The sequence below is a fragment of the Tenuibacillus multivorans genome, assembly GCF_900103915.1.
GTDB classification, from domain to species: Bacteria; Bacillota; Bacilli; order Bacillales; family Alkalibacillaceae; genus Tenuibacillus; species Tenuibacillus multivorans.
On the sequence record NZ_FNIG01000010.1, the window covers coordinates 1 to 57,671 of the forward strand.

General features: G+C 36.8%; 50 protein-coding genes, 12 tRNA genes and 1 riboswitch. Of the genes, 53 read left to right on the forward strand and 9 right to left on the reverse strand.

Going from position 1 to position 57,671, the window contains the following annotated elements; translation table 11 throughout:
* Positions 1-81: 81 nt before the first annotated feature.
* The 17 genes from BLP77_RS13065 (at position 82) to BLP77_RS13145 (ending at position 8,693) form a co-directional block, all read left to right on the forward strand.
* Positions 82-158, forward strand: a tRNA-Met gene (locus BLP77_RS13065).
* 83 nt (positions 159-241) lie between these two features.
* A tRNA-Asp gene (locus BLP77_RS13070) sits at positions 242-318 on the forward strand.
* A gap of 31 nt (positions 319-349) precedes the next feature.
* Positions 350-425, forward strand: a tRNA-Phe gene (locus BLP77_RS13075).
* Positions 426-432: 7 nt separating this feature from the next.
* Positions 433-517 (forward strand) — tRNA-Tyr (locus tag BLP77_RS13080).
* 22 nt (positions 518-539) lie between these two features.
* A tRNA-Trp gene (locus BLP77_RS13085) sits at positions 540-613 on the forward strand.
* Between the two features lie 11 nt (positions 614-624).
* Positions 625-697, forward strand: a tRNA-His gene (locus BLP77_RS13090).
* Between the two features lie 6 nt (positions 698-703).
* Positions 704-778: transfer RNA gene (locus BLP77_RS13095), tRNA-Gln, on the forward strand.
* Between the two features lie 3 nt (positions 779-781).
* Positions 782-856, forward strand: a tRNA-Gly gene (locus tag BLP77_RS13100).
* Positions 857-865: 9 nt separating this feature from the next.
* Positions 866-950: transfer RNA gene (locus tag BLP77_RS13105), tRNA-Leu, on the forward strand.
* Between the two features lie 13 nt (positions 951-963).
* Positions 964-1,038 (forward strand) — tRNA-Gly (locus BLP77_RS13110).
* Positions 1,039-1,049: 11 nt separating this feature from the next.
* Positions 1,050-1,120, forward strand: a tRNA-Cys gene (locus BLP77_RS13115).
* Positions 1,121-1,475: 355 nt separating this feature from the next.
* On the forward strand, positions 1,476-2,873 hold the full coding sequence (locus BLP77_RS13120) for an ABC transporter substrate-binding protein (protein ID WP_371859596.1): 1,398 nt from the start codon (positions 1,476-1,478) through the stop codon (positions 2,871-2,873).
* Between the two features lie 74 nt (positions 2,874-2,947).
* Positions 2,948-3,841, forward strand: coding sequence for a carbohydrate ABC transporter permease (locus BLP77_RS13125; RefSeq protein ID WP_093857582.1), 894 nt, complete (start codon positions 2,948-2,950; stop codon positions 3,839-3,841).
* A gap of 18 nt (positions 3,842-3,859) precedes the next feature.
* Positions 3,860-4,702, forward strand: a complete 843-nt coding sequence (locus tag BLP77_RS13130; RefSeq protein ID WP_093857583.1) for a carbohydrate ABC transporter permease — start codon at positions 3,860-3,862, stop codon at positions 4,700-4,702.
* A 105-nt stretch (positions 4,703-4,807) separates the two neighbouring features.
* A riboswitch (cobalamin riboswitch) is annotated at positions 4,808-4,997 on the forward strand.
* 142 nt (positions 4,998-5,139) lie between these two features.
* Positions 5,140-7,416 (forward strand): ribonucleoside-diphosphate reductase subunit alpha, encoded by a 2,277-nt coding sequence (locus tag BLP77_RS13135; RefSeq protein WP_093857584.1) that lies wholly within the window; start codon positions 5,140-5,142, stop codon positions 7,414-7,416.
* A gap of 15 nt (positions 7,417-7,431) precedes the next feature.
* Complete coding sequence (locus tag BLP77_RS13140) at positions 7,432-8,472, forward strand: ribonucleotide-diphosphate reductase subunit beta (RefSeq protein WP_093857585.1); 1,041 nt, start codon at positions 7,432-7,434, stop codon at positions 8,470-8,472.
* A 139-nt stretch (positions 8,473-8,611) separates the two neighbouring features.
* Positions 8,612-8,693 (forward strand) — tRNA-Leu (locus tag BLP77_RS13145).
* 182 nt (positions 8,694-8,875) lie between these two features.
* On the opposite strand, the gene BLP77_RS13150 is transcribed toward BLP77_RS13145, so the two are convergent.
* Positions 8,876-9,823, reverse strand: a complete 948-nt coding sequence (locus BLP77_RS13150; protein WP_245686889.1) for a transporter substrate-binding domain-containing protein — start codon at positions 9,821-9,823, stop codon at positions 8,876-8,878.
* A gap of 437 nt (positions 9,824-10,260) precedes the next feature.
* Between BLP77_RS13150 and BLP77_RS13155 the strand changes: the two genes are divergently transcribed.
* Positions 10,261-14,439, forward strand: coding sequence for a S8 family serine peptidase (locus BLP77_RS13155; RefSeq protein ID WP_093857586.1), 4,179 nt, complete (start codon positions 10,261-10,263; stop codon positions 14,437-14,439).
* A 244-nt stretch (positions 14,440-14,683) separates the two neighbouring features.
* Here BLP77_RS13155 and BLP77_RS13160 read toward each other — a convergent pair whose 3' ends face one another.
* Positions 14,684-15,010 (reverse strand): winged helix-turn-helix transcriptional regulator, encoded by a 327-nt coding sequence (locus BLP77_RS13160; RefSeq protein WP_093857587.1) that lies wholly within the window; start codon positions 15,008-15,010, stop codon positions 14,684-14,686.
* Positions 15,011-15,163: 153 nt separating this feature from the next.
* On the opposite strand from BLP77_RS13160, the gene BLP77_RS13165 reads away from it, so the two are divergent.
* The 6 genes from BLP77_RS13165 (at position 15,164) to BLP77_RS13190 (ending at position 20,383) form a co-directional block, all read left to right on the forward strand.
* Complete coding sequence (locus BLP77_RS13165) at positions 15,164-16,015, forward strand: VOC family protein (protein WP_093857588.1); 852 nt, start codon at positions 15,164-15,166, stop codon at positions 16,013-16,015.
* A gap of 109 nt (positions 16,016-16,124) precedes the next feature.
* On the forward strand, positions 16,125-16,757 hold the full coding sequence (locus BLP77_RS13170) for an NAD(P)-dependent oxidoreductase (protein ID WP_093857589.1): 633 nt from the start codon (positions 16,125-16,127) through the stop codon (positions 16,755-16,757).
* Between the two features lie 215 nt (positions 16,758-16,972).
* Entirely contained in the window at positions 16,973-17,335 is a 363-nt protein-coding gene (locus BLP77_RS13175) for a glycosyltransferase family protein (RefSeq protein ID WP_093857590.1), read from the forward strand.
* 171 nt (positions 17,336-17,506) lie between these two features.
* Positions 17,507-18,013, forward strand: a complete 507-nt coding sequence (locus BLP77_RS13180) for a hypothetical protein (protein ID WP_093857591.1) — start codon at positions 17,507-17,509, stop codon at positions 18,011-18,013.
* A gap of 411 nt (positions 18,014-18,424) precedes the next feature.
* Positions 18,425-19,615, forward strand: a complete 1,191-nt coding sequence (locus tag BLP77_RS13185) for a DUF4317 domain-containing protein (RefSeq protein WP_093857592.1) — start codon at positions 18,425-18,427, stop codon at positions 19,613-19,615.
* 333 nt (positions 19,616-19,948) lie between these two features.
* Entirely contained in the window at positions 19,949-20,383 is a 435-nt protein-coding gene (locus BLP77_RS13190) for a DUF2935 domain-containing protein (protein WP_093857593.1), read from the forward strand.
* 127 nt (positions 20,384-20,510) lie between these two features.
* Here the strand turns inward: BLP77_RS13190 and BLP77_RS13195 are convergent, their stop codons facing one another.
* Positions 20,511-21,026 carry a hypothetical protein gene (locus BLP77_RS13195; protein ID WP_093857594.1) on the reverse strand — a complete coding sequence of 172 codons (516 nt, stop codon included), beginning with the start codon at positions 21,024-21,026 and terminating at the stop codon, positions 20,511-20,513.
* 68 nt (positions 21,027-21,094) lie between these two features.
* A complete protein-coding gene (locus tag BLP77_RS13200; protein ID WP_093857595.1) occupies positions 21,095-21,970 on the reverse strand; it encodes a LysR family transcriptional regulator in 876 nt (291 codons plus the stop codon).
* A gap of 133 nt (positions 21,971-22,103) precedes the next feature.
* On the opposite strand from BLP77_RS13200, the gene hpaB reads away from it, so the two are divergent.
* The 21 genes from hpaB to BLP77_RS13305 all read left to right on the forward strand — a co-directional run bounded on the left by hpaB (position 22,104) and on the right by BLP77_RS13305 (position 44,314).
* A complete protein-coding gene (gene hpaB, locus BLP77_RS13205) occupies positions 22,104-23,591 on the forward strand; it encodes a 4-hydroxyphenylacetate 3-monooxygenase, oxygenase component (protein ID WP_093857596.1) in 1,488 nt (495 codons plus the stop codon).
* Between the two features lie 31 nt (positions 23,592-23,622).
* The gene (locus BLP77_RS13210) at positions 23,623-24,087 is read left to right on the forward strand and encodes a flavin reductase family protein (protein WP_093857597.1); all 465 of its coding nucleotides are present in this window, start codon (positions 23,623-23,625) and stop codon (positions 24,085-24,087) included.
* A 155-nt stretch (positions 24,088-24,242) separates the two neighbouring features.
* The gene (gene hpaE, locus BLP77_RS13215; protein WP_093857598.1) at positions 24,243-25,739 is read left to right on the forward strand and encodes a 5-carboxymethyl-2-hydroxymuconate semialdehyde dehydrogenase; all 1,497 of its coding nucleotides are present in this window, start codon (positions 24,243-24,245) and stop codon (positions 25,737-25,739) included.
* Positions 25,740-25,757: 18 nt separating this feature from the next.
* Positions 25,758-26,738: a 3,4-dihydroxyphenylacetate 2,3-dioxygenase gene (gene hpaD, locus BLP77_RS13220; protein ID WP_093857599.1), complete on the forward strand. Its 981-nt coding sequence runs from the start codon at positions 25,758-25,760 to the stop codon at positions 26,736-26,738.
* 82 nt (positions 26,739-26,820) lie between these two features.
* The gene (gene hpaI / locus BLP77_RS13225) at positions 26,821-27,753 is read left to right on the forward strand and encodes a 2,4-dihydroxyhept-2-ene-1,7-dioic acid aldolase (protein WP_093857600.1); all 933 of its coding nucleotides are present in this window, start codon (positions 26,821-26,823) and stop codon (positions 27,751-27,753) included.
* 49 nt (positions 27,754-27,802) lie between these two features.
* Positions 27,803-28,588, forward strand: a complete 786-nt coding sequence (locus tag BLP77_RS13230) for a fumarylacetoacetate hydrolase family protein (RefSeq protein ID WP_093857601.1) — start codon at positions 27,803-27,805, stop codon at positions 28,586-28,588.
* On the forward strand, positions 28,589-29,332 hold the full coding sequence (locus tag BLP77_RS13235; protein ID WP_093857602.1) for a fumarylacetoacetate hydrolase family protein: 744 nt from the start codon (positions 28,589-28,591) through the stop codon (positions 29,330-29,332). It begins immediately after the preceding gene.
* Between the two features lie 34 nt (positions 29,333-29,366).
* Entirely contained in the window at positions 29,367-29,753 is a 387-nt protein-coding gene (locus tag BLP77_RS13240) for a 5-carboxymethyl-2-hydroxymuconate Delta-isomerase (RefSeq protein ID WP_093857603.1), read from the forward strand.
* Between the two features lie 28 nt (positions 29,754-29,781).
* Positions 29,782-31,212: an NAD-dependent succinate-semialdehyde dehydrogenase gene (locus BLP77_RS13245; protein WP_281180321.1), complete on the forward strand. Its 1,431-nt coding sequence runs from the start codon at positions 29,782-29,784 to the stop codon at positions 31,210-31,212.
* Positions 31,213-31,285: 73 nt separating this feature from the next.
* Positions 31,286-32,497, forward strand: coding sequence for an MFS transporter (locus BLP77_RS13250; protein WP_093857605.1), 1,212 nt, complete (start codon positions 31,286-31,288; stop codon positions 32,495-32,497).
* A gap of 19 nt (positions 32,498-32,516) precedes the next feature.
* A complete protein-coding gene (locus tag BLP77_RS13255) occupies positions 32,517-34,355 on the forward strand; it encodes a XylR N-terminal domain-containing protein (RefSeq protein WP_176753082.1) in 1,839 nt (612 codons plus the stop codon).
* A gap of 152 nt (positions 34,356-34,507) precedes the next feature.
* Complete coding sequence (locus BLP77_RS13260; RefSeq protein ID WP_093857607.1) at positions 34,508-36,016, forward strand: 4-hydroxyphenylacetate 3-hydroxylase family protein; 1,509 nt, start codon at positions 34,508-34,510, stop codon at positions 36,014-36,016.
* An 18-nt stretch (positions 36,017-36,034) separates the two neighbouring features.
* Entirely contained in the window at positions 36,035-36,499 is a 465-nt protein-coding gene (locus BLP77_RS13265; RefSeq protein WP_093857608.1) for a flavin reductase family protein, read from the forward strand.
* A 223-nt stretch (positions 36,500-36,722) separates the two neighbouring features.
* The gene (locus BLP77_RS13270) at positions 36,723-37,787 is read left to right on the forward strand and encodes a TRAP transporter substrate-binding protein (RefSeq protein ID WP_093857609.1); all 1,065 of its coding nucleotides are present in this window, start codon (positions 36,723-36,725) and stop codon (positions 37,785-37,787) included.
* 24 nt (positions 37,788-37,811) lie between these two features.
* Complete coding sequence (locus BLP77_RS13275; protein ID WP_093857610.1) at positions 37,812-38,300, forward strand: TRAP transporter small permease; 489 nt, start codon at positions 37,812-37,814, stop codon at positions 38,298-38,300.
* Positions 38,290-39,597 (forward strand): TRAP transporter large permease, encoded by a 1,308-nt coding sequence (locus BLP77_RS13280; protein ID WP_093857611.1) that lies wholly within the window; start codon positions 38,290-38,292, stop codon positions 39,595-39,597. The genes BLP77_RS13275 and BLP77_RS13280 overlap by 11 nt, the downstream gene beginning before the upstream one ends.
* Before the next feature lie 57 nt (positions 39,598-39,654).
* Positions 39,655-40,320, forward strand: a complete 666-nt coding sequence (locus BLP77_RS13285; RefSeq protein ID WP_093857612.1) for a GntR family transcriptional regulator — start codon at positions 39,655-39,657, stop codon at positions 40,318-40,320.
* 265 nt (positions 40,321-40,585) lie between these two features.
* Positions 40,586-41,278 (forward strand): ABC transporter ATP-binding protein, encoded by a 693-nt coding sequence (locus BLP77_RS13290; RefSeq protein WP_093857613.1) that lies wholly within the window; start codon positions 40,586-40,588, stop codon positions 41,276-41,278.
* Between the two features lie 193 nt (positions 41,279-41,471).
* Positions 41,472-42,401: an ABC transporter permease gene (locus BLP77_RS13295; RefSeq protein ID WP_093857614.1), complete on the forward strand. Its 930-nt coding sequence runs from the start codon at positions 41,472-41,474 to the stop codon at positions 42,399-42,401.
* Positions 42,402-42,620: 219 nt separating this feature from the next.
* Positions 42,621-43,232 carry a DUF421 domain-containing protein gene (locus tag BLP77_RS13300; RefSeq protein WP_093857615.1) on the forward strand — a complete coding sequence of 204 codons (612 nt, stop codon included), beginning with the start codon at positions 42,621-42,623 and terminating at the stop codon, positions 43,230-43,232.
* A 59-nt stretch (positions 43,233-43,291) separates the two neighbouring features.
* Positions 43,292-44,314, forward strand: coding sequence for a DUF3231 family protein (locus BLP77_RS13305; RefSeq protein WP_093857616.1), 1,023 nt, complete (start codon positions 43,292-43,294; stop codon positions 44,312-44,314).
* 205 nt (positions 44,315-44,519) lie between these two features.
* Here the strand turns inward: BLP77_RS13305 and BLP77_RS13310 are convergent, their stop codons facing one another.
* Positions 44,520-44,732: a DUF3231 family protein gene (locus BLP77_RS13310; RefSeq protein WP_261753352.1), complete on the reverse strand. Its 213-nt coding sequence runs from the start codon at positions 44,730-44,732 to the stop codon at positions 44,520-44,522.
* A gap of 265 nt (positions 44,733-44,997) precedes the next feature.
* Here BLP77_RS13310 and BLP77_RS16290 point away from each other — a divergent pair, with 265 nt between their 5' ends.
* Positions 44,998-45,243: a zinc ribbon domain-containing protein gene (locus tag BLP77_RS16290; RefSeq protein ID WP_425427843.1), complete on the forward strand. Its 246-nt coding sequence runs from the start codon at positions 44,998-45,000 to the stop codon at positions 45,241-45,243.
* Between the two features lie 12 nt (positions 45,244-45,255).
* The gene (locus tag BLP77_RS13320; RefSeq protein ID WP_093857619.1) at positions 45,256-45,975 is read left to right on the forward strand and encodes a serine/threonine protein kinase; all 720 of its coding nucleotides are present in this window, start codon (positions 45,256-45,258) and stop codon (positions 45,973-45,975) included.
* Positions 45,976-46,026: 51 nt separating this feature from the next.
* Here the strand turns inward: BLP77_RS13320 and BLP77_RS13325 are convergent, their stop codons facing one another.
* A complete protein-coding gene (locus BLP77_RS13325) occupies positions 46,027-46,689 on the reverse strand; it encodes a spermine/spermidine synthase domain-containing protein (protein ID WP_093857620.1) in 663 nt (220 codons plus the stop codon).
* A gap of 80 nt (positions 46,690-46,769) precedes the next feature.
* On the reverse strand, positions 46,770-47,351 hold the full coding sequence (locus BLP77_RS13330; protein WP_093857621.1) for a Maf family protein: 582 nt from the start codon (positions 47,349-47,351) through the stop codon (positions 46,770-46,772).
* A 219-nt stretch (positions 47,352-47,570) separates the two neighbouring features.
* On the opposite strand from BLP77_RS13330, the gene BLP77_RS13335 reads away from it, so the two are divergent.
* From BLP77_RS13335 to BLP77_RS13345, 3 genes are all read left to right on the forward strand, one after another.
* A complete protein-coding gene (locus BLP77_RS13335) occupies positions 47,571-48,701 on the forward strand; it encodes an MGDG synthase family glycosyltransferase (protein WP_093857622.1) in 1,131 nt (376 codons plus the stop codon).
* Between the two features lie 154 nt (positions 48,702-48,855).
* Complete coding sequence (locus BLP77_RS13340; RefSeq protein WP_093857623.1) at positions 48,856-50,415, forward strand: FMN-binding glutamate synthase family protein; 1,560 nt, start codon at positions 48,856-48,858, stop codon at positions 50,413-50,415.
* A gap of 111 nt (positions 50,416-50,526) precedes the next feature.
* Positions 50,527-51,543, forward strand: coding sequence for a DUF3231 family protein (locus BLP77_RS13345; protein WP_093857624.1), 1,017 nt, complete (start codon positions 50,527-50,529; stop codon positions 51,541-51,543).
* A 78-nt stretch (positions 51,544-51,621) separates the two neighbouring features.
* Here the strand turns inward: BLP77_RS13345 and BLP77_RS13350 are convergent, their stop codons facing one another.
* Positions 51,622-52,464, reverse strand: coding sequence for a protein-glutamine gamma-glutamyltransferase (locus tag BLP77_RS13350; RefSeq protein ID WP_093857625.1), 843 nt, complete (start codon positions 52,462-52,464; stop codon positions 51,622-51,624).
* Positions 52,465-52,752: 288 nt separating this feature from the next.
* Here BLP77_RS13350 and asnB point away from each other — a divergent pair, with 288 nt between their 5' ends.
* The 3 genes from asnB to BLP77_RS13365 all read left to right on the forward strand — a co-directional run bounded on the left by asnB (position 52,753) and on the right by BLP77_RS13365 (position 56,480).
* Entirely contained in the window at positions 52,753-54,264 is a 1,512-nt protein-coding gene (gene asnB / locus BLP77_RS13355) for an asparagine synthase B (protein WP_093857626.1), read from the forward strand.
* 271 nt (positions 54,265-54,535) lie between these two features.
* Positions 54,536-55,501, forward strand: a complete 966-nt coding sequence (locus BLP77_RS13360) for an alpha/beta hydrolase (RefSeq protein ID WP_093857627.1) — start codon at positions 54,536-54,538, stop codon at positions 55,499-55,501.
* A 67-nt stretch (positions 55,502-55,568) separates the two neighbouring features.
* A complete protein-coding gene (locus BLP77_RS13365; RefSeq protein WP_093857628.1) occupies positions 55,569-56,480 on the forward strand; it encodes a cation diffusion facilitator family transporter in 912 nt (303 codons plus the stop codon).
* A 139-nt stretch (positions 56,481-56,619) separates the two neighbouring features.
* Here the strand turns inward: BLP77_RS13365 and BLP77_RS13370 are convergent, their stop codons facing one another.
* Positions 56,620-57,525 (reverse strand): DUF4349 domain-containing protein, encoded by a 906-nt coding sequence (locus tag BLP77_RS13370; RefSeq protein WP_176753084.1) that lies wholly within the window; start codon positions 57,523-57,525, stop codon positions 56,620-56,622.
* Positions 57,526-57,671 lie beyond the last annotated feature (146 nt).

The following is a 57,671-nucleotide window of genomic DNA, read 5'->3' on the forward strand; positions in this document are numbered from 1 at the left end:
AATAACATGCAACACGACGAGCAGTCGGAATTTAATATCATTATAGTCTGGGTTCCAAATAAATGGAATTCATGTCAATATCGCGGGGTGGAGCAGTCTGGTAGCTCGTCGGGCTCATAACCCGGAGGTCGTAGGTTCAAATCCTACCCCCGCAACCAATTTAATCATCGATACTACGTCGAGTAATCTTCTATGCGAGATGAAATCGTAGTACTCGTAAGAGTTCAACCAAAATTAAAATGGTCCGGTAGTTCAGTTGGTTAGAATGCCTGCCTGTCACGCAGGAGGTCGCGGGTTCGAGTCCCGTCCGGACCGCCATTAAAATATATTTATATTTTTAAACAACCATGGCTCGGTAGCTCAGTCGGTAGAGCAACGGACTGAAAATCCGTGTGTCGGCGGTTCGATTCCGTCCCGAGCCACCATTTATATGGAGGGGTAGCGAAGTGGCTAAACGCGGCGGACTGTAAATCCGCTCCCTCAGGGTTCGGGAGTTCGAATCTCTCCCCCTCCACCATTCATATTTTTATTACAAAAGTAGGGGCATAGTTCAACGGTAGAACAGCGGTCTCCAAAACCGCCAATGTGGGTTCGATTCCTACTGCCCCTGCCATTTTTAATATGGCGGTCGTGGCGAAGTGGTTAACGCACCGGATTGTGGCTCCGGCATTCGTGGGTTCGATTCCCACCGATCGCCCTCCGTTGGGCCATAGCCAAGCGGTAAGGCAACGGTTTTTGGTACCGTCATGCGCTGGTTCGAATCCAGCTGGCCCAGCCATAAGCGGAAGTAGTTCAGTGGTAGAACACCACCTTGCCAAGGTGGGGGTCGCGGGTTCGAATCCCGTCTTCCGCTCCATTAAGTCCTGCCGGGGTGGCGGAATTGGCAGACGCGCTAGACTTAGGATCTAGTGTCTTACGACGTGGGGGTTCGACTCCCTCCACCCGCACCATTATAAATAACATGCGGAAGTAGTTCAGTGGTAGAACACCACCTTGCCAAGGTGGGGGTCGCGGGTTCGAATCCCGTCTTCCGCTCCATTTTTTTATGTGGCGGCATAGCCAAGTGGTAAGGCAGAGGTCTGCAAAACCTTTATCACCGGTTCGAATCCGGTTGCCGCCTTCATCAGAAAGAATACATAAATAAAGCTGGAAAACAGTAAAATCTGTTTTCCAGCTTTTTTATTGTTGATTGAAATTTTATTACGATATTTTTCAAATAAGTTTGACATAAAATATCAAAAGAATTATAATTAAACTAAATTTTCAGAACAAATATGTGATACATAAGTCGCTAATCGAAATCAGCTGTATCTATTATTATAAGCGTATATTGTAAGCGCTTCATTTAAAATAAATTCGTGATTATACAACCTATATTAAAGAATATAAATATTACAAAGGTCTGATTACACATAAGTAGGATAAAAGCTATTTATGTGTTTCAAATAATTATTCATGATTTAGGGGGAAAAGAAGTGAGTAAATATTTTAGTTGGAAATGGGTAACGGTATTCGCTGCAATCCTCTTTCTAATCTTTACTGTTGGTTGCGCACCGGAAGAAGCGCCAATAGAAGATAATGAGTCAGAAGGTGGCAGTGAGGAATCAGATGACGAAACTAGTCAAGAATCAGAATCTGATGATGCGAATTCTGAAGAAGGTGAAATCAGCGGTGAGCTAGAAATTCAATATTTTGTTGGAGGCTACGGTGATTCTTGGTGGAAAGAAGTCATCAGTGATTTTGAAGAGGAATATCCAAATGTTGAGATTGTCGAACATGCTGGTCCGAACATTAATGAAGAGATGAGATCACGTTGGGTACAAGGCGACCCACCAGATGTTGTATACATTGATGGTGCGGGATCCAGTGAAACTCAAATGGTAGAAGATGGTCAATTAATGAATCTAACAGAATGGGCACAGGAAATTGAGCTCGAAGATGGTTCGCCTCTCTTAGATAGCTTTATTGCGGAACCAGCGTCCTACGATGGTGAGTTATATAGTTTACCATTAGTTTTTGATACGTGGGGAACTTGGTATGATATGGCTTGGTTTGAAGAAGGCGGATATGAAGTACCAAAAGACTTTGATTCATTTATGAGCACAATGGGTGATATAAAAGAATCAGAGGATATAGAGCCATTTGTAACAACCGGTCAATATCCTTACTATTTCTTAAGAGGTATGCTATACCCAGCGTTTGGTGCTGCTGGAGGCAATGAGTTGCTTGAGGATGTTATTACTGGAGCAGAAGGTGCATGGACAAGTGATGAGGTATTAGCCGTTATGCAAAATGTCCAAAAAATGCAAGAAGAAGGCTATATAGATTCTGGTTTTGGTGCATTGAATCATACGCAATCACAAATGAATTTCTTATTACATGACAATGCTTTCATACCAGTTGGATTCTGGTTACCGAATGAGATGTCAGGTGACACACCAGAAGATTTCCAATATGGTTTTATCCCTTCACCAATGAATGAGGCTGGAGAACCAATGGCCATTGTTCCGGATTTACGTCCACTTGCGATTGCAGAAGAGGCAGAAAATCCAGAAGCAGCGAAGGCTTTTGTTGATTTTGTATTTACAAAAGAGTACGCAAGCTTATTCTCAGAACATACAGGGGCGATTATGAATGTTGAGGGTGTAGACTTATCTGCAAATGAAAATGTTCCTCAGTATCTCATCGAAGCCAATGAGATGATCAATGACCCTGAGCAAGTACAAATTTATCACAAACCACATCCAATGAGTGCGGATTTAGAGACACCAATTAGTGATGCATTAGTGTCACTTATGTTAGGTAATATGACGGCAGAAGAATTTGTAGAAGAAGCCGAAAATGCCGCGGCTGAATATAGAAGTGAACAATAATTAAAACATATATGGAATGTGGAGATATTGATTCTCTGCATTCCATATGCTATTTGGGCGAAAAGAGTGATTAGATGGTACAGACAAAAAAACAGAAATATCTTTTCCTGGCATTTTGTTTAATCCCAACGTTCATCATGTTTAGTATCTTTACGCTTTATCCACTATTCAGTGGCCTGTATTACTCTTTCTTTGAATGGTCAGGTGCTTCCAATACTAGAGAGTTTGTAGGCTTTGAAAACTATGTAAAGCTATTTACAGATGACATTATTCCAGCTACGATTTGGCATGATTATTTTCTAGTCGTAACAAAAGTTATCGGAATTATGATTATGGCGTTATTTATAGCAGTCGCATTAACGCAATTAAAAATAAAAGAGGCGCCATTTTATCGCATTATCTTCTTTTTCCCAAATATTATGTCAGTCGTCGTAATAGGGATTTTATGGATGTTTATTTATAATCCTAGTCTCGGTCTAGTCAATTCTGGATTAGAAGCAATCGGACTTGAGGAATGGACGAGACCGTGGCTTGGTGATGAAAAATGGGCTTTACCAAGTCTTGTTTTACCTTCCATTTGGGCTGGTATAGGTTTATTTATGCTGCTTTTAATGGGTGGTATATCAAATATTTCAAAGAGTAATTATGAAGCGGCACGAATTGACGGTGCCAGTGAATGGCAACAATTTTGGCATATTACACTGCCATTGATTTGGCCTCAAATTAAAATTTCTATTCTTTATATAGTCATCACCACATTAAATGGTTCTTTTATCATTGTTCAAGTCATGACTGGCGGTGGTCCTAATAATGCCACACATGTGATGGGTTCATACCTTTATCAGCAAGCATTCACCCAATATAACTTTGGTTATGGTGCAACGATAGGTGTTATGATTTTAGTCTTGTCACTCATAACGGTATTGTTACTTCAATTCTTATTAAGAAGAGAAAAAGTTGAGTACTAAACAAGGGAGGTATTGTCAATGAAACGCACAGTGGGTGAAATGCTGGTTAGATCAGGTATTAGACTGCCGTTAATTTTATGGTCATTAGCCGTCCTATACCCAATCTTTTGGATGTTCTTAGGATCATTTAAAACGAACGCTGAAATTTATGCTAATCCATGGGGTATCCCGGAATCTTTTAGCTTTCAAAACTTTGTATCTGCATGGACGGATTATAGTTTAGATTCAAGTATTTTTAATAGTTTAATCGTAACGGTAGTTGGTGCAATTCTATGTTTGGTTTTAGCCATTCCGACCGCCTATGCACTTGAGAGAGTGCGGTTTAAAGGCAGTCATTTGTTATTTACGTTGTACATATCAGCCATGATGATTCCGATGGTACTCGGGTGGATTCCACTATTCTTTTTACTAGCCCAGTTTAATTTATTAGACAATATTTTCGGGCTAAGCATCGTATATGCGATTTCTCAACTGCCATTTACGATATTTGTCTTAACGAGTTTTATGGGTACGATTCCTAAATCATTAGAAGAATCAGCCGCAATGGATGGTATGTCACCTTATGGTATCCTTTGGAAAATCGTCGCGCCACTTACGACATCGGGAATTATGACCGTAACGATTATGAACGCTATTCAATTTTGGAACGAGTACTTTATGGCTCTCATTTTCCTTCAATCAGAAGGGAATTATACGCTAGCATTGGCTATTGATTTTATTAGTAATGAAGCTCAATATACGAATGCATGGGGAGTTCTGTTTGCAAGCTTAGTCATTGCAATTGTTCCTGTGATTATCTTGTATTCGATTTTCCAACGTCGTATTGCTCAAGGTATGACTGAAGGAGCTCTTAAAGGTTAACTGAATAATAATAAAATTAACCTTGATTGTTAAACCCATACTCATATATAATGTATATAACAAACACTAAATATAGTGTTTGTTTCTTTTTGGAAAAACTATATATAGTAATCAGTTTGTGTGGATGCCACAAGGCTTAATAGGGAATTTGGTGAAAATCCAAAACTGCCCCCGCAACTGTAAGCGTGGACGAAATGGGTTGCCACTTTATAAGTTTGTTAAAGCTACTTATAAGGGAAGGTCCAAAGTAGGCTGAAGCGTGAGTCAGGAGACCTGTCTACATAAGCAAAGTTTACATTTTCTTCGGGGAGATAAGAGAATGAAACGACTGTCATGAAACATGGTACGAGCATAGTACCGTTTTATAAATTCTGATACAGTTCGTTTTATTCGCTTCTTCTCGAGAAGCGAATTTTTTATTTTAGGAGGTTTCTTGTATGACTATTGAGACAAAGTCTAAAACGGTTGTGTTAAAGGGAGGTGGTGAAGAAAAATTTGAACCAGAACTACTAAGTACATACATCGATAGAATGACATCGGAATATCCGCATTTAGACACCGAAGAATTCAAGGATAAAATTATTCAATCGTTAGAGATGAAGGAATCGGTAACGACTGAGCAAATCATCAATGAGATGCTGTTAAGAGGCTTAGAGAATATCAGTCCTGAAGAACCCGATTGGACCTATGTGTGTTCAAGAATCTTTCTAGATCAGTTGTATAAAGAAGCGGCACTAAATCGCGGGTATAACAATGATCAGAAGTATGGGAGCTATTATGACTTACATCTTCAACTGAGTGAACTGAATATTTATAGCAATCATTTACTAAACAACTATTCAAAAGCTGAGTTTGATGAGCTTGATGGTATCATTTCACCAGATCGTGATTTGTTATTTAATTACATTGGCATTCGAACACTAGCTGATCGTTATTTAGCCCGCGATCATAAAGGGCGGGTTTATGAACTACCACAGGAGCGCTTTTTAACGATTGCTATGACATTAATGGTGAACGAGCCTAAAGAGAAGCGGTTAACTTACGTGAAAGAAGCTTACTGGGCTTTAAGTCATTTGTATATGACGGTCGCAACCCCAACACTAGCTAACGCCGGAAAATCATATGGCCAATTATCAAGCTGTTTTATTGATACAGTTGATGACAGCTTACAAGGTATTTATGACTCTAATACCGATATCGCTAATTTGTCGAAAAATGGTGGCGGAATTGGGGTTTATTTAGGGAAAATTCGTTCCCATGGCAGTTCGATTAAAGGATTTAAAGGTGTTTCAAGTGGTGTCATGCCCTGGATGAAACAGCTTAATAATACGGCAGTCAGTGTTGACCAGTTAGGACAGCGCCAGGGAGCAATTGCCGTTTATTTGGATGTTTGGCATCAAGATATCTTTAAGTTTTTAGATGCAAAGTTAAACAATGGAGATGAACGCCAACGGACACATGATTTATTTACGGGTGTGTGCATTCCGGATTTATTTATGGAAAAAGTTCAAGCCAGAGAAGATTGGTACTTATTTGACCCCCATGAAGTTCGTCAGGTCATGGGCTATAGCCTTGAGGATTATTATGACGAAGGGCAGGGCTCCGGATCATTTCGAGAAAGATACGAGGAATGTGTCAACCACCCAGATTTGACGAAGGAGAAAGTACCTGCGATTGACATTATGAAACGAATGATGATCAGCCAATTAGAAACGGGAACACCTTATATGTTCTATCGCGACGAGGCAAATCGTCAAAATCCTAATAGTCATAAAGGTATGATCTATTGTTCGAACCTCTGTACCGAAATTATGCAAAATCAAAGCCCAACAACTGTTGAGGAACAAACGACTAAAGATGGAAAAATCGTCATCACGAAAAACCCAGGCGACTTTGTCGTTTGTAACTTATCGAGTATTAACTTAGGGCGAGCGGTTCCGAATGAGGTTTTAGAACGCCTGATTCCTATCCAAGTACGTATGCTCGATAATGTGATTGATTTAAATAATATACCGGTATTACAGGCACAATTAACCAACCAAAACTATCGAGCTGTGGGTTTAGGTACGTTCGGCTATCATCATTTACTCGCCTTAAAGGGAATTAAATGGGAGTCTGAAGAAGCCGTTGCGTTTGCTGATCAGCTCTATGAAGAAATTGCTTATTTAACCATTCAAGCGAGTATGAATTTAGCCAAAGAAAAAGGATCCTATCCGTACTTTGAGGGTTCATCATGGGATAACGGGCAATATTTTGAAGATCGAGGCTATGTAACGCAAGATTGGCAACAATTAAAGGAAGATGTTCAAACCTATGGAATTCGTAATGGTTACCTAATGGCTATTGCGCCGAATTCCAGCACGAGTTTAATTGCTGGAAGTACCGCCAGTATTGATCCGATTTTTAAAAAGTTTTACTCAGAAGAGAAGAAAAATTACAAGATCCCTGTAACAGCCCCAGATTTAAATTCACAAACATTTTGGCTATATAAATCGGCTTACGATATAGACCATACATGGAGCATTCAACAAAATGCAGCACGTCAAAGACATATTGATCAATCGATTTCGTTTAATTTTTATGTCAAAAACGATATTAAAGCTAAGGAATTGTTAGATTTACATCTGTATGCTTGGGAATCCGGGCTCAAGACAACGTATTATACAAGGTCAACGTCATCTGATATTGAGGATTGTGAAAGCTGTGCATCGTAAAGGGAGGAAATACAAATGAGTCAAATCATAAAAGAAAGAAAGCTATATGATATTAATGCACCAAACGCATCAACAGGTATTATTAATGGAGAAAGCTCAAATGTTTTAAATTGGGATGATGTCCGATTTAATTGGGCCTATCCAATGTATAAAAACATGTTAGCTAACTTTTGGACACCATTTGAGATTAATATGTCAAACGACCGCAAGCAGTGGCCAGAACTGACAGACGCTGAACAAGAGACTTTTAAAAAAGTTATTGGCCTACTAGCATTTTTGGATTCGGTCCAAACAGATTATTCAGCAAAAGTCTCGGATTATTTAACGGACTCTAGTTTAGCAGCACTCATGCAGGTCTTATCTTTTCAAGAAGTCGTTCATAATCAGTCGTACTCCTATGTTTTATCATCTCTAGTAGATAAACAAGAGCAGGATCAAATTTTTGAATATTGGAAGCACGATGAAGTCCTGTTAGAACGTAATCAATTTATCGCTGAGGGCTATGAACGATTTGTAGATGAAAAAACACCACAAGCTTTTATTGAATCTGTTGTCTATGACGTCGTTTTAGAAGGCCTATTCTTTTATGCAGGCTTTGCCTTTTTCTATAACTTAGCCCGCAATCAAAAGATGGTTTCAACGAGTACGATGATTAATTATATTAATCGTGATGAATTAATTCATGTGAACTTATTTGCCCATATCTTTAAAGAAACGATTAATGAAAATCCCGAGCTCAACACGGATGATAATAGGCAGTTTGTTACTGATACGTTTAAGAAGGCTGTAGACCTCGAAGTAAAATGGGGAGAGCATATTATCGGAAATAAAATTGATGGCATTAACATGAATGAACTTGAAGCGTACATTAAATATACAGCGAACAAGCGATGTAAGTTATTAGGTGTGGAAGCTCCCTATCCTGAAATAACAGAGAACCCTATGAAGTGGATCAGAGCCTATAAAGATGTTGACGAAGGAAAGTCTGACTTCTTTGAACAAAAATCCCGTCAGTATACAAAGGTTTCAGACACAAATGGATTTGATGAGCTATAGTGTAGTTAGGCAGGTTTCAATGAAGCCTGCCTATTTCATAAGGTGTATTTCGGTCTAGTTATGCGTCTCGAACCATTGACAGTACGGGAAAAAGCGTGTTATATTAATATCTGTCGTTAGAAAAAAATATTTATTATATGCCGGTGTGGCGGAATTGGCAGACGCGTGCGACTCAAAATCGCATTCCTTCGGGAGTGTCGGTTCGAACCCGACCACCGGTATCTAATCTAAGCACACAAATAATTAAATATTATTATTGTAAAAGATAAAACATTAAGACAAGGAAAAATCCTTTTCCTTTTCAATTAAAGTGGAACAGGAATTGCGAGGGAAAGGTACCTTGTCATTTATCTCACCATGACTCCTTACAAAATAGAACGGGCACTTTCTCCCACACCTTATTTTAATAAATCCACTTCTCTCTTAATTCTTCAAACTTCCCTTTTAGTTCCATTTCCTCCATCCAGAAGTTCACTGTATTCGTAAACTTTGGATCTCCGTGATGCATCATGTACCCGAACTGACTTGGATTCCATGGATTATCTGCTAATGCTGCATATAATTGTTCATCATCATTTGCGTAGTAAATGGCCTCAATACTATCGGTAATCATCACATCAACTTCACCAGAAGCGACCATTCCTGGAATATCTAGATTATTCTCAACAACCACTACTTCTGCGTTCTTTATATTTTCATTTACAAAACTCTCATTAGTCCCACCTGGGTTTACGCCAATTTTTACATCTTCCTGATCAATTGATTCTAGGCTTGTAAAGCGTTCCTTATCCTCTTCACGAATTAGTGGGGATTTACCAAAAGGAATATATCCTGTTGAAAACTGAGCATCAATTTGTCTACTCATTTTCCTCGTAATACCACCCATCGCAATATCGAATTTATCAGCTAATAAGTCTTCCATGAGAGTTGGCCATGATGTACGAACAAATTTCACCTCTACACCTAGCTCTTCAGCTAATAATAAAGCAGCATCAATATCATATCCTTCATATTGTTTTGATTCTTCATTAAAAAATGTAAATGGCTTATAATCACCTGTTGTGCCAACCCGTATATATCCACGTTCTAGAATTTGATCTAGTCGAGAATGAACATATACTTCTCTTGATTCCTCATTCCATGATACCTTTCGATGTAACGCTTCACCTAGCCCCCTAGCCGAAACATAAGTAGTGCTGTTAACAGTATGTCCTGAGATAGCTTGTCCGTCAGCTAGTACTTTAACATCTGGCTTATCTTTTTCTGCAAAAGTTTGTAGAGTCATTGACGCAGCCACAAAACCAAAAGCAATTAATACAATTGCTAGCAGGACTTTTGTTATTAATTTCATCATACTTCCTCCTTCGCAACATAGATTTATAGATTAACAATTCTAATTTCTTATTTTAGACCTATCTTTTTGAGAAGTGTGTACTCTTTTGTCGAGATCCTCCAAATACATGAAAACATTAAGGACCTTGCAATAAAAGGAAAAGGAATACCTCTAAAACATTATAAATGTCGTCTGATTTGTGTGTGATTTACACTGTTTGGTACTAAAGTATGACCAATGCAAGAACATCAAAACATCCACAAATGTTGCAAAAACAACGTCTATGGGTGATTAAATATTAATTTATTTCAAAAGTCGAAAGATTAGAACATATTGCTCATAAATATAGGCAAATAACGACAAGATTTTTATGTCGTATCCTGTAATCTATTACTAATTTGATAGCTTACTAGAATAAGCTATCTTAAATTAATTTCGATACAGGAGGGGTCTTAGTGAAACAAAGATTACGACGCATTTTATTTCTTATTTCGACAGTGATGTTAGTTTTGAGTACTTTTTTATCAACGACGGCTATAGCAGAAACTCAAAACAATACGATTCAAGACAGTTTACAGCAAACATCAAGTCAAAAAATTGACAGCAAAGTTAAACAACAGATGGATAGCAGTGAGGAATTATCGCTAATCATTATATTAAATGAACAAATCGACGCTGCTAACATTATGAAACAGGCAAATAATAATGCAATTGAGAAAAACGAACTAGGGTTAAACAAGAAGCATATGGTGCGTTCTAAAATTTTGACGGAATTAAAGGCAAACGCACACCAAACGCAAGCGCCTTTACTAGAACTACTAAGCCAAGAAAAACAAAAGGGTAAAGTTAAGAAATTCAAATCCTATCATGTTATTAATGCCATTTCTTTCACCGGCTCAAAGGAAGTCATTGAAAAGATTGCTTCCTTTAAGGAAGTGAAAAAAATTTATTTAGATGAAGAGCGTAATTTGGTAACTGACACTGACTTGACGACAGCTTCTAGCGATGAAAATGTACAATGGAATGTCAATCAGGTATTAGCACCGCAAGCATGGGAGTTAGGAATTGATGGTACAGGAGCTGTTGTTGCAAGCATTGATTCCGGTGTTCAATGGGACCATCCAGCCCTAAAAGAAAAGTATCGGGGCTATAACGCAGCAGACGGAACAGTTGATCATCAATATAGTTTTTTTGATGCGGTAAGTGGACAAGCAGAAAGCTATGATGACAATGGGCATGGAACCCATGTAACAGGAACAATGGTCGGAAGCGAGCCTGATGGAACGAACAAAATTGGTGTTGCTCCTGGGGCAAAGTGGATTGCGGCGAAAGCATTTGATGCAAATGGGAGTGGTTCAGATTCTGATATTTTAGAGGCTGCAGAGTGGATTATGGCACCTGGGGGTAGAGTTGATATGGCTCCGGATGTCGTCAACAATTCATGGAGTGGTGGACCAGGTATCAATGAGTGGTTTTTAGAGGTCGTTCAAACTTGGAGAGCATATGGCATATTCCCGGTATTTGCAGCAGGAAATGCTTCGATTCTAGATCCAAATGGACCTGGTACTATTGCAAGTCCGGCTAATTATCCAGAATCCTTTGCTGTTGGTGCAGTGGATGAAGACGATGTTTTAGCCGATTTCTCGTTCCAAGGGCCATCTCCATATGGTGAAATTAAGCCTGAGTTAACAGCACCCGGGGTTAATATTCGCTCGACCTTACCAGATGGTGGATATGAAGACATGAGTGGTACCTCAATGGCGGCACCACACATTGCTGGAGCGCTTGCATTACTACGCCAGGCTAATGCCAATGTAACAGTAGATGAAATGGAGCAAATTTTAATCGAAACGGCTACTCCCCTAACTGATCAAGATTTTCCCGAGTCTCCTAATCACGGTTATGGATATGGGCTTTTGAACGCCTATGATGCCGTATTGTCAGAAACACAAGGTATGGGAATGATGACAGGGAATGTAACGATTGAAGGTGAAGACACAGAAGATCCTGTTTATACGCACACGCCTATTTCTGAGGTATCTGAAGGATTACAAATCGATCTTACAGTTCAAGCAAGTGATAATATCAGTGTTGAATCTGTCGAGTTAGCGTATAAATTAAATGATGGGGAGTGGAACCATGTTTCAGCAGAACGCATTTCTGGAGATTATTTAAATGGAGAATACCTCGCTACTATTCCAGCAGGTGTTGCCGATGCTGGAACGCTAACCTATCAATGGACTATTACTGACTATGCTGGAAATACAGTAATGAGTGAAGAATATTTAGTAACGGTATTAGAAAGCATAACAATTGGTTACTCTGAAGATTTTGAAACAGAACCTGCGGGCTGGACCATTGTTGGTGAAAATCCTAATTGGGAATGGGGAACCCCAACTTCAGGTCCTAATGGCGCAGCATCCGGTGAAAAAGTATATGCGACCAATCTTTCAGGAGATTATTCAAGCGGAATGAGAGAGATGCTCGTCATGCCACCAATCGTCTTACCTGATGGGCAGGCTTTCTTACAATTTAATCAGTGGTATAGCTTTGAACAGTCAGCATATACAGGTACGGCTTATGATTATGGATATGTCATGGTGTCAACGAATGGGCAGGATTGGACGGAGCTTTCAATGGTTAAAGGAGATTCCGGGTCTTGGGTTGATGCATCAGTAGATCTTTCAGAGTATGCCGGACAAGGAATTTTTATCGCGTTTTATACCTATTCGGATTTTAGTACAGAACAACCAGGTTGGTATATTGACGATGTTGCTTTAAGTGCTACAAATAATGGGAAAAGTGTTAATACAAGTTCAGATCCAGCAACAATCCATACATCAGACTTTGCCGATATAAATTCTGAAGTGGAAACGGACAACAGCTTATCACTATTACCGGTTGAAGCGCAAGTGAGTGTAATGGAAACGGGTAGGTCAGTCGTAACGAACCCTCAAAATGGGAGTTATGCTTTACGCCATCCTGCCGGGGAATTTAATGTAGTTGCGGAGTCCTATGGCTATCATTCCCAAACGAAAACGATTGAAATTGCAGATGACGAAGAGGTCACGACGAATTTCACCCTTCAGGAGAAAGCGAGAGGAACAATTACGGGTGTTATCACAGATGAATTAACAGGAGAACCAGTTGAAGGAGCAAAAGTCTATCTAGTAGAAGATGCCAATATTGAACCAGTTGAAACAAATGCTAATGGATCCTTCAGTTTAACTGCTTTTGAAGGAACATACACGTTAAAAGTGTCGGATCCAATGCATTATCCGAATACTGCGGAAGTGACTGTGGTCGGTAATGAAGAATCGGTTCAAAATATAGCTTTACCGCCAATTGTTGGTACATCGGAGACAATTGCTTATGATGATGGAACCGCGGAATCCCTTAACTATATGCATACAGCAGGAAATGGCTGGGCAGTGGAAATGTCACTTGAAGATGGGAAAAATCGAGCAGTCTTAACAGGAGGCTACTACAAATTCGATGGTGGAAATCGTCCGGATCCAGGTGGAACGGAATTTTTAGTCGAAGTGTATGACTCAACCGGCCCAAATGGTTTACCTGGTGAGAAAATTGCAGGTCCTTTTGAAGCCGAAGCACTCCGCTCTGATACAGATTGGACATTTATAGATTTAAGTGGTGAGGAAATTATTGTTGAAGGTGATTTTTACCTTGCTTATATTCAAAAAGATGACTATCCATATACACCAGCTATCAATAGGGACACAAGCTCTGAGTCTTCGGAAAGAAACTATTCTTATATTGATGGAGTTTGGAAGCAGACTTCACCTTCCGATGGAAACTACATGATTCGTGCTGTGGTAGCATATGATGAAGCCGTGCCGGAGATCACATCACCTTTAAACAATTTATATACGGCTGAAAATACGATTACTGTTGAGGGTCAAGCCAATCCGAATACAGAAATTCATCTATATAATAATGGATCAGAAGTAGCGGTGGTTTCATCGACGGAAGATGGGGCTTTTAGTGCTGAAATTTCCTTAACGGAAGGTACAAATGCTATTACAGCTCGAGCTACACAAGGAGAGAGTCTTACACGACCTTCCAATCAGGTGGAGGTAATATTAGATAGTGCATCTCCAATAGTATCCATTAACTCACCGCAAGATGGAGAGCAGTTTAATACAACATCGGTGACCGTCCAGGCTCAAGTGGAGGAAGAAAATCTGGAGGGTGTTACCATCAATGGTTCAGAAGCAGCCCTTGTTAACGGTAACTATGAAGCTGGTATAACCCTTGAACAAGGTGAAAATAGTATTTCAGTTACGGCTAAGGATAAAGCTGGAAATGAAACTGTCCAAACGATCACAGTCAATATTGACTCGGTTGCTCCTATAATCACGATAGAATCACCAGAAGATGGTGACACGACTCACAAGAAATCGGTGAAAGTAGAAGGACAAATCTCAGAAGCTAACCTAGAATTTATACGAGTGAATGGAAAAGATACGAAAGTAAAAAATGGTTCATTCCGTACAAATGTTAAACTAGAAGATGGTGAAAATATCATCATGATCTGGTCGAAGGATACATTTGGGAATGAAACATGGGAAGAAGTCAGGGTTATTTATGCAATTAAAAACGGAAAAGGAAAATAAATTTAAGGTAGGATTTCGTGGTAAGAATGAACCTTAAAACTCTACTTAAGAGCTCGCAAGCCTATTAAGGTTTGTGGGCTTTTTTGTATTGAACGGTTGAGTACTAACTTTAAGGGAAAGACCAAAGTGGTGAACCATTTCTTTTGTGTGTAAGTTGAAGGGCCCACCGGGTAATTTAAGCATACAAAAAGTATTGTTATCGAAAATAAAAGGCAGGATAAACTAAAATCCTGTCTTTTGGTTGTTATTGTACATCAGTATCCTCTTCAAACCAAAGCTGTGACCATTTTTCGATGTCTCGGATGATGGGTTCCATAGTTTTTCCTTTTTCTGTTAATGAGTACTCGATGATTACGGGTGTTTCTGGAATGACTTCTCGTTTTACTATTTCTTGATTTTCTAAATCTTTTAAGCGATCAGCTAATACTTTTCCACTTATGCCGATTGTAGACTGAATTTCACTAAAGCGTTGTGTACCTAATAACAATTGATAAATAACTAATGCGGTCCATTTTTGACTTAGTATTGAGATAGCTTTCTCAAACTTTGGGCAAATAGTTGGTTGTGACATTTAATTCACCTCTCTTCATATATAGTATACCACAATATGTTACTTGTTTATAAATATAAATCTACTTTCTTGACAAAATATAATTACTACAATAAATTAAGTTACATAAAGTAAGTTTATGGGCTAGTATTTATAATAATCAGGAGGACTAATATGGGATTTCACAGTAAACCAACAACATTTGTTGGTCATGTCAACATAAAGGTAGAGAATTTAAAAAGATCTTTACAGTTTTATCAAGAAATAATCGGATTAGATATTTTAGAGCAGACATCGCACGCAGCAAAACTCACAGCAGATGGAAAGACAAGCTTCTTATCACTAGAGCAACCTGAAGATGTGTTACCAAGACAAGGTAGAACAACAGGCTTGTATCACTTTGCACTTCTATTACCGAAACGTTCTGATTTAGCCAATTTCGTTGTTCACTTATCTGAAAAGGGAGTCCGTTTCGGGTCATCTGACCATCTTGTTAGTGAGGCCTTATATTTACATGATCCAGATGGAAATGAAATAGAAGTATATATCGATCGTGATCCGTCTGAATGGACTTGGAATGGAGAAGAGGTCGCAATGACTGTTGATCCACTGGATTTTAAAGGTTTATTAAAAAGCGTTGAACCGGGAATGCTTTGGACAGGAATGCCTGAAGGAACAATCATGGGACATATCCATTTACATGTTTCCGAACTAATAAAAACAGAAGAATTTTATGTCAAAGGACTTGGATTTGATGTGGTCAATCGTTTTGGGGGGCAAGCATTATTCCTTTCAACAGGAAAATATCACCATCATATTGGTGTAAACACTTGGAATGGCGTAGGGGCTCCAAAGCCAGCAGAAAATAGTGTTGGTATGGAATCTTTCACACTCAATTTGCCTAATGAAGAAGCAATCAAAGAAACAATTAATAGCTTGCAAAAAATTGGAGTATCGGTAAAAGAAGAAGAAGGAAGATTGATCACTTACGACCCGTCTGAGAATCGTATTGAGTTAACGGTTTAAGAGGGGAGAAATAGGATTGTCTACTATAAATGAAGGGAATTGAAGTAGGCATATAATTTGCTAGGTGCAAGTCATAAGAATAAAAAATGAAAGTAGGAGGAATATTGTTATGAAAATTGCAGTAATTGGAGCAAGTGGGAAAGCAGGGAATTTAATTTTGAAGGAAGCCGTTAACCGAGGTCATCAGGTGACATCAATCGTAAGGTATGCATCGAAAATAAAAAATCAAGACGTCCCAGTCATTGAGAAAAATATTTTTGATCTTGAAGCAGCAGATCTTAACCCATTTGATGTAGTCGTTAATGCATTTGGAGCACCACTTGGTGAAGAACAAGCACACGTGGATGCAGGTCATGCATTAATCGAAAATCTAAAAGGAACGGATACAAGATTAATCGTAGTCGGAGGAGCAGGCAGCCTTTTTGTTGATGAAAGTAGAGAAGTTCAAGTAATTGATACGCCTGATTTTCCGGATGCATTTAAACCAACTGCGAATGGTCAAGCACGAAACTTACAGGAGTTACAGGAGACAACAGACTTAACATGGACATTTATTAGCCCTTCCGCTATATTTGATCCAGAAGGTGAAAGAACAGGTACTTATAAAGGAGGTAGTGATGTCCTTCTTGTAAATTCAGAAGGTGAGAGCTATATTAGCTACGCTGACTTTGCTATTGCAGTAGTGGATGAAGCGGAGAATGCAAAACATATAAACAAAAGATTTACTGTTGTTGGTGAGTAATAGCTAAATACCCTTTTATAGGACCAATGCTTTGAGACATCTCAGAGCATTGGTCTTTTTCTTTAATAAGATAATCGAAAAAATGTAAAGAAAGAGTAAGGTTTATGTAAATTTTTATTATTTTAAACTTTACGAATACTAAACAATATTATTGCGATTCCTCTGATAAAATTGTAGTAAAACAGGGAGATAAAATGAAGTAAGGAGTTGTTAATATGCGCATAGCTAATTTTTTTGATATCTTCTTACCTAAAGTAAATGGAGTAGCAAAGACTCTGAAAAGGTACACAGATTATCTCTATGAAATTAAAATTGATTACAAATTATTCATTCCAGAAAGTAGAGCACCTGTTTCTCAACTTCCCCATGTCCAACGTTTTATGAGTATTCCATCCTTCCTCTACACAGAATACCGTTTATCATTACCAAATCCACTTAAAATTAAACAGTCATTAGAAGAGTTCAAAACTGATCTTATTCCTATCGTTTATCCTTTTAAACCCCGTTCTTCGTTGCCGTGGAAGATGGCTGAAATTAAATATAATAATGGTTGCTTCTTTGATTTGGTAGGTGTTTGATACTAGGTCGCTCCAATCTATTATAACGCGTGGTCAAAAGAAACAAAAAAAGGTTCTAATTAAAGAAAAAGAAAGAGTTTTTACTGATAATATTATCAATATAAGGGACTGGCACAGAAAATCATTGAGCTAAATTTAATTACTAATTTGGTAGAGGGCGGAGGGATTAATGTGTTTATTACGGCCGAACATATCGGTAAGGGATTAACTGGATTATTAGTAATAATTATTCTATTATTGTTTCCGTTTTATCCTTATTCGATTTTTGATGATCAGAAAAGTTATTCTACTAATCCTGACCATATAAGTTTAGATCAATATTATAATGATTTAAAAGAATATATGAGTTCATACGAACAAGTTTTAGATGAACCAACTACCGATGAAACAATGGAATCAGCGCTTAATCGAACACAATTTGTTATTGAATTGATAGACCAAAAATTGCTAGTCAATAAGGATCCTGAAAATATAAAAATAGAGGTTTTAGATAATATTTTATTTGAGGTAAGGAATACGAGTATGATTTTAATAGATCTTTCGACTTATGGTGATTATTCAAGAAATCAAAAACAATTTTTAGCTGATAGTGGTCAACGATTACTATTATTAGAGGAACTTATCAATAATATAAAACAGGAAAAGCTACAACCCTTATATGTTCATCAAACAGATTGATTGTTACTTTTAATTTGAAACCATATCCTAACGTATCATTAAGTATTCTTGGTTATTATAATATCGGCTATATCAGGAGCTAAAATGAAGAAGTATTTATAAGTATTGTATAATCCCCTTGGGTTGGTTGAAGATAATCATAATTCAAAATCCAGGGAGGCATAAAGATGACTAAAGATTCAGAAGCACATAAGAAAAAGCGAAACGGTGAGGGTAAGCGGCCGGATGAGCAAAGAAGAGGTAAAGCTAAATAAACTGCTCGAAATACTAAAAATTAAAGAAAAATATATTATTGATATGTGTGAAAACGTCTTCCTGGTAGAAGGCGTTTTTCTTTAGTTAAAGACCTCGTTACATGTTTTTTATGATAAAATGAACAGTGTTAAATGGACAACTTAGGAGTGAAAAACATTGAATAAAAAAGACATCGCAAACATTCGAAAACAGTTTAAATTAGATAATGATCTTTTACATATTAGCGAGATTTTTAACGTGTACGTCATGAAGGAATCGAGCGAAATCTATCATCATCAAAGTCTATTATTTGATTTGCTAGAAGAGGAACAGAAAGAGCTATTTATGGATAACTTTAAAAAAGTTCTATCAGGTCAGTTGGATGAAAAATTGTTTGAATTAAAGTTTCAACGTGATGTGGAAAATAGCAGTCAGCTCATACTGCATCAGGGACTACTCAGTCAAGGTACAAATGAATGGACGAGTCATATGCTTCAAATCGTGGAAAAAATGTTGAAGGATAAGCAATATGAAATGGATATTGTCGTTACTTTTATTCGAGGAGAATATCGAAAACCGATGAAGCGCCGCAATGATGAAGCGGAGCAAAGTGAGCGAAATGCGGTCTATTCTCACCCTTTTATTCTATGTAGCATGAATAAAACCCAGGATCCGAAAAAGGAATTACTTTTCGATTATGTAGAAAAAGAGTTTAAGTATAATATTGTTGTTGATCCAATTATTAATCTGAAAGCACCGATATCTGGATTTTTATTCCCAAGTATAACGGACAATGCTTCTGATGTTAACCATGTCCTTTATTCAACAGGGAAGGCTAATGAATTGGATTATCATTTCATAGAAGAAGTATTAAACGCAGAAGAGATCATGACGGCTCAAGAGGATAAAATGGTGTTTGAGGAAATTGTCAAAAACGTAGCTGGTAGTCAAATCAACACTTCCACACTTTGGAATGTTTACGATGAAATCCATCGTGTTGTAGAGGACAATGAGGAAGAGGATATACCGAAATTAGATAACAAAGATGTAGAACAAGTCTTAAAAAGCAGTGGAATAGAAGATATCAATAATGAAAAGGTAGAAACGGCATTTAAGAATGTGGTTGATGATGAGGCTTATGAGTTTAAAGCGAGTAATATTGTACCGAAATATAATTCAAAGTCTATTAAAATAAAAACGAAAGTAGCGGATATTTCGATTAGTCCACAAGACCTAAAGTATGTACGCCAAGTCCAACTGAACGGAAAGCTTAGCTTGATGATTGAAGTAGAAGAAAATACGGTCATTGAAGGTTTTGAAATGATTCCCGAGGCTTTATTCAAAAAAGGTGAAGATCAATCAGACTAACTCTTGAAATAATGTGATGGCCATGAGAAATATAAAAAATATTCTATAGCCCAACTCAATCGATTTGAATCCCCAACGAATCGTGCTGAGTGCCCAGCAAGAAGCGATTGAAAAAATAAAAGTATAATTTAATTGTTATAACTTTGAAAAAACTGTATTCAATAGATTTAAAGAATGATTTATCAACACAACTTTATGGAAATGGAAGATTTTAAAAGTATATAACCTAGTCTAGAGAAAAATTAGTGGAATTACTTAGAATTACAATTAAAGTTCTTATTTTAAAACCTTCGAATATATTAAGTATAAAATACATATATTGGAGGTTTTATCATGCAGTATTATTATGGTCACCAGATGCCTTTACGAGTGCTTGATGAAGCGGAGTTTTGGAAACATCAAGAAGAAGAACATACGGTTGTGATTAGAGAACTTGTAAGCAATCTTGAACAGAAATATGTGGAAGCATTAAAGGAATGGGAAAAAGAATTTGCTAAGGCACATCAACGAGTCATAAGGTATATCGAAACAGTCAATCGCTCAAATGGACAAGTTTCTCAAACACTCTACCAGGATACGATGCAACTTATTTCTTTTTGTTTACAGCAGAGTGAGGAGTTTATAAATTTCTGTCGTACACTAATGGAAGAAAGTGAACCTATTAGTACCAATAATACAGCTAAAGTTGTTTTAAATCATATCATTGTTGAGTCGGAGTATTTTATAGGTGTTGCCCAAACGATTTTATATCACCAGTATACGGTTTGATATAGTGAACAGGTCAAATAGAATTAGCTTTGAGTGGCGTAAAGAAAGGACAGGGATTATAGATTCCTGTCCTTTGATTATTGTTGCTTATTTGAGTAATAACACAAACTAGCCATAAAAGAGAGATCTATTCAAAATACATGATACCAGGGTCTTGAGTATTGTGTTGCTTTGGAAAAGTAAAACCTTCTGTATATGGTGAGGTGACACCCATATTAATATACATATAAGCTGTTTGTGCTAGAAACATCTTGGCGACTTGGACATCACGACGACCATTCACTATGTCGTTTAGAACATTTATGGATAACATATTCATAGCTTCTTGGTCACACATTGAGGTCACTTCACCTTTTGTACGGTCTATGGTCAGACTCCCATCAAATACCGCAAGATTATCATATAAGTGTAGTGGCACTTCATAATCAATCGTTTGTTCTAAAAAATCAGGATGTGGGTGAGGAAAGTTATGTGGAATCGTATCGCGGTGAATGATGGTCCGTTTCCATGGTCCGTTATTGTACCATATAAGTTTACTCATCGTTGCTTCTTGTGGATATCCATACTTGTCAATAAGTTTTCTGGCAGTCTCTTGGGGTTTGTTTTCCCAATTATTTATAATTTGGTTAACAGGTTCATTCATACAAACGCCTCCATACCATATGTCTAGAAATATTGTATGTGAGGTTTATTTTTGTGTTACACACATGCCTACTGAAACATTTCAATGAAACGTTTAGCACTTTTGGTTAAGTAACGATTTTTATCCCAAATAATAGCTGATTGTGACTGGATTTCTTCATCATTGATATTCAAAGTTTTTATATTTCTTAGTTTGTTATTTGATAATGTAGACTGGGGAATGATAGACCCTCCGACACCAGCATTCACTAGATCCAATATCATGTCGACATCAGGACATTCTAAAATAATATTGGGTTCTAATCCATGACGTTTGAACTTTTCTAAAATGACCTCATATTGTCCCACCCCACTAATACGGTGTAATAACATTAATGGATGCTTGGAGAGTTCGTCCATAGAAATCGCATTGCCTTTACTTTCATTTTTCCAATCACTAGGTAATACGGCTACATAATTCTCATCTGGTAAATGAACCGATTCAAAAGGTTCTAAATCTAACGGTAATCGAACGATGGCAAGATCAATATCGCGATTAATAAGGTGTTCAGCCAAAATATATGAATCACCTTCTTTTAATTTAAACGAGATGTCGGGGTAATTTATCCGAAATTGCTTAAGTCGCTCAGGTATGTTAGAAAAGCAAGTTTTAACACAGCCTATTGCAAGCTTTCCTTGATAACCTTCACCCGTATCCTTAACTTCTAAAACGGTATCATCGATATGTGAAAAGAGCGTTTCTACCTTTTTAAATAATACTTCTCCTGCTTCAGTTAAGTGAAGTCTCCTATGGTTCCGATCCAGTAATGTAACGCCAAGTTCAATTTCTAGGTCTTTTAAACTTTTGCTTAGGGGTGGTTGGTTAATGTGTAATTTCTTGGCTGCTTTTGTTATTTGTCCTTCCTTTGCAATCGTGTAAAAGTAATGCAGGCGCTTTAAATCCATGGTCTAGACCTCCATGTATATATTTTTTATATGTATTAACAATAATATTAATATTTTAAGTATACAAAATTTTGTGATAATATTCAAAATATAAGGTAAAGCGCTTTCATTAACTATTAAGGAGGGTATTAAAATGCCAGCTAAGACGGGAAAACAGTATATCGAGCGATTAAAAAAAGCGAATAATAACGTTTATATTGATGGAAAGAGAGTGGACGATGTAACGACACATCCCGCGTTTAAGAATGTCGTTCAGTCAATGTCAAGATTATATGATATCCAGTACGAAAAGCCTGAAAAAATGTTATATCAATCACCAACGACAGGTGACCAAGTTAGTAAAACGTTTATGCTCCCAACTACGATTGATGATTTAATCGAACGTCGTGAGGCGATGATGGAGTGGCTAGATTATTCTAAAGGTTTAATGGGGCGTACACCAGATTATTTGAATGCTGAAGTCATGACGATGGAAGCAGCCTATGATTTCTATGGTCAAGATAATCCGTTGTTTGCTGAAAACGCACGAAAGTATGCAGAATATGCAAGGGAAAATGACTTAAGTTTAACCCACACGTTAATTCACCCACAAGTTAATCGTGCCAAAATTCAAGCCGAGCAAAAAGATGCCAATGTTGCGCTACATGTTGTCGAAAAAAATGATGATGGTGTTATTGTCGACGGGATACGCTTGCTAGCCACACAAGGTGGCATTACGGATGAGATTCTCGTCTTCCCATCTACCGTTAAAAAATCAGGGGAGAAAGATGACCCTTATTCATTAGCCTTTGCATTACCTAATAATACGCCTGGACTGAAGTTTTTAAGTCGTGAATCATTTGATTACAACAAAAACAGCTATGATCATCCATTAGGATCAAAATTTGAAGAGGGCGATACAATTGTAGCTTTTGATAATGTATTAGTGCCATGGGATCGTATCTTCATTTTAGAAGACTCCACTATTTGTAATAAAGCCTTTGCTGAAACGAACGCTGTTGCTCACATGACACATCAAGTGGTCGCGAAGGATGTTGCTAAAACGGAATTCTTATTAGGTGTTGTTTTAACCTTAATGGATTCAATTGGCATCGATGGTTTCCAGCATGTTAAAGATAAAGGCACGGAAATCATGTTGACGTTAGAAAATATGAAATCACACTTATTTCGGGCAGAACATAATGCGAAGATCGATCGCTGGGGTATGATGACGCCAGATTTCAAAGCGTTAAACGCTGCACGAAATTGGTACCCAAGGGTTTATCCGCGTTTAGCTGAAATATTACGAATTCTTGGTGCATCTGGCTTAATGGGTATACCATCGTACGAAGACTTTAATTCAGAAGAAATTGGACCAATCTTACACCGTGCTATGCAAGGTAAAAATGTTGAAGGGTTTGAAAGAGTCCAGATTTTCCGTTTGGCTTGGGATTTAACGATGAGTGCATTTGGTAGTCGTCAAACGCACTATGAGTACTACTTCTTTGGTGATCCAGTCAAAATGGGAATGGCTTATTTCGATCAGTATGATAAAGAAAAGTATAAAGATATGGTGAAAGAATTCATAAACAGAGAAAATATTTCTAAGCCGAATTCATTAAGCCGTGAAATGAATGTATAAGTTTTACTTCTTATGTGAGGAGGGGAGATAAATGGATAGTCGTACGTTTCGCAATGCTATGGGGCGGTTTGCAACTGGTGTAACGATCGTAACCACAGAAGTTGGCCGGGAGACACATGGTATGACTGCGAATGCGTTTATGTCTGTTTCTTTAGATCCAAAATTAGTGACGATTTCCATTGATCACAAAGCTAAAATGTTAGAGCAAATTAATCAATCGCAGCAATTTGCTGTCAGTATTTTATCCGAAGAACAAATGGATGTATCGATGCATTTTGCTAATCAGAAAGACTGTCCTGATGCGGTGCAATTTGAATATATAAGTGGCGTGCCTATTATAAATAACGCACTTGCAGCTGTCGTATGCGACGTTGAACAATCATTTGAAGTAGGCGATCATACGTTATTCATTGGAAAAGTACTTGAGATTAAATTAACAGAAGGTAACCCACTAGCTTTCTTTGAAGGTAAGTATGGGAGCTATCAGCCTGTCTAACAAATGAGGTGTTTTTGAGACACCTCATTTGTTTGTGTAAAAATAAATCTTCGTTGAAATCATATATTATTTTATATATAATATAATTATCAACAAGATTACGAATTATCTAAAAATTTATTGCCTATTATATTGATCAAAAAGGAGAGGTTTGTGTGACGCAATTTCAAGCACCTGCACAAAAGAAACTGAAGAATATCTCGTTGTATATTAATGGTAAATTTGTAGATGCGGAAGGTAAGGAGACATTTGAAAACCTAAGTCCATTTACCAATGAGAAGATTAATGTGGTAGCTTCTGGTGATTCATCAGACATTGATAAAGCAGTCGCTGCAGCAAAAAAGGCATTTCAAGGTGAATGGGGACAATTAAAACTTGATGAACGTCTTAATTATGTTTACAAAATTGGAGATCTCATTGAAGCGCATAGTGAAGAAATTGCGATGCTTGAATCCTATGATACGGGTTTACCTATTAGTCAAACACGAAAAATGATAGCACGTTCAGCCAAGAACTTTAGATTCTACGCTGATATGGTCAAAAGTCATTTATATGGCGAAGCTTATCAAGTGGATGATGAATTTATTAATTATTCCGTTCGTAAACCGGTCGGCGTAGCAGGATTAATTACCCCTTGGAATGCTCCATTTATGCTTGAAACCTGGAAAATTGCGCCTGCCTTAGCGACAGGTAATACAGTCGTACTAAAACCAGCTGAATGGTCGCCTTTATCTGCGAACCGTATTGCAGAAGTAATTGATAAAGCAGGCCTTCCAGATGGTGTGTTTAATGTAGTTCATGGTTATGGCGAAACAGCTGGAGCAGCACTCGTTAAACATCCAGATGTCCCGTTAATTTCTTTTACAGGTGAGACAACAACAGGTTCTGAGATTATGAAAAATGGAGCCGATGCTTTAAAACGTTTTTCAATGGAGTTAGGCGGTAAGTCACCCATCATTATTTTCGATGATGCGGATATGGAGCGTGCTTTAGATGCTTGTACATGGGGTGTTTTCTCATTTAATGGTGAGCGCTGTACGGCGAATTCAAGAGTGTACTTACATGAGGATATTGCGGATAAGTTTATTGAACAATTGAAACAACGTGTAGATAACATTCGTGTTGGAGATCCAATGGAACCTAACACTCAGGTTGGACCTTTAGTTCATCGCGATCATTATGATAATGTCAAAGGTTATATTGAGCTTGCCGAAAAAGAAGGTTGCGAGGTTTACAGCGGTCATGTTCCTGAAGCGTTCAATAAAGGGAACTACGTTGCACCTACATTGTTATTAAATGCGGATAACCGAATGCGTGTGGTACAAGAGGAGATTTTCGGACCGGTGATTGCCGTGATGACGTTTAAAGATGAAGACGAAGTGATTGAGTTAGCTAATGATGTGCGCTATGGGCTCGCTGGCTATGTTTGGACGAAGGATATTAAGCGCGGACACCGCGTCGCTCAGGCCATTGATGCTGGTATGCTTTGGGTGAATTCACAAAATGTACGCGATTTACGTACGCCATTTGGGGGTTCTAAACATAGTGGGATTGGGCGTGAAGGTGGATTCTATGCCTTTGAATTTTATACCGAAACACAAATTATTCATGTGTCGGTTAAAGACCACCACATTCCACAGTTTGGTAAGTAAAAAGGAGGATGATTAATAGTGGATTTTAATATCATTCGTTGTGGCCGTGCTGTTTTACACGTTACAAATTTAGAGAAGTCAAAGGCGTTTTATGAAGCACTCGGGTTTATTGAAACTGAATCTGATTCTGAAAACGTTTTCTTTAGAGGGTTAGAAGAGCATAACCACCACAGTATTTGGCTTAAGAAAAAAGATGAACCGGCTTTAGAAGTGATGAGCTATAAGGTTTATTCCGATACGGATTTAGATGTATTAGCTAATCATTTTGAAACAGAAGGCACTGAGGTGAAATGGTTAGAAAAAGGAACTCAAAAAGCTCTGGGGCGTGCGTTTAGAATTCAAGACACATCAGGGTTGCCGATTGAATTTTATGCTGAGATGAAGACCGTTGATCGACTGTTACAGCGATATGACTTATATAAAGGGGCCAAGGTTCAGCGGATTGATCACTTTAACTGTGCGGTTACAGATGTTCAAAAAAGCTATGATTACTACATTAACGAACTAGGTTTTGCTTGTTCAGAGTATACGATTGACGATAAAGATAAAATTTGGGCAGCGTGGTTACACCGTAAGCCAAGTGTCCATGATGTGGCCTTTATGAATGGGGTTGGTCCGCGTCTACACCATATTGGTTTTTGGTTAAAAGACCCAATGAGTTTAATTGATGGCTGCGACGTGCTAGCTTCCATGGGTTTTGCCCCACACATTGAGCGTGGCCCTGGACGACACGGGCTGTCCAATGCATTTTTCTTATACTTAAGAGATCCGGATGGTCATCGTATTGAACTTTATAATGGGGATTATTTAACAAGTGACCCCGATTTTAAACCGATTAAATGGGATTTAGATGATCCACTACGCCAAACATTCTGGGGACACGAAGCACCAGACAGTTGGTTTGATGAAGCAACTACGGTCCTTAATGTGTATACGAATGAACGGATGGAAACTAGTGAACCAAAACTTAAAAAGAAAAAGCCACAGTTTATTATTTAGGCTGTTTTCTAAAAGATTGTTGTTTTTAGCAAGATAACAAAGTATACGAAAACAGCCATCATTTAAAAGGAGGATTGTTTGTATGTCAAAAAAATATGATGACATTAAGCAAAGTTTAAGAGGGTCGATCACACCAGTCATTACCCCTTTCAAATCTAACTTTGAGGTCGATTATGAGAAACAGTCAGAGCTCATTGAATACCAATTAGAAAATGGTACACATGCCATTTCAGTTACTGGAACCTCTGGTGAACCAAGTTCATTAACCATTGAAGAGCGTGTCAAGGTAATGGAGAATGCCTATAAAACAATTAATGGAAGAGTACCCTTTGCGCCAGGTACAGGATCCACCAATCATGATGAGACGATGTACTTAACGAAAAAAGCAGAGGAAATGGGTGCAGATGCAGCCATGGTTATTGTGCCTTATTATAATAAGCCAAATCAACAGGCATTGTATAAACATTTTAAAACAATTGCGGATGCTGTAGATATACCTATTATTGTTTATAACATCCCTGGACGTACGGCTAAAAACCTAGAGGTCGAAACGCTTGCACGTTTAGTGGAGGATTGTCCGAATATTGTTGGTGTCAAAGAGTCAAACAAAGACTTCGAACACGTGAACCGTGTCCTTCTAAACTGCGGACGTGACTTCTTATTGTATTCTGGTATTGAACTGCTTTGTTATCCGATGTTGGCCATTGGTGGAGCTGGTTCTATCAGTGCAACAGCTAATGTCGAACCGAAGAAGGTTGCTGAAATGCATAATGCATGGTTTGATGGTGACATTAAACGAGCGCAGGAGCTTCATTACGAGCTTATGAATCTCAACGATGTGTTATTTAAAGATACGAATCCGGCTCCAGTTAAAGCAGCATTAGGCATGATGGGTAAAATTGAGCCTGTATTACGTTTGCCAATGGATCTACCATCTGAAGCGTTACAAAAAGAGATTCGTGACACATTAGTTGATTATAAACTATTAGAAGACGCGCATAAGCCGGTTATTTAATTAACCGGCTTCTAACATAACTGGTTAATGCGATAGAGGTGAACAATACGTGTCAAAAATCAAAATGAAACTAAAAGGAATTGAACAGTTAAAAGAAGGTTATTTGAATCAGCAAGAGGTTGAGCTAAATAATGAAAAATTAAATTTAAGTCAGTTGAATTTTGATAACCCGATATCCGGAACTTTATACGGTACGGTTTTAAATTATCAAGGTGAGTATGAAGCTTTGGAATCGGAAATGAATGAAGATCCTTATAAAGCCCCTCCACAAGCACCTATTCTTTATATTAAACCAATTAATACTTTTTCAAGTCAAGACATGCCTGTTCCATTACCGTCCGGTGAAAAAGAGGTTCAAATTGGCGCTGCTTTAGGGGTTGTAATAGGTAAGACAGCTAAACAAGTTAAAGAAGATGAAGTTTTTGACTATATCGAGGGTTATACGATTGTTAATGATGTTAGTTTACCATACAACAGTGTTTATCGACCGCCTATTAAGCAAAAGGCGCGTGATGGTTTTTGCCCAATTGGTCCATGGATTGTTAACCAGAACGATGTTTATGACCCACATCATTTAGATATCAAAGTTTTCATAAACGGAGTGGTTAGACAAGAAAATAATACAAAAAATTTAATAAGGCGTATCCCACAATTAGTCAAAGATGTCACGGATTTTATGACGTTATATGAGGGTGATGTTCTTTTAGTCGGGGTTCCAGAAAATCAGCCACTCGCTCAAAAAGGTGATCGAATCAGTATTGAAATCGAACAAATCGGGCAACTAAACAATTATATTGTCGATGAAGAAGATTTTTATGTTAGTGAGGTGAAGTAAATGAAGCAAGGTCGTGTTGTATATGAGGCAGCTATACATGATGTAACAGAGGTAAATGGAAAAGTACAGTTACAGGATGGGAGATTACTAGATGAGCATGAAGTGGAATGGTTACCTCCGATTGAACCGAAAACAGTATTTACTCTCGGATTAAATTATGCGGACCATGCTAAAGAATTATCATTTACAAGCCCACTACCAGAACCACTCGTATTTTTTAAAGGTAAAAATACGATAATTGGTCATCGGGGGACAACGGTTCGACCTCATGATGTCGAGTTTATGCATTATGAATGCGAATTAGCTGTTGTGATTGGGAAGTCAGCCAAAAGTGTCAAAAAAGAAGATGCCTTGGAATACGTCAGAGGCTATACCATCGCTAATGACTATGCTATTCGTGATTATCTTGAAAACTACTTTAGACCTAATTTGCGTGTTAAGAATAGAGATGATTGTACACCGGTTGGTCCATGGTTAGTTGATGCCGAAGATGTTGAAGACCCTATGAATCTCACATTACGTACTTATATTAATGGTGAAATCACTCAGGAAGGTTCGACGGGAGATATGATTTTAGGGGTTGCTGAATTAATCGAGTATTTAAGTGGATTTATGACTTTAAATCCAGGAGATATGATTTTAACCGGTACGCCAAAGGGTTCGGTTGATACGAAGGTTGGAGATGAAGTGATTACCGAAATCAAAGGCATCGGAAGTCTGCACAATACGATTGTTGGTGAGTAATGACTTTTAATTTTCGGTGAGGAGGAGGGCCATCTTGCCACACTTAACATTAGAGTATACTGACAACCTTAAACAAGATATTCATATTTCAGATCTATTAAGAAACATACATGATACGTTACTTCAACACCGTGATATTATTCCGATAGGTGGTTTAAGGTCACGAGCCGTAGAGCTTACGGATTATTTAGTTGCTGATGGAACGCAGGATGATGCTTTTGTTCATGTAACGCTAAAGCTTGGAAGCGGTCGTACAGATGAACAAAAAAAGCTTATATGTGATGATTTATTTGAGACGATTTCGGAGCAATTCTCAGGGTTATTCGAAAAACGGTATTTAGCACTTTCGCTAGAGTTATATGAATTTATGAATCCAACTTATAAGAAAAATAATATACACGAGCGATATAAAAATGAGTGATGATTTATTTGAAAGGGGGAGGATGACCATGGTTAAAACCTATGAGCTACTAATTAACGGAGAATGGATTGGAAAAAGATATGATCATATTGACGTATTAAACCCAGCGACTCAAGAAGTAATGGCACAAGTCCCTAAAGTAGGTCGTGTTGAAGCGGCAAAAGCTGTTGATTCTGCTCATCAAGCCTTATCCACTTGGTCGAGTTTCACAGCCCAAAAACGCGGTAAGTTATTAGAAAAGTGGCATGATTTGATTGAAGATGAAGCGGAGCTCATTGGGAAGCTTATGACTAAGGAGCAGGGTAAACCGTTAAAAGAAACTATCGGTGAAGTGAATTATGCTAATGGATTTATAGATTGGTATGCCGAAGAAGGCAAAAGAATTTACGGAGATATCATTCCATCATCTCATCCTGATAAGCGTATATTTGTGCAACATCAACCCGTTGGTGTCGTGGCTGCTATTACACCTTGGAACTTCCCGGCTGCTATGATTACTCGAAAGGTTGCACCAGCTCTTGCAGCTGGATGTACCGTCGTCCTAAAACCAGCAACACAAACACCTCTAACAGCTATAAAACTAGTTGAGCTAGCTGATAAAGCTGGTATTCCTAAAGGTGTTATTAATATTATAACGGGTAGTTCAAGTGAAATAGGAAAGACTTGGTCTGAGGACTCTCGTGTGAGAAAACTGACGTTTACAGGGTCAACAGAAGTTGGAAAAATACTCATGCGTGATGCAGCTGAAACAATGAAAAAGATTTCGCTAGAATTAGGCGGCCATGCCCCTGTCATTGTTATGGATGATGCAGATATAAATAAAGCTGTTAATGGCGTTATACAGTCCAAATTCAGGAATGCTGGTCAAACTTGTATTTGTGCTAATAGAGTCTATGTTCATGAATCTATTGAACAAGAATTTATCCATCAATTAAATGATGAAGTTAAGAAACTTAAAGTGGGTAACGGTTTAGAAGAAGGAATAGATATTGGCCCTTTAATCGATCGATATGCAATCGAAAAAGTAGAACATCATGTCAGTGATGCTTTAAAACAAGGAGCAAAATTACAATTTGGAGGTCAGAGGGTTGAAGTAGGTCAAGGCCATTATTACCAACCCACGGTCATTTCAAATGTGACAGATGATATGATCTGTATGAATGAAGAAACTTTCGGTCCTTTAATCCCAGTAACTACGTTCTCAAGTGAAGATGAGGTTGTTCAACGAGCAAACCATACACCCTATGGTCTGGCATCATATATATTTACTGAAAATATAGGTAGAGCCATTCGACTTAGTGAGGGTCTTGAATACGGTATTATTGGCCTGAATGATGGTGCGCCGTCAACGCCACAAGCACCATTTGGTGGCTTTAAAGAGAGTGGTCTAGGTCGAGAAGGTGGTTATTATGGGATAGAAGAGTATTTAGAAACAAAATATATTTCTGTTGGTATTTAGGGAAGAAGTGAATTTCTGGTTCACTTCTTTTCTATAAACGCTAACTAAACTAATAAAGAAAGAGAAGATCCATATGTCTACAAAAGAAAGGCCAAAACTATGGACTTTACAGTATCTTCTAACCATTCTTGTCACGTTCATTTTCTTCTTTACCATTCACGTCATAAATTCTGGATTTCCGATTTTTATTTTAAGTTATTTAGATCAACCGACGATTGCTGGGAGTATGCTTACAGCATTTATGTTATCCGCGATTATAACTCGCCCAATATTTACGATATACATGCCAAAACTTAATCTTAACCGAGTCATCTTATTTATATTGTTTTTGTTATTATTTACTTTCCTAATAACCTTCAGTAACCATAATATTTATTTCTTGTTGTTAACACGGGTTTTGGAAGGAATCTGTTTCGGCGTTATTTCTACCATTCTAGCGACAAAGGCTTCAATGATAATTCCAACTTCAAGAATGGGGGAAGGGTTTAGTTATTTTGCATTAGCTACCACACTAGGTGCAAGCATGGCTCCAGGAGTGGCACTTATCGTTATTCATGTTAGTTCGTTCAATTTATTATTATTTTTCACTATTATTTTAGTCGTTTTACTACTTTTTTTAACAAGGCATATAACGATTGAGTTATCACAGGGAGAAGAGAATGGGCATCAGCGTCAAGGAAGGTCAATCTGGTCGTCTGTTACGGATTTAATATTTGATCGCCGTGCATTATTTCCATGTGTTTTAATGTTTATCCTCTGTATATCATTTAGCAGTGTATTTAATTTTATAGATGGTTTAGGTGAAGAAAAAACTTTTGATTCAAGAAGCTCTTTATTCTTTGTGGCGTTTGTTCTTTTTGTCGCCTTAACCAGAATATTTTCAGGGTATTTATTTGATCGAGGCAATATGAATCTCCTAATCTATGGTTCGGCCTTAATTGGTTTTATAGGATTGCAAGTTTTATCCTTATCAAATGTTATGACTTTGCTAATTCTATCAGGTATTTTTTATGGGGTATCTTACGGTATGATGCACCCGACATTACAAGCCTTTGCTGTTAGTCGTGTCCAAACGTATAAAAGGGGTACGGCAAATATGATGTTCCTAACAGGTATGGATTTAGGTATGGCGTTTGGATCGGTGGCCCTAGGATGGTTAGCTGATCAAACAAGTTTCTCAGTTATGTTTGGGGCGACATCATTTTTGATGCTAATTATTGTAGCATTATTGATTGTTCAATCTAATGTTAAGAGTTTTAGTCGATTAAAAAATCAAGATGTGTAATTAAATGGATGGTGATGTTATGGATAATCAATTATTTGAAAGCATATCCAATCAAAAAGGTTACATAACAGTTGATGGTGAACGCATGATTTTAACGTCACCATCTGTATTCGGTACGTTAATTAAAGATCTCGTAAATAACCTTTCGGAGGAACGGATGAAAGGATTTATGATTCGTTATGGTTGGAATTTAGGTGTAAATGATGCTAGAAAGATTTTAAAAGAAAAATCCTCCAGTTTTGAAGAACTTCTTAAGCACGGACCAGTTTTACATATGATGCGGGGCTATACGGAAGTAGAGAGAACTCACTTTGAAATATCGTACCATCCGGATCAATCATTAAAATCTATACATGTAGAAGGTATTTGGAAAAATTCATATGAAGCAGAGGGATATGTAAAACAGTTTAGTCAATCCAATGCACCTGTATGTCATACGTTAGTTGGATATGCAAGTGGTTACTATTCAGAAATATGTCAGCGGCCTATATATTTTAAGGAAACATCATGTAAGTCTATGGGTTCTGAGCAGTGTTATTATGTCGGTAAAGATTTGGATCAGTGGAATGGGGAAATGGATGAAGAGCTTTTATACTATGAAAATCAAACCATTGTCAAAGAATTAGAGCGAACGTATGAACAATTATTAGAAGAAAGAAATAATATTTCTCATACCTTTCAAATACATAAACGCTTAACAGACGAATTAGCTAAGGGGAATGATTTAAAGTCCATTGCTGATGTTGTTTTTGAAGAAACAGACCTTCCTGTATTAATCGAAGATGCCCATTTTAACCCGATAGCCAGCTCCGGAATGACACCTCAACGCGTTTATGAAATTCAGGAAGCATTAAAACAGGGACAAGAACTTAAACAGACAGAAGTAATAGAAGTGGATTTGTGTGTGCGTTTAATAACACCTATATTTTTAAATCAACAACTTTTAGGCTATTGTTCATTCATAAAGGGCGTTACCGATCAATTTTCGAAGGTTGATCAGATGATTATTGAACGTACTGCCACAGTTTGTTCGCTTTACATGTTGAATGAGAAAAATGCTTTTGAAGCAACAGAACGTATGAAGGGACAATTTTTGGAGCAAATCATACATGGACAGTTGCTTTCCAAGCAAGATATTTTAAAACGCGGAACATTTATTAATATTGATCTAGAAAAACCTCATTATATTGCTGTTATGAAATATGATCATCAATCTATTAACGAGAAAAGTGATTTATTATTTTTTGAAAAACTAGTAGAGTCTGTTCGAAATTATTTTAAAGGCAACTCTAATGTATTAATTGGTCAAAAAGGAGGCCAACTTGTATTTCTTATGCAAGCACCGAAGAATCTCAGTCATATTAAGGAAGTGTTTCGGGCACTAATTGGCCATTTAGAAGAAGAATACCTAGGTCAACAATTCTCGATAGGTGTTAGTACATCAGGGGAGGACATTCAACTAGCTCCGCAATTATATCACGAGGCTAGTATTTCTTTACAAATGTCGAATGTACACGGACCTATTACGTTGTTTGAAGAATTAGGGGTTGTAGGTATTTTACTTCATTCTAAAGACCAAGATGCGATGTATTTAAAAGCCAAGCAATTATTGGGGCCGCTATATCAGGAAGATGAAAATGCCCAAGAGTTTTTAAAGACATTATATGTGTTTTTATCGAATGGTGGGAAGCTTGAAAAAACGATGGATGACCTAGCTCTATCCATGAGTGGGTTGCGTTATAGAATTAAACGTATCGAGACATTGACAGAGCATAATCTTCGAGACCCCAATATAACCTATCAATTACTTTTGACTTTACACTTTTTAATAAGTGAAGGAAAACTTGAATTAAAATAGTACTGTATCAACATTTTTTGTTTAATGAAACCGCTTTAATTAGTCAAAAAATGTTCTAGATTACGTCTAAGGAATTTTGTAAACTTTTAATTGAAAGGTAAGAATTTTCAAAATAATATGTAAAAATTATTTAATTCCGAGGAGGTAATCTTGTGTATACTGGCAAGGAATATTTAGAGAGTTTGAAAGACGGGCGGACGATTTATTTAAACGGAGAGAAAATCGATGATGTTACAACTCATCCTGCTTATCGAAATGCAGCTAAATCTGTTTCATTACTATATGATGCACTACATGATTCAGAAAAAAAGGATATTCTAACAACTGAATCAGAATTTGGGTCAAGGACGCATAAGTTTTTTAAAGCCTCTCGTAGTGCAGAAGAACTTTTAGAGGCGAGAAATGCGATGGCTGAATGGACGAAGCTGAGTTATGGGTTTATGGGGAGAACACCAGATTATAAAGCTGCGTTCTTAGGGTCTTTAGGTCCTTTTGCTGATTTTTATGAAGGATTTGAAGATAATGCCATGCGATGGTACAAGAAAGGACAAATAGAAGTTCCATTTTGTAACCATACGATTGTTAATCCACAGTTAGATCGTGATCAGCCATTAGAAAAGAATAAGGATGTATTTGTTCGAGCTGTAGAAGAAAGGGATGATGGTGTCATTGTGAGTGGGGCTAAAATGGTCGGGACATCCGCTGCTCTAACTCACTATAACTTTGTAGCAAACTTCGCTCCCCTAATACCCGGAGATGATAGTCATGCTTTAATATTCTTCGTTCCAATGAATGCTCCTGGACTTAAAATTATAAGCCGACAATCTTATGAAGAAATTGCAGCAAAAGCGGGCTCACCATTTGATTATCCATTATCTAGTCGTTTCGATGAAAATGATGCTGTCATCGTATTAGATAATGTCTTCATTCCTTGGGAAGATGTATTAACGTATAAAAATATTCAGATCACAAATGGATTTAGACCAAAAACAGGATGGTTAAACCGTTATACATTCCAAGGTTGTACACGTTTTGCTGTGAAGTTAGACTTCATGGTTGGTTTATTAATGAAAGCAACAGAAGCTGCGGGTTCAAACAATTTTAGGGGTGTTCAAGCTGCTATTGGTGAAGTTATTGCTTGGCGAAACCTATTCTGGTCAATCTCAACTGCGATGGCGCTGGACCCTGAAGAAGCACCAAATGGGTATGTTCTCCCAAATAAAACCTATGCGACAGCTTATCGTACTTTTGCTCCTATGGTATGGCCAAAAGTAAAGGAAATATTTGAACAGGTCGTGGCAGGTGGATTGATTCAATTACCATCCAGTTCTAAAGATTTCTTGAATCCTGAAATACGTCAATATTTAGATCAATATTATAAAGGATCGGGAGGAGTTACGGCAGAAGAACGGGTTAAATTATTAAAACTTGTATGGGATGCCATTGGTACTGAATTTGGTGGGCGGAATGAGCTTTATGAAATCAATTATGCAGGAAATCAGGATGTTATTCGATTAGATACCTTGAAAATTGCTGAATCTACTGGTCAAATGGCTAAATACAAAGAATTTGTAGATCAAGCACTAAGCGATTATGACCTTCATGGGTGGACAAATGATACTTGGTATAACCCTAATGAAGATCTTAGTGTTCTAAAATGAAAGGGAGGTATTTCCTGAATGGATAATTACATTTTCAGAAATGCAATGGGACGTTTTGCGACAGGTGTGACAATCATAACAACCCAAGTTGAAGGTGAGATACACGGTATGACAGCAAATGCTTTTATGTCGGTTTCACTAGATCCGAAACTAATCACGATATCTATTGACCATAAAGCTAGAATGCTAGATTTTATAAAGCAATCCGGGCAATTTGCAGTCAGTATACTAAAAGATGAACAACAAGATATTTCCATGCATTTTGCTGGTCAAAAAGAGAGTTTTAGTAGCGTTCAGTTCGATAAAATCAGTGGTGTCCCCATTATAAAAGATGCTTTAGCTGCAGTTGTTTGTGATGTGGAAGAATATAATGAGGTAGGGGATCACACATTATTCATTGGAAGAGTACTAGACATAGAATTAACAGATGGTAACCCCTTAGCATTTTATGGTGGTCAATATGGTAGTTATCAAATGGTTTAGGTCTAAGAGGTGTGCTTAACACCTCTTCAAAACACTTTTTTAGAATAGATTAAATAATTATAATTTTTAAAATATTGATTGAAATTGTATATGATTTTATATATAATAATAATTAATTAAAATGTAAGCGATACCAATCAAAGAAAAATACCTCTGTTTTATCTTAGATTAAGCGCTTTATTGCGTTTTAAAATAATAATTAACAAGATATGGGGGAAGTAATATGAGGAAATCAATCGTCTTCTTTATATGTGTACTGATGGTAGTATTTTTGACTGCTTGTAATAGTTCAGGTGATGGATCGGGCGATTCCCAATCTAGTGGTTCAGAGGATGGAAAATCTCATAATCTAATTATTTCACACTTTTTACCAGGGCAACACCCAATACAAACACAAGTCTTTGAAGGTATTGGATCAGAACTTGAATCTCAAACTGATGGACGTATCACTTATGAATTATATCCTGCTAATGCTTTAGGGGATGCCGGGTCACATTATGATATGGCGGTGACTGGTGAAGCGGATATCGCCCTTAGTGTATATGGTTATACACCAGGTAGGTTCCCATCTGTATCAGTCTTAGAGTTACCATTTTTGGCTGAATCAGCAGAACATGGTTCAAAAATTATATGGAAATTATATGAAGAGTTCCCTGAAATTCAAGATGAACATAGTGATACAGAACCGTTATTCTTATTTACTGCAGAACCTGCTCAGTTAATTAGTAAAGATTATAAAATCGAGTCGCCAGACGATTTAGAAGGTTTACGCGTACGATCACCGTCCCCGCTTGGAAATCAAATCTTAGAAGAATTAGGTGCAGCTCCAGTTTCTATGCCAATGGGCGATGTATATGAGGCTTTAGAGCGTGGTACTGTAGACGCTGCAATGGTCCCGCTTGAAACGTTGTATAACTACAACTTCCATGAAATTGCTGAATACATTACAGTGGGTAATTTCTCAGCAACGCCATTCTTTTCTGTCATGAATAAAGATACATTTAATAGTATGTCTGAAGAGGACCAAGAACTTCTTAAAAGTTTAGTTGGTACTGAAAGATCTGCTGAAGCTGGACGTGTTTTTGATATTGATGGACAAGAAGGACGTAAGCTAGCAGAAGAAAATGGTGCCGAATTTATTGAACTTACAGATGAGCAACTCAAACCATGGAAAGATGCTTTAGAAAGTGTAACTCAAAGCTGGATTGATGAAATGGAAGCTGAAGGAATACCCGGGCAAGAGATATATGATCGAGCTATGGAGATTAAAGAAGAGGTTAGAGAGTAATACAGACAGAAAGTAGTGATTGGAATGGAAAGGCTTGTTCGTCATTTATGCTTAGGGCTACAATATGTGGCCCAATTTGTTTTATTTATTATGGCCATAATGGTCACGCTTGACGTCCTAGGACGTTGGCTATTTAAATCTCCAATCATTGGGACTGTAGATATCGTTGAAGTTGGACTAATCATTGTAATATTTGCTAGTTTGGCTTTTACCCATTTAAAAGAAGAACATATTACGGTTGACTTTGTGGTTGAAAAATTCCCCAAAAGAATTCAGTCTATTATAGAGATGTTTATTAATCTATGTATTACAGTCGTGATGTTGTTAATATCTTGGAGTCTGTGGGGAAATGCCATAAGATTGATGGAATCAAATACAGTTACAGGTGATATAAGATTACCACTACATATCTTTGCGTTCTTTGCAGTAATTGGAACAGTACTTTTTGCATTAGTTTCTATTATCTTCATATTTAAATATGGACAAAAGGTGGTCAAAAAGGATGAGTCCTGAGATAGTTGGTGTAATAGGAATCGTATTATTACTCGTTTTATTTATGCTGAAAATTCCTGTAGGTATCGCTTTAATTATTGTTGGCGTCTTGGGAACATCTATTATAAGGGGATGGGATATAGCATTTTCACAGTTAGGTAGAACACCATTTGATACGGCAGCGTCATATTCATTAAGTGTCATCCCGCTTTTTATACTAATGGGTATGGTTTTATCTTATACGGGTCTTGGTAGTGATTTGTATAAAGCTGTTGATAGTTGGATTGGTCACCTTCGTGGTGGATTAGCTATGGCAACTGTAGGAACAGCAAGTATTTTTTCGGCTATATCAGGTTCTTTAAATGCGACTACCGCAACTGTTTCAAAAATATCCCTACCAGAAATGGAAAAATTCAATTATAAATCCAGTCTTTCTACTGCCTGTGTTGCGGCTGGTGGAACATTGGGAATTCTAATCCCTCCGAGTGTTATTCTAATCTTGTATGGTATTTTAACAAGAGAGCCTATTGGTGATCTTTTAATTGCAGGAATTATTCCCGGTCTTATCCAAGTTCTCTTATTTATTGCGACAATTGCCATATTAGTTCGTCGCGATCCATCACTTGCTCCAGCAAGAACTGAAAAAGTAAAATTGATTGAAAAAATTAAATCACTAAAAGATGTCTGGCCATTTTTATTACTTTTCTTAATCAGTATAGGAGGTATTTATTTAGGCGTCTTTACACCAACCGAAGCTGCAGGTGTGGGTGCTGTAAGTTCTATAGTAGTTTCTATAATTAGTAGAAAGCTAGATTGGCAAAAACTATTAGCATCTTTTAATGAGTCTGTTCGCCTGACTGCATATATATTCTTAATTTTAATTGGTGCGACTCTTTTTGGTCAATTTATAACGATCAGTCGCATTCCATTTAAATTAACAACATATGTAGGAAATCTTGATTTGAATGCTTACGTAATTCTGGCCTTGATGTTATTAGCATTATTCCTACTGGGGTGTTTTGTTGAAGGGTTATCTTTAATTGTATTAACATTGCCAATCGTATATCCAATTGTGACAGAATTAGGTTTTAATGGTGTTTGGTTTGGCATAATTATGGTTATGGCGATTAATATTGGTTCATTAACACCACCGATAGGTATTAGTGTGTATGTCATAAAAGGAGCTGCACCACATATTCCGATACAAGCTATCTTTAAGGGTGTTATTCCAATGATTTTTGCCATGGTTTTATGTATTATTATACTTATTGCTATTCCTGAATTAGTTACCATCCTTCCAGACATGATGAATAAATAATATATGATATAATCTTATAGACATTAGAATTAGTACAAATGTAGTTGAGGTATCAAAATGAATAAAAAACAAAAAGCTTACAATTATATGAAGTCAAAAATCATTGAAGGATTATACGTTCCAGGCCAACGAATCGTCATTAATCAGTTAGTAAAGGAATTGGAAACAAGTGCCATTCCGATTCGTGAAGCGGTTCGCCAATTAGAAGCGGAAGGGCTAATAGAATATCAAGACAATATTGGCCCGGTCGTAACACCAATCGACGAGAGCCAATATATTGAAACATTAACCGTTTTAGCCATATTAGAAGGTTATGCAACAGCCTTAAGTAAAGACCATCTGCCTGCACAGGAATTATCAAACCTAAAAAATATTAATCATGATATGATGCTCGCTTTAGATGAATTTGATTTCACTGAATTTGGTGCATTAAATCGAAAATTCCACGATAAGATATATCAATTTTGTCCTAATAAACATTTAGTTGATACCGTAAGGGAAACATCGAGAAAGCTCGACTCAATCAGAGTTACAGGTTCGACTTTTCATCCAAAACGTGCCCAATCATCTATCGAAGAACATGAAAGAATTATTGAGTTACTCAATCAAAAGGTCGACTTTGAAATGATTGAACATGAGGTTCGTAAACATAAAATGAATACAGTAGCAGCATATAAAAACCAAAAAGAAAGAACCAGTAATACTAATCGTTTCTATTTTTGATTTTCCTTCATCGGTATCGCACTCTTTAAATGGCATGAGGTCTTCCATGCCATTTATTTGTTTATATGATATAAAAATTATCTGTTATTATTACTTTTGTTAAAATATGGTTGACTTGTAAATATGACATGATAATATGATAATGACTGAATTTTTAAAATTTTCAATCCCGTAGAGTATTTCCCCCAATTGATTAGACCTACAAATAAACATTCCGTTATGTTCGTTTAAAAGAAATAAATTGTATTGGTAGAGGAGTGTATGAATGTCATATATAGAAGTTAGTGAATTATCAAAGGCGTTTAGTGACAAAAACGTCTTGGATCATTTCTCAATGGATTTAAAGAGGAATGAAGTGCTAGGTGTAATCGGTCACAATGGTGCTGGCAAGACAACGCTTTTTAAGCTGATTCTACAAATGTATACGCCCGATTCTGGTGAGATCAAAATTAATGATGAATCATTTGATCTTAAAAATGATGTAGGTTATTTACCAGAGCAAAGAGGATTATTTGCAAAGACTGATGTTTATTCGCAATTACTTGCATTTGGTTATTTAAAAGGTAAAAGTAAGGAAGATCTCCAACCAAATATTGAGTTTTGGTTGGATTTTTTTAGTGTTGAAGACTATAAGCGTGAAATAGTCGCGAATTTGTCTAAGGGGAATCAACAAAAAATACAGTTTATGACAGCCGTTATACATAATCCTAAGTTATTAATATTAGATGAACCGTTTAGTGGATTAGACCCCATCAATGTTGATTTGTTTATTGACGCGATTGATTATATGAAAGAAGAAGGATGTTCCATTATTTATTCCAGCCATCAATTAGATAGTATTGAACATTTATCTGATCGATTACTGTTTATAAAAGGTGGAAAGAAAATCTATCTTGACTATCTGGAGAATATTAAAGAGCAATATGGTTATCGTTTAAAATTAAGAATGATTCCATAACTGATCAAACATTATTGGAACATGGGTATTCCTTTGAAAAGCAAAATGGTATCTATGAGATAGTATTAGATAATAGACATCAAGCGGAAGAAATAGCAGAGTTATTACCGAATAAGTTTTCGGAAATGTTTGTCATTGAGCAAATAAGTGTTGAAGAAATCTTTAAGCAAATCAACAGTCATGGAGGTTAATTATGAAAAATAAGTATTTCGCATATTCTTATCTTTCTATAAAAACATTAATTTTAAATAAGTCTCTGCTATTTGGATTTATATTTAATCTAATCATAGCGCTGATTGCTTCATTGTATATGATAATTTTTCAACCGGATTTCATGTCAAACGCCCTTGCTAACAGAATCCCTGAATTTGGAAGTTCGATAGGCTTGCTTAATATCATTGCCATAATGGTCGTCTTTTTTCTTTTTGGTAATGTTGCCACAATGATGCAAAGTGTTATTGATGACCGAGATAGTAAAGTGTCTGAGATTATAAATACGAGTATTTATGAGAATCATTATTTAGTTGGTAAATTAGTGTCTTCATTCGTTTTAATTTCAGTAACTATTATAAGTACCGCTATAGCTTTTTTGATAGCTGGGATTGTCTTTGCTATTTTTAATCCATATGATTTTAAGATTTATACCGATATTGTAAAACCACTTATAACATCTTTAAATTTCGAAAATGTGATGTTTATGTTTGGGTGTGTAGGCATAGGTCATTTAATGTTAATTACTTCTATTTTATTTGCGCTTGGGACATCTATAAAAGCTAATAGCGCTGTAGATGCTTTCCCTGTATCACTTTTAGTATTAACGCCATATTTTTTACTCTTTGGTTTATTAATTTTCCTTCCAACTGGTAATAGTGATTTATGGATATCAATTTCATCCATTATGAGTTTTATACCTTTGTTTTCACCAATTTTTATACTGATGTACGTATTTCTAGAGGGTTTTACGATATTAGCATATGCTGCTATCTTTATTTCAATCGTTTATTTAATAATGATATTTAAAGGGGTTGTCAACGTATATAGCTACGCATTCTATATGAGTGAAAAGATATCTTTAAAGAAAATAATACTGTTGGCTCTTAAAGGAAGAGTACGGTTTCGATGATTAAGTTGTATTGATTCGTACCTTGCGGAGTAATGAAAAATGAATAAGCACAAGTAATGGTGAAACTAACTCATAAATGTTGTCATTCAACTTTTATGAGTTTTTTTAATCGATATTTTCGACACTAGTAGCAAATATTATTACTGTAAAAATTCTTTTAGTATGACGATTATTGGATAAACTACCTTTGAGGATTTTATTGAAGGGAGAATACTTTTGATGGAATGGGATTTTATATGGAAAGCGATTTTAATTGTGCTTGGTGGTACTATCCTTTTAAGAATAGCAGGTAGAAAAACGATATCCCAAATGACGTTAGCCGAAACGGTTCTTATGATTGCTATTGGCTCATTACTCATACAACCTATCTCAGGTAGAAATATCTGGATGACGTTATTTGTAGGAGGAATATTGGTTGCCACACTCATTGTATTAGAATACGTACAACTGAAATCCGATGGAGCTGAGACATTAATTACAGGTAAATCAAAGGTGCTAATTGAAAACGGGACGATAAATGAGAAAAATTTAGCTAAAGTAAGAATGACGGTTGATCAACTTGAAATGAACCTTCGGCAAAAAAATGTAACCAATATTAGTGATGTACAGTATGCCACGATTGAACCTAATGGACAAATAGGGTATACGTTGAAAGAAGATGCTCAACCGGTGACAAAAAAGGAATTTCAGCAGCTTTTACAAGATATGTCAGCCAACCAAACACAACTTGCTCAATTAAATCAGCAGCTAAGTAAAATTAATCAAGATAATATGTTCACAGAAGTTAGCCAAAACGAGCACGCCCAAAATCCGCCGGAGCATCTACAATAATTTAACTCGACAAGATTGGTTTAGAAGAGATTTAGACTTGTATAGGAGGCATACAAACAATGAATGAAAGTGGAAAGAAAATATATTTAACATCAAGTGAAATTGCGTCACTTTGGACAGGGTATATGAACGATAGTATGTCAAAGTACGTCCTAAGTTATATGCTTAAACATATTAAAGATAAGGAAATTAAACCAGTTGTTCAGCATGCTTACGATATTTCTGATAGTCACTTAAAACAATTGGAGGACATTTTCCAAAATGAGCAATACGCCAAACCGAATGCATTTACCAAAGAAGATGTAAATGAAAACGCACCTTGGCTTTTCTCTGATTTATTCTGTTTAACTTATGTGAATCACATGGCAAAAGTCGGTATGATTACGTACAGCGGATTTGTTTCCATGTGTGCGCGCAAGGATATGCGAGATTATTTCACACAAGCGTTAACTGAGACCGCTAATCTTTATAATTTATCAATGGAAGTCGCAATGTCTAAAGGGATCAATATTAGACATCCGTATATCGAAGTTCCGAAAGAAACGGATTATGTGGACAGTAAAAAATATTTAAGTGGTTTAAACCCTTTGAGTAACAAACGGCCACTAAACGCTGTTGAAATTTCACATTTGTATCAAAACATCGTAACCAACTCAGTCGGTATGAAACTGTGCATTGCCTTCGGTCAAACGTCACCTTATAAAGAGGTGCAGGACTATATGTTAAGGGGTAAAAATATTTCAAAGAAACATATGAAAATATTTAGTGATAAACTCCTTGAGGACGATGTTGAATCGCCACATTTACCTGATGTGGGTGTTAGTGACTCGACAACGCAAACGTTTTCCGATAAATTGATGATGTTTCATATGTCTCTTATCATTTCAGCTGGGATAGGGAACTATGCTACGGCAGGAGCGGCAAGTCAGCGAAGTGATTTAATGATTAACTACGAACGATTGTCATTAGAAGTTAGTCGACTTGCTAAGAGTGGGGCAGATATTATGATTACACATAATTGGCTTGAACAGCCACCTGGCTTAAAAGATCGAAAAAAATTAACAAGAGAAAAAGAAGGTTAAAATGATTTACATTTGTGAGATGCAAGGTGTTTTTTCAGTATTTATCACCCAAAGAACACCAATAGACCGTTAATTTGACAGTCTATTGGTGTATTCTATGCTTAATCTTAACGTTTCTTTAAATTAGTCGGTTATTAGTTATTTTTATTAGCTAATTCTTTCCGGTCATCAGCCATAGGTGGTTTCTCAAACCAGCCATGTTTTATTAAAAAATTAATTCAGCGTACAATCCCATTTCAGCTATAAGCTTTGAATAATGACCCGCAATATCTCTCCGTTGGGCTACAGACAACCCAACTCCATAGAAGCCTATCGCAGTAGAAACAATTGCTTCAGTATGAAATAGCATCAGTTTTTCAGAAAAAGGTGCAACGGTGGAATTTGTCACTTCCGCTTCCCATCTTTTGGGTTTTCCCAATTTAATTTATGTATTTTTAAAGTAGTCATAACAAGGTATTACTTATTGCCTAAGTACGTTAAATTAGTCATGAAAAAGACAATTTAAATCATTTGCAACTAATCTATTTTCTCATTAAGATTGAATTATCAATATAATTTGATTAGAGGAGAGGTTAGCTATGGGTTTCTTTTCAATGTCGTCAAAGCGTAAATCTTATAAATATGGATATCATGGAAGTCACCATTATAAAAAGAAAGGGTTATTAGGGAAATTCCTTCATTCAATGCAATCTAGAAGTCATTCAGGTCATAGATATTATCCACGTCCACACCATCATAATCCACCTCAACAGGGAACAACGAACACACAGACTCAAACATGTCACAATTGTCAGTCACAAATACCGGCTGGATCTAAATTCTGTTTACAATGTGGTGAAAAGGTCAATACATCATCATTTTGCACAGGTTGCGGTGAAAAATTACCAGCGGGTGCAAAGTTTTGTTCGAATTGTGGAACTAAAATATAAGAGGCATCAAGAATGTTGACAAAATTGCCAGGGAAAAGTATTAAAAATTATAGAATGATTAAGCGTATTGGTGAGGGAAGGTTTTCTGTCACCTATTTAGCTATAAACGATCAAAACAAAAAGGTTGTCATTAAGCGATTTAAGAGAAAGGTGATCAAGAAAAACGACTTTCAAATAGAAGATGAAGCAGTGATCCTTTCACAAATGAATCACCCAAGCATACCTGAACTGCTTGGGATTATTAATCAGGATAAATTTTACGGTTTTGTATTAGAGTTAATGCCTGGTGAAACTGTTGATTCATTGTTGTTCAGACATAAATATTCATTTTCTGAAACGGAAATTAGAATTATTGGCTATCAGCTTATTCAAATCTTGAAGTATTTACATGAGCGGGGTATTGTACACGGGGATATTCGAATACCCAATGTTTTAATTGATGATAATAACCGTGTTTCGCTTGTTGATTTTGGCCTAGCTGATTGGGCAGGACATAACCATATAACGTACGATCAAGACTTTTCATACTTCGGAGATTTTTTAATGTACCTTCATTATTCGTCGTTTAATGGGAAACAAAGAAAGAAGGGGCCTTGGTATGAAGAACTTGATTTATCATATGATCAGGTTTATTTTTATAAACGGTTATTACGATTAGAAGAACCTTACACGAGGATTGAGGAAGTAGAAAAGGACTTTCTTAAAGTATACTCAGATGACAATAGTAGATGAGTCAGGAATTAAACTGCACACATGTAGAAGTTTAACATTTGGTTGTAGTTTTTATATACTTTTACCTGCTTTGACTAAATAAATATAATCAGGTTCACCACGATCTACTGGAACTGATAACTCGGTAACATGTTTAAAGATTTGCTTTAACCTTGCTACAAAATGTGGTGCAGAAGAGGCACTCCAAAACGAGATCACCCCTTGTTCGTTTAAAAGGGAAGCTAGTACATGAAGGCTATCTTCCTGATAAAGGGTGTTATTAGATTCGACTACTGTCCAATCAGGTCCGTTATCAATATCCAGACAGATGACATCAAATTTTTCTTGGGTCTCATACATCCATTTTGTAAAATCAGCGTGTACGATATTTGTGCGAGGGTCTTGTAAACTATTTGATGAATATTCAGCTAAATACGTTTTATTCCATTCGATGATACATTTTTCAATTTCAATCACCGTAACCTCTTTGATATTTGAATATGAGAGTGCTTCAGCGAGGGAAAAACCTACTCCTAATCCTCCGATCAATACACGTTCAGGGTGTGTCGCCTCTTCGATAGCTGCCTGGACAAGTAATTTTTCAGATTCTCCATTATAAGTAGCCATTAAGAATGTTCCATTGCTAATGACTTCGTATTCATCACCACGTTGTTGTAATTGAATTTCTCCTCTAGATGTTTTAGCATAGTCAATTACTTTTGGAGAAGTATACATCGAAAACACCCTTTCTCATACCAATTTGATGTTCATTTTATCATAAATCTGAGCCATGATGGTGCATGACGAACGTCGCGTCAATTTTCCATTTCCGGGTAAACAGAAAAATTCCTAAGCTCTCTGACAACACGTGAGATGGGTAAACCGACGACATTGTTGTAATCTCCGACAATCTGCTTTACAAACATCGCTCCCAAACTCTGAATTCCATATGCCCCGGCTTTGTCATAAGGGTCATTCGTGGATATGTACCAATCAATTTCTTCTTTTGACATCGGCCAAAATTCAACCTTTGTTCCTTCAACAAATACAGTCTCATAATCTGCTGAACGTATCATAACACCGGTAAATACTTCGTGGACATCTCCACTTAAAGAAGCAATCATTTTTGATGCCTCTTCCTTGTCTTTAGGTTTTTCAAAAATATGTTGGTTGAAGGAAACGACTGTATCAGACGATAATATGACTTCATTCTCATGCTCGATTGTAACGTTCTGACCTTTTAGTGTAGCTACCTGCTTAACTTTTTTTACCGGGTCACTCGTGTTGACTTGAGATTCATCAATGTTAGGCTTTTGGATTGAATAGGGAATTTTAACTTGACTTAAGAGCTCCCGCCTTCTTGGAGACGATGATGCTAAGATAAGTTTGTTTGGCATACAAGTACCTCTCTTTTCTTAAAAAATTACTCACACTGCCTTTTTAGTATTTTAACCATACTAATGATAAATTTCCAACAAGAATTTTATCCACCAATTGATAATTTTTCTTAAGTAAATATGAATTGATACGTTAGTTTTAAACAATCTAATAATAGACGTTTAAGATGAAATTTATACCGGTCAATTTATTTAGAGTAACTGAAGAGGTGCTTCTACATGAAGAAGATTTTGTTACTACCGCTATTAGATAGTTTACCTTCGGGACATCATCAAGTCGCTAATACGATCTCTGAATATGTCTATAATCGATCAAACGATATTAAGTGTAAAAAAATCGACATAATGAGTAGGTGGAATCCAGCTTTTGAATCCATGCTCACCAAAACGTATTTATGGTGGATTCAAAAGAATCCAAAATCCTATGCACGAGCTTATCGGAAGTTTGTATATCAACCTGATAATCAACGAACTTATAAACATTACGAGTGGATGTTTCAGAGAAAAATGAAGGACATTCTTGATGATGAAAATCCTGATTTAATCGTTTGTACGCATGCTTTTCCGTCGTATCTTGTTAATAGACTTAAAAGGCTTGGCGAATGTCAAATTCCTACGTTGAATGTATATACAGATTTTTTCATTAATGATGTGTGGGGAGAAGACATGGTGGATTATCACTTTGTTTCAAATGTCGGTATGAAATATAGCTTAAAAAACAATCATCATATACCTAATAAAAATATATTTGTAACAGGGATTCCTGTAGATGAGAGTATTAAACAAGCAACCCTAAACCAAAGAAGTAATGATAAATTAAACATTATTGTCTCAGGTGGTAGTGCAGGACTTGGGTCGATTATGGAATGTATTCGACATACTAATCCATATAAACAGGTAAACTATTATATTTTGTGTGGCAACAATGAGCGTCTCTATAAAGACATTAGAAATATGAAGGCAGAACATATCCATCCACTTCCGTACATTTCATCGCGTCAAAAGATCAATGAATTATACAGTTTGGCCGATGCTATCATTACCAAACCAGGTGGTGTCACAGTTAGTGAAGCTGTAAAGAAGAGGGTTCCGATCTTTGTCCATTCTGTACTCCCTGGTCAGGAGGAGATAAATTTGGCACACCTTTTAGAACAAGGACTTGTATTTACGATTGATAAAGAAGCTCCAATTACGGAACAAATTCTCGAGGTATTAAACAGTAAGGAAAAAATGGATAAATATAAACGTTCACAAAAGCTTTATTTAGATACTTTAGATTTTCAGGATCCGGATGATATTTATCATTTTATTATTTCAATATTAGGTTCACGAGAAAAAAAGCTAAGCTAATGGGATGATCTTGATTTGTTATGTCAGGTCACCTTGTATATACTTTCATTTATTTCAAATAGCCTTTGGTGAACATAAGGCATTTTGGATATTTTTCATCTAAATGTTGCATTCTAATTATATACGAACCATTTAGATGAGGGTGATTGTTGAAATGAATTTGGCAGACATTATGACGGTTATCGCTTTTTCCGTTTTAGGCATCATTTTGCTCCTATTAATCGGATTTGGTATATACGAGTATTTTATTGATCGAACTCAAAAACAGCACCCAGTACTTAGGAATTATCCTTTGCTCGGAAGGGTGAGGTATTTTTTTGAAAAAATCGGCCCTGAACTTAGACAATATTTTTTCAATAGTGATAACGAAGGAAAGCCTTTTTCTAGAAGAGAATTTCAGCATATTGTCCGCAAGGCAAAATATAAAAGGGATGTAATCGGCTTTGGGTCGCAACGAGACTTCGAAGGTGCTGGCTATTATATTCGAAATTCGATGTTTCCAAAATTAACTGAAGAACTGAGAAAGGATCAAGATACAACAGTAGCGACTCAGCGTTATTTACTCATTAAGGATCCTTTATTTACACAACGAGAGGAAGTATTGGAAAAGGAAGAATCAGAAGCCTACCTGTTACCTGAGGAGGATGCTATTGTTATTGGTGAACAGACGGAACATCCGTTTGTTATTAGAGGTCAGATTGGTATGTCGGCAATGAGCTATGGCTCTCTTGGTGACCGTGCTATAACGGCACTTTCAGAAGGGCTAGGCATAGCTGAAGGTACATGGATGAATACTGGAGAGGGTGGACTGTCCGATTATCATTTAAAGGGCGATGTTGATCTCATTATGCAGATTGGCCCTGGTCTTTTTGGCGTCAGGGATAAAGAGGGAAATTTTGATTGGGATGAGCTGTTAGAAAAAAGCAAAATTCCACAGTTAAAAGCTTTTGAGATTAAATTAGCACAAGGAGCCAAAATCCGAGGTGGTCACGTTGATGCCGAAAAAGTGACGAAGGAAATAGCAAGGATCCGCCGTGTAGAACCATTTAAATCAATAGACAGTCCCAATCGTTTTTCAGAGTATGAAGATATCCCATCATTGTTTGGTTTTATTAATCAAATTAGAGAACATACTGGTGTACCGGTAGGGATGAAGATTGTAATCGGTAGCCCATATGAAGCTGATGAATTGGCACAACATATTCGTGATTTAGGTACTGGCCCTGATTTTATTACAATTGATGGTGGGGAAGGTGGTACGGGTGCATCATATCAAGAATTAGCGGATAGTGTAGGACTACCTATTAGATCAGCACTACCACTCGTTGATGAGGCCTTAAGGAAATATGGGGTTAGAGATCAAGTAAAAATCATTGCCTCAGGTAAATTGTTTGCACCAGATCGTGTTGCGATTGCATTGGGAATGGGCGCAGACCTTGTTAATGTGGCACGTAGTTTAATGATAACAGTAGGATGCATTCAAACTCTGAAATGTGCATCAAACGCGTGTCCTGTTGGTGTAGCGACAACGGACCCAGATTTACAAAAAGCACTTGTCATCAATGAAAAAAAGTGGCGGGTAGCTAACTACATTATTTCAATGCGAAAGGGTCTTTATCGTGTTGCTGCAGCATCAGGCCTTGATTCGCCAACGAAATTCAAACGGGAACATGTCGTATATAAGGATGAAAAAGGGCAAATCCAACCTTGGTAAAAAGTTGGATGTGTACTCATTTATACAATTTGTGAAACTGAATAATATTAATTTGATTTTCGGGTAAAATATGCCTGAAGTAAAACTTTTTTATGTTAAGAGGGGTTTTGTATGGAAACGGATAAGAGGAATGTAAAATTGACATCAGCTGAAATATCAAGTTTATGGAGTACCTATATGAATGATAGTGGTGTTGTTTGCCATTTACAGTATCAACTCAATAAGGTTGAAGATGAGGATATTAAGCCAGTACTACAGAATGCGTTATCCATGTCGCAATCCCGGATGCAAATGATTGAAGAAATTTTTTACAAAGATAATTATCCAATACCACATGGATTTAAAGTTGATGAAGATGTTGATATCACGGCCCCAAGGTTATTTTCGGACATTTATTTTTTAAATACGGCCAATCAGTTAGGAAAAATTGGACTGAATAACTTTAGTGTCGCTTTAGCGGCCTCAGTTCGTGATGATGTTTATCATTTCTTTAGTCAGTCTCTACGCGATGCCGATTTAATTACTAAAGAATCTAATGAAGTACTATTGTCAAAGGGTATATTTGTGAGATCACCTTACTTACCACATCCAGAAACGTACGATTTTGTTAAGGATGGTCATTTTTTAGCGGGATATTTTGGTGATAAAAGACCCTTAATCGGCTCGGAAATATCCAACTTTTATGGTAATTTCCAAAGGAATGCCTTGGGCGCAGCCACCTTGATGGGGTATAGCCAAGTAGCAAAAGACGAGGAAGTGGCTCAATTTTTTGTGAAAGGGAAAGACATAGCCAAAAAGCATTGTGAAATATTCGGTTCCTATCTTAGGAAAAATGATTTACCAAGCCCAATGGCATGGGGATCTGAAGTGACGGATGTAACGACTTATGTATTTTCTGACCGTAAAATGATGTTCTACACATTATCCCTCATTGCATTAAGCATTGCCTACTACGGTTCAAGCTTGTCGATGAGCCCAAGAAGAGATATTGGTGTAACATATAGTAGGCTTATAGCTGAATTAATGAAGTATTCAGATGAGGGTACGCGAGTGATGATTAAGAATGGTTGGATGGAAGAACCGCCTCGGGCATTAGATCGAGGTGAATTGGCCAGGAAAAAGACATAATAATAAAAAACGTTGCTCTTTTGTGAGGGCAACGTTTTTTGCTTATCACATAAATGAAGTAGATAACCCATTCGTGGTTTATATTTTTTGACTATATAATTGATTTAAATAATACAGGTATTGATTACATGAAATGGAAGTCTGATTATGGTGAATAACGGTGTGTTGAACTTTATAGCGGCGTGGTAATTGTGTAAGTCTTGCTAAATATCTGAAGGATGGCCTAATGACGGTGTTTTCTTGGAAGGCTGATCTTTCGCTATCTGCTTCCCGGTTTTTATTCAATATAGCAATGATTTGCTCAGATGACCTAATACCTAGTCCGTGCCCGAAAAATCTACCGTCTTCTAAAACAACCGCATTTTCTCCTCTTAACCAAGGTGTTCTCGAACTAACGTCAGGATTTTTAAAGTAGACGACATCACCAGGCAACAGGTGATCGGTTTGAATACTTTGGAGTCTAAGGTCGGTGTCATAATGCCAACTGTACAAATATAAATCTTGGAATAAGTGATCGAATAAGTCTTCATCAATACTATTTAACACAGCATGGTAGTAAATGATTAATATCGCTGTTGCACATTCTGTTGCATACTCTAAGCTGTTTATATAAATATCTTTAATGGCTTCAGATGGTAAAGCATCTGGTTTTAATTTAAATCCTCCTGTAGATGTCAGTTCCCAGTACTGAGGATTACAACGAGCATTCTCAAAGATTTCAAATTCTAATTGACTTTGATTCAGTGCTTTTGAACTATCAACGATGTTTTTTCTTAAATTAACTTCAAATGATAATTCATCAATCGATCGGTACTGATGAACATTTGGATCTTCATGAATTTGTTGAACAATTATACTTTCAATACTTCCAGATGGCCAAATGTCATTTTGATTAAAATCCACTCCAGATACGGTAATCATACAACCCCTCATTTCAAGCTTTAGAGTCAATTTGTGTTTTATCATAATGTATTCGAACCCTATATTAATGTGTATAAAGTGAGTACTGTGAGCAAACGCCTTAGTTATATAAGTCTATTGATTAATTTCTAACCTTTAGATAGATGTTGTCTTGTTTTCAGGAAAATATAAAAGTATTTAAGGGAAAATCAATGTGAATGAATGTTGAGCGATCGACTATTATCAACTAAGATGATGGTTATGCACTAAGGAAGAAGAAATTAAACATTAGAGGTGGAATAAAACTATATGTGCGGTATATTCGCAACAACAGGAAACATGGCTGAGACATTAGTGAATGATGTTTTACAAAGTATGCATCACCGAGGTCCAGATGAAGGTAAAGATATAAAATTAGACAATTTTCATTTAGGGCATAGACGATTATCTATTATAGGGCTTCATGATGGAATTCAGCCGATTCATAATGAAGATAAGTCTAAGTGGATTGTTTGTAATGGTGAAATATATAATTATTTGACTTTAAAAAAAGAAATTAAGAATAATGTAGACTTTTTGACGGAATCGGATAGTGAAGTCGTACTGAAAATTTACGAAGAAGAAGGAATAGAAGGTGTTCGTAAGCTAGATGGAATGTTTGCCTTTTTCATAGCAGATGATGAGAATAACACATTTTTGGCTGCAAGGGATACCTTGGGGATTAAGCCACTTTATTACGGTCGAGATAAGACAGGTCAATTATTGTTCTCATCTGAACTGAAAACGTTATATTTAGTGACGGATGATGTACACGAATTCCCAGCAGGTCATTATTATACACCGGAGACCGGTTTTGTTTGTTACCGAAAAATTGAAAGTCCGGTAAATGCGGATATTTATGATCAGCAATCATTAGACAAGATTACAATGCAAATTAACGAAGAATTAACAAGTGCGGTTAAAAAACGTCTATTGGCTGATGTAGAAGTAGGTGTATTATTAAGTGGTGGACTAGATAGTAGTCTAATTTCAGCCATCATAGCCAATTTAAATGAAAGTGGTCAACCTGTTAAGTCCTTTTGTGTTGGTTCAGAAGACAGTGAAGACTTAGTACGGGCAAGGGAAGTTGCAGAAGCAATTGGAACTGAGCACCATGAATACATCTATACCAAACAAGAATTAATTGATGTATTACCAAAAGTTATATATCATCTAGAATCATTTGAACCATCACTTGTGCGTAGTGCGTTACCGAATTATTTTGTATCTAAATTAGCTGCTCAACATGTCAAAGTTATTTTATCCGGTGAGGGTGCCGATGAACTTTTTGCTGGATATGACTATTTAAGAGAATTTAAAGATGACCAATGCTTAAACCATGAAGTGATTCGTATTATTAATTCACTTCATAATATTAATTTACAGCGTGCAGATCGTATGAGTATGGCACACTCATTAGAGCTTCGTGTACCGTTTTTAGATTTAGAGCTAATTGAACATGCTTTAAAAATTCCAGCCAAACATAAACTTCATACAGAAGAGCGAATGGAAAAATGGATTTTAAGAAAATCGTTTGATGGTTTACTGCCTGATCAAATTTTATGGCGTAAAAAAGAAGAATTTTCAGCTGGAAGTGGTGCTTTAGAAATTTTAGAACAACACGCAAATAACACCATCACAGACGAGGCGTTTAAAAAGTTAAACTTAGATGCACCAATTGATCTTCGAAGTAAACAAGAAGCTTTGTACTATAAAATCTATAAGGAAATTTTCCCTCAGGCTTCTGCCATTGATGCTGTTGGGCGTTGGGCAACAGCTTAGTAAGAATGATAGAAGACCGCATTTAGAGTGCGGTCTTTTTCTAATTTATTTGATTGAGATTTTTTGTATTACTATTTCCGATACCCAATAGGACAATGGCTATCGTTACATACCACCTCCAACCTATTAGACGGGATGATTTAATACATCGATCCATTTTTTATTAAGCATATAACAAATTGTTACAAACAGATTACCAGCAAATGACACAAGAAATATTCCCGAATTTTCTGTATAATGGAAGTAGACATCATAGAGGAGAGGGGTCTTTATGCTGAAGAAAAAGAGATGGATGAAAATTGGTATAGGGTTTCTAGTGACTCTATTAATCATAAATATAATTGCTAGTTTTTATTTTTATGATTTAGCGATTAAACGGGAACAAAAGGATTTTTTACAAGATAATGATGACTTGGTTGTTTCAACAGATGCCATGGATGTATTTCTTAGAGGTGGTTGGCGTGAGTGGATTGATAACCAGGATTTTGAATATTGGGAAATGCAATCGTTTGATGACTTAAGACTTCAAGGGTATTATCTTGAAGCAGAAAAACCGACTGATAAAACCGTCATTTTTGCACATGGTTACCTTGGACGAGCGAGGGATATGGGGCTTTACGGACAGCATTATTATGAAGATTTAGGCTATAACATGTTGACAGTCGACCTGCGTGGGCATGGCCAAAGTGAAGGGGATTATATCGGTTTTGGCTGGCATAGCCGCCTCGATATGCTGGATTGGATCGAGCGTGTCATTGAAGAGCAAGGTAAGGACTCTGAAATTGTGCTTCATGGGCTTTCAATGGGTGCAGCAACGGTCTTAATGACTAGTGGTGAAGATCTCCCTGATCAAGTGCAAGCGATTGTTGCAGATAGTTCATATACAAGTGTGTATGATTTATTTGATTACCAAATGTCACGTATGTTTAATCTACCATCTTTTCCAATTTTGCCGACGACAAGTTTAGTGACGCAAGCAAAATCTGACTTTTCCTTGAAAGAAGCATCTGCATTAGATCAAGTGAAAAAAGCTGAATTACCAATCCTATATTTCCATGGTCGTAACGATGATTTTGTTCCAACACGAATGGCAAAAGAACTGTACAACAATACGAATAGCGATGCAACGATAAAAACCTTTGATGAATCAAGTCATGGTGAAGCGTTTGCGATTTATAGAGAGGAATATATTAACGTCCTCAATCAATTTTTAAAACAGCATATAAATGAAGAGTAAGTAGAATTTATGATTTAATAATAGACGGGTAAAATAAATGGTAAACTTTTAGCTTGGAGGGGGCATTTTGGGACACCATCATGATCATTCTCATGGTTCAAATAAAAAAGCATTAATGTTTAGTTTTATCATCATTACGATATTCATGATTGTTGAGGCTATTGGTGGGATTATGACCAATAGTCTAGCTTTAATTTCAGATGCTGGTCATATGTTAAGTGATGCCGTATCCCTCGGTGTTGGATTGTTAGCCTTTAAAATGGGTGAAAAAGTCGCTGATTATAACAAAACATATGGGTATAAACGTTTTGAAATTTTGGCAGCTGTTTTTAATGGGGTAACACTCATCTTGATTGCGATTTATATATTTTATGAGGCGTTTCATCGCTTTCAAAATCCGCCAGAAGTAACGTCAACATGGATGCTCGTCATTGCTTCAATCGGATTAATCGTTAATCTAGTTGTAGCCTGGGTCTTAATGCGCGGGGATACCAATCATAATTTAAACTTGAGAGCTGTATTCTTACATGTTTTAGGTGATTTACTTGGATCGGTCGGTGCTATTGTCGCCGCTTTACTCATCATCTTTTTTGACTGGGGTTGGGCTGATCCACTTGCTAGTGTCATCGTCGCAGGTCTTGTTTTAATTAGTGGTTGGCGTGTCACGAAAGATTCGATTCATGTCTTGATGGAAGGCGTACCTAAAAATCTGGATTTAGAAGAAATTATAAAGGCTGTTGAGAGTATTGAGGGTATCAATAGTATTCATGATTTACATGTATGGAGTATTACGAGTGGTCAAAATGCCCTATCATGTCATGCGGTAGTAGATGGTGATAAGTCGATAGAAGATTGTCAGTTGTTGCTGCGAGATGTTGAACATCATTTGGAGCATAAAGGAATCGGTCATGTGACCATTCAACTCGAAAGTAATGATCACCCACATTCAGAAACGTTAATGTGCAATGGTGATGAATAAAAGGATCAGCACCAAACTCATGAGCGCTGATCCGCCAAGAAGGGCCCGATCCGCCAAAATAGAGACTCGATCCGCTCGCCCAAAAGCACTAGTCTGATATTTCTGTTCCAATCCATACTAAATAAGCTGCTACTTGTAATTAATCGTTTTTCGTTCGTCGTATTCGGAAAAACACGATTAATCCAATGATCAAAAGTGGTATTAAAACAGGAGAGAGACCGACAATCGCGACAACGACTCCTGATCCAATATTTAATAAAAAGTTTAACGAGTCCATGAAAAGTTTTTGTGCCTTGGCAAATGTATTGAGTTCGGATTGTGATTGAACTTCTGGAACTGATATAGCTTTTTCTTGGATGGTAATGGTAACAGTGGAGTAAGCAACATGATTTTCTAGGTAATTCATTCGGCCTTTAATTTGTTCAATTTCAGACTGAACACTTGATAAGTCATCGGAAATTTTTAGTAGATCTTCTGTTTTTTCTGCGTCTTCCATAAATGATAGAAGACGTGTCTCTACGGCTTCTTTAGCCTTTAATCTGGCCTCTAAATCGACGTATTCTTCTGTCACATCTTCGCCTTCTTCACTCTTACTTAGTACGCGTGCATTTTCAGATTCAATGTTGTTCATAAATGATGTGAAGTGTTCTTGAGGAACGCGTACAATAATTTCACCATACATGTTTTCCTCTTCACCACGTTTGTGACTAGAGGATTGAACGACATATCCGTTCATATGATCGAGTTCATCACGGATTTTTTCAGTTGCCTGATTAAAGTTGCTAACTTCAATACTAATTCGTCCTGTTTTAATAATCATCTGGTTAGTCGCTTGGTTATCTACTGCAGTATCTTCACCATCTGCTTCATTTTGATTTCCAGACATATCACGGTCCTCAGATTCGGAAAAGCCAGCATCATCACTTGCAGCTTTTTCTTCATTACTTTCTGCTAGGTCTGCTATTTCACTATCTTCCCCTTCGTTGCTACAGGCATAAAGGCCTATCACTAACAAAAAGCTAGTCAATAATAATAGTTTTTTCACATTGTGACCCCCTAATTTCTTTATATTTATGACGTTAAAAAGTGAATAAAGTTACATATTGATTAAACCTTTTTCATTCCGGGAATATAATGCTGTATGAAACAGAGAAAAAGGGTGATTGAGTGGTACAATCGGGACATTACTTG

What these genes read in the sequence shown, in the direction of transcription:
- BLP77_RS13325 (WP_093857620.1), bottom strand. Translation starts at nt 46,689, where the DNA reads ATGTATACTTCTCCAAAAGTAATTGACTATGCTAAAACATCTAGAGGA.
- BLP77_RS13235 (WP_093857602.1), top strand. Translation starts at nt 28,589, where the DNA reads ATGAAGCAAGGTCGTGTTGTATATGAGGCAGCTATACATGATGTAACA.
- BLP77_RS13165 (WP_093857588.1), top strand. Translation starts at nt 15,164, where the DNA reads ATGGGATTTCACAGTAAACCAACAACATTTGTTGGTCATGTCAACATA.
- BLP77_RS13295 (WP_093857614.1), top strand. Translation starts at nt 41,472, where the DNA reads ATGAAAAATAAGTATTTCGCATATTCTTATCTTTCTATAAAAACATTA.
- BLP77_RS16290 (WP_425427843.1), top strand. Translation starts at nt 44,998, where the DNA reads ATGCAATCTAGAAGTCATTCAGGTCATAGATATTATCCACGTCCACAC.
- BLP77_RS13305 (WP_093857616.1), top strand. Translation starts at nt 43,292, where the DNA reads ATGAATGAAAGTGGAAAGAAAATATATTTAACATCAAGTGAAATTGCG.
- BLP77_RS13350 (WP_093857625.1), bottom strand. Translation starts at nt 52,464, where the DNA reads ATGATTACCGTATCTGGAGTGGATTTTAATCAAAATGACATTTGGCCA.
- asnB (WP_093857626.1), top strand. Translation starts at nt 52,753, where the DNA reads ATGTGCGGTATATTCGCAACAACAGGAAACATGGCTGAGACATTAGTG.
- BLP77_RS13270 (WP_093857609.1), top strand. Translation starts at nt 36,723, where the DNA reads ATGAGGAAATCAATCGTCTTCTTTATATGTGTACTGATGGTAGTATTT.
- BLP77_RS13140 (WP_093857585.1), top strand. Translation starts at nt 7,432, where the DNA reads ATGAGTCAAATCATAAAAGAAAGAAAGCTATATGATATTAATGCACCA.
- BLP77_RS13175 (WP_093857590.1), top strand. Translation starts at nt 16,973, where the DNA reads ATGCGCATAGCTAATTTTTTTGATATCTTCTTACCTAAAGTAAATGGA.
- BLP77_RS13170 (WP_093857589.1), top strand. Translation starts at nt 16,125, where the DNA reads ATGAAAATTGCAGTAATTGGAGCAAGTGGGAAAGCAGGGAATTTAATT.
- BLP77_RS13150 (WP_245686889.1), bottom strand. Translation starts at nt 9,823, where the DNA reads ATGAAATTAATAACAAAAGTCCTGCTAGCAATTGTATTAATTGCTTTT.
- BLP77_RS13265 (WP_093857608.1), top strand. Translation starts at nt 36,035, where the DNA reads ATGGATAATTACATTTTCAGAAATGCAATGGGACGTTTTGCGACAGGT.
- BLP77_RS13345 (WP_093857624.1), top strand. Translation starts at nt 50,527, where the DNA reads ATGGAAACGGATAAGAGGAATGTAAAATTGACATCAGCTGAAATATCA.
- hpaI (WP_093857600.1), top strand. Translation starts at nt 26,821, where the DNA reads ATGTCAAAAAAATATGATGACATTAAGCAAAGTTTAAGAGGGTCGATC.
- BLP77_RS13275 (WP_093857610.1), top strand. Translation starts at nt 37,812, where the DNA reads ATGGAAAGGCTTGTTCGTCATTTATGCTTAGGGCTACAATATGTGGCC.
- BLP77_RS13135 (WP_093857584.1), top strand. Translation starts at nt 5,140, where the DNA reads ATGACTATTGAGACAAAGTCTAAAACGGTTGTGTTAAAGGGAGGTGGT.
- BLP77_RS13125 (WP_093857582.1), top strand. Translation starts at nt 2,948, where the DNA reads ATGGTACAGACAAAAAAACAGAAATATCTTTTCCTGGCATTTTGTTTA.
- BLP77_RS13160 (WP_093857587.1), bottom strand. Translation starts at nt 15,010, where the DNA reads ATGTCACAACCAACTATTTGCCCAAAGTTTGAGAAAGCTATCTCAATA.
- BLP77_RS13290 (WP_093857613.1), top strand. Translation starts at nt 40,586, where the DNA reads ATGTCATATATAGAAGTTAGTGAATTATCAAAGGCGTTTAGTGACAAA.
- BLP77_RS13320 (WP_093857619.1), top strand. Translation starts at nt 45,256, where the DNA reads ATGTTGACAAAATTGCCAGGGAAAAGTATTAAAAATTATAGAATGATT.
- BLP77_RS13330 (WP_093857621.1), bottom strand. Translation starts at nt 47,351, where the DNA reads ATGCCAAACAAACTTATCTTAGCATCATCGTCTCCAAGAAGGCGGGAG.
- BLP77_RS13335 (WP_093857622.1), top strand. Translation starts at nt 47,571, where the DNA reads ATGAAGAAGATTTTGTTACTACCGCTATTAGATAGTTTACCTTCGGGA.
- BLP77_RS13130 (WP_093857583.1), top strand. Translation starts at nt 3,860, where the DNA reads ATGAAACGCACAGTGGGTGAAATGCTGGTTAGATCAGGTATTAGACTG.
- BLP77_RS13190 (WP_093857593.1), top strand. Translation starts at nt 19,949, where the DNA reads ATGCAGTATTATTATGGTCACCAGATGCCTTTACGAGTGCTTGATGAA.
- BLP77_RS13250 (WP_093857605.1), top strand. Translation starts at nt 31,286, where the DNA reads ATGTCTACAAAAGAAAGGCCAAAACTATGGACTTTACAGTATCTTCTA.
- BLP77_RS13200 (WP_093857595.1), bottom strand. Translation starts at nt 21,970, where the DNA reads ATGGATTTAAAGCGCCTGCATTACTTTTACACGATTGCAAAGGAAGGA.
- BLP77_RS13255 (WP_176753082.1), top strand. Translation starts at nt 32,517, where the DNA reads ATGGATAATCAATTATTTGAAAGCATATCCAATCAAAAAGGTTACATA.
- BLP77_RS13285 (WP_093857612.1), top strand. Translation starts at nt 39,655, where the DNA reads ATGAATAAAAAACAAAAAGCTTACAATTATATGAAGTCAAAAATCATT.
- BLP77_RS13195 (WP_093857594.1), bottom strand. Translation starts at nt 21,026, where the DNA reads ATGAATGAACCTGTTAACCAAATTATAAATAATTGGGAAAACAAACCC.
- BLP77_RS13210 (WP_093857597.1), top strand. Translation starts at nt 23,623, where the DNA reads ATGGATAGTCGTACGTTTCGCAATGCTATGGGGCGGTTTGCAACTGGT.
- BLP77_RS13280 (WP_093857611.1), top strand. Translation starts at nt 38,290, where the DNA reads ATGAGTCCTGAGATAGTTGGTGTAATAGGAATCGTATTATTACTCGTT.
- BLP77_RS13245 (WP_281180321.1), top strand. Translation starts at nt 29,782, where the DNA reads ATGGTTAAAACCTATGAGCTACTAATTAACGGAGAATGGATTGGAAAA.
- hpaB (WP_093857596.1), top strand. Translation starts at nt 22,104, where the DNA reads ATGCCAGCTAAGACGGGAAAACAGTATATCGAGCGATTAAAAAAAGCG.
- BLP77_RS13360 (WP_093857627.1), top strand. Translation starts at nt 54,536, where the DNA reads ATGCTGAAGAAAAAGAGATGGATGAAAATTGGTATAGGGTTTCTAGTG.
- BLP77_RS13300 (WP_093857615.1), top strand. Translation starts at nt 42,621, where the DNA reads ATGGAATGGGATTTTATATGGAAAGCGATTTTAATTGTGCTTGGTGGT.
- BLP77_RS13340 (WP_093857623.1), top strand. Translation starts at nt 48,856, where the DNA reads ATGAATTTGGCAGACATTATGACGGTTATCGCTTTTTCCGTTTTAGGC.